At 67.1% G+C, this 57671-nt stretch carries 51 protein-coding genes (1 of these 51 running past the window's edge); 29 read left to right on the plus strand and 22 right to left on the minus strand.

The annotated features are described in order from the left end of the window. The first annotated feature begins 54 nt into the window (after positions 1-54). Positions 55-1146: an ABC transporter substrate-binding protein gene (locus tag ACFWQC_RS13415; RefSeq protein WP_378678309.1), complete on the plus strand. Its 1092-nt coding sequence runs from the start codon at positions 55-57 to the stop codon at positions 1144-1146. Positions 1147-1241: 95 nt separating this feature from the next. Further along, complete coding sequence (locus tag ACFWQC_RS13420) at positions 1242-2000, plus strand: class II aldolase/adducin family protein (protein ID WP_378678311.1); 759 nt, start codon at positions 1242-1244, stop codon at positions 1998-2000. A gap of 153 nt (positions 2001-2153) precedes the next feature. On the opposite strand, the gene ACFWQC_RS13425 is transcribed toward ACFWQC_RS13420, so the two are convergent. Then, on the minus strand, positions 2154-2606 hold the full coding sequence (locus tag ACFWQC_RS13425) for a hypothetical protein (protein ID WP_378678314.1): 453 nt from the start codon (positions 2604-2606) through the stop codon (positions 2154-2156). Positions 2607-2787: 181 nt separating this feature from the next. On the opposite strand from ACFWQC_RS13425, the gene putP reads away from it, so the two are divergent. Continuing rightward, on the plus strand, positions 2788-4296 hold the full coding sequence (putP, locus tag ACFWQC_RS13430) for a sodium/proline symporter PutP (protein ID WP_378678318.1): 1509 nt from the start codon (positions 2788-2790) through the stop codon (positions 4294-4296). Positions 4297-4512: 216 nt separating this feature from the next. Continuing rightward, the gene (locus ACFWQC_RS13435; protein ID WP_141804077.1) at positions 4513-4716 is read left to right on the plus strand and encodes a cold-shock protein; all 204 of its coding nucleotides are present in this window, start codon (positions 4513-4515) and stop codon (positions 4714-4716) included. A 73-nt stretch (positions 4717-4789) separates the two neighbouring features. Here ACFWQC_RS13435 and ACFWQC_RS13440 read toward each other — a convergent pair whose 3' ends face one another. Together ACFWQC_RS13440 and ACFWQC_RS13445 are read right to left on the minus strand one after the other, a co-directional pair. Further along, positions 4790-5140: a UBP-type zinc finger domain-containing protein gene (locus ACFWQC_RS13440; protein WP_378678323.1), complete on the minus strand. Its 351-nt coding sequence runs from the start codon at positions 5138-5140 to the stop codon at positions 4790-4792. 10 nt (positions 5141-5150) lie between these two features. Then, the gene (locus ACFWQC_RS13445; protein ID WP_378678326.1) at positions 5151-5711 is read right to left on the minus strand and encodes a YciI family protein; all 561 of its coding nucleotides are present in this window, start codon (positions 5709-5711) and stop codon (positions 5151-5153) included. An 83-nt stretch (positions 5712-5794) separates the two neighbouring features. Between ACFWQC_RS13445 and ACFWQC_RS13450 the strand changes: the two genes are divergently transcribed. Beyond that, positions 5795-6223, plus strand: a complete 429-nt coding sequence (locus ACFWQC_RS13450; protein ID WP_378678329.1) for a DUF309 domain-containing protein — start codon at positions 5795-5797, stop codon at positions 6221-6223. A 9-nt stretch (positions 6224-6232) separates the two neighbouring features. Here ACFWQC_RS13450 and ACFWQC_RS13455 read toward each other — a convergent pair whose 3' ends face one another. Further along, a complete protein-coding gene (locus tag ACFWQC_RS13455) occupies positions 6233-7399 on the minus strand; it encodes a benzoate/H(+) symporter BenE family transporter (protein WP_378678332.1) in 1167 nt (388 codons plus the stop codon). Positions 7400-7646: 247 nt separating this feature from the next. Further along, complete coding sequence (locus tag ACFWQC_RS13460; RefSeq protein ID WP_378678334.1) at positions 7647-8180, minus strand: PadR family transcriptional regulator; 534 nt, start codon at positions 8178-8180, stop codon at positions 7647-7649. A 73-nt stretch (positions 8181-8253) separates the two neighbouring features. Between ACFWQC_RS13460 and ACFWQC_RS13465 the strand changes: the two genes are divergently transcribed. From ACFWQC_RS13465 to ACFWQC_RS13490, 6 genes are all read left to right on the plus strand, one after another. Continuing rightward, positions 8254-9822 (plus strand): class I adenylate-forming enzyme family protein, encoded by a 1569-nt coding sequence (locus ACFWQC_RS13465; RefSeq protein ID WP_378678337.1) that lies wholly within the window; start codon positions 8254-8256, stop codon positions 9820-9822. Next, complete coding sequence (locus ACFWQC_RS13470) at positions 9822-12224, plus strand: xanthine dehydrogenase family protein molybdopterin-binding subunit (RefSeq protein WP_378678340.1); 2403 nt, start codon at positions 9822-9824, stop codon at positions 12222-12224. Before ACFWQC_RS13465 ends, ACFWQC_RS13470 begins: the two co-directional genes overlap by 1 nt. A 1-nt stretch (position 12225) precedes the next feature. Beyond that, positions 12226-13005, plus strand: a complete 780-nt coding sequence (locus tag ACFWQC_RS13475; protein WP_378678343.1) for an enoyl-CoA hydratase/isomerase family protein — start codon at positions 12226-12228, stop codon at positions 13003-13005. A gap of 4 nt (positions 13006-13009) precedes the next feature. Beyond that, positions 13010-13918: an FAD binding domain-containing protein gene (locus ACFWQC_RS13480; RefSeq protein WP_378678346.1), complete on the plus strand. Its 909-nt coding sequence runs from the start codon at positions 13010-13012 to the stop codon at positions 13916-13918. Beyond that, positions 13915-15132 carry a 2Fe-2S iron-sulfur cluster-binding protein gene (locus tag ACFWQC_RS13485; RefSeq protein WP_378678349.1) on the plus strand — a complete coding sequence of 406 codons (1218 nt, stop codon included), beginning with the start codon at positions 13915-13917 and terminating at the stop codon, positions 15130-15132. The genes ACFWQC_RS13480 and ACFWQC_RS13485 overlap by 4 nt, the downstream gene beginning before the upstream one ends. Before the next feature lie 73 nt (positions 15133-15205). Further along, positions 15206-16570 carry an NAD(P)-binding protein gene (locus ACFWQC_RS13490; protein ID WP_378678351.1) on the plus strand — a complete coding sequence of 455 codons (1365 nt, stop codon included), beginning with the start codon at positions 15206-15208 and terminating at the stop codon, positions 16568-16570. Between the two features lie 27 nt (positions 16571-16597). On the opposite strand, the gene ACFWQC_RS13495 is transcribed toward ACFWQC_RS13490, so the two are convergent. Together ACFWQC_RS13495 and ACFWQC_RS13500 are read right to left on the minus strand one after the other, a co-directional pair. After that, a complete protein-coding gene (locus ACFWQC_RS13495; protein ID WP_378678354.1) occupies positions 16598-17542 on the minus strand; it encodes an alpha/beta fold hydrolase in 945 nt (314 codons plus the stop codon). Continuing rightward, the gene (locus tag ACFWQC_RS13500; RefSeq protein WP_378678357.1) at positions 17524-18780 is read right to left on the minus strand and encodes an MFS transporter; all 1257 of its coding nucleotides are present in this window, start codon (positions 18778-18780) and stop codon (positions 17524-17526) included. The genes ACFWQC_RS13495 and ACFWQC_RS13500 overlap by 19 nt, the downstream gene beginning before the upstream one ends. Before the next feature lie 116 nt (positions 18781-18896). Between ACFWQC_RS13500 and ACFWQC_RS13505 the strand changes: the two genes are divergently transcribed. After that, entirely contained in the window at positions 18897-19808 is a 912-nt protein-coding gene (locus ACFWQC_RS13505; RefSeq protein ID WP_378678360.1) for a LysR family transcriptional regulator, read from the plus strand. Here ACFWQC_RS13505 and ACFWQC_RS13510 read toward each other — a convergent pair whose 3' ends face one another. Next, positions 19809-21956, minus strand: a complete 2148-nt coding sequence (locus tag ACFWQC_RS13510) for an MMPL family transporter (protein WP_378678363.1) — start codon at positions 21954-21956, stop codon at positions 19809-19811. A gap of 132 nt (positions 21957-22088) precedes the next feature. Here ACFWQC_RS13510 and ACFWQC_RS13515 point away from each other — a divergent pair, with 132 nt between their 5' ends. From ACFWQC_RS13515 to ACFWQC_RS13545, 7 genes are all read left to right on the plus strand, one after another. Then, positions 22089-23219: a sensor histidine kinase gene (locus ACFWQC_RS13515; RefSeq protein ID WP_378678366.1), complete on the plus strand. Its 1131-nt coding sequence runs from the start codon at positions 22089-22091 to the stop codon at positions 23217-23219. Further along, positions 23216-23884, plus strand: a complete 669-nt coding sequence (locus ACFWQC_RS13520; protein ID WP_378678369.1) for a response regulator — start codon at positions 23216-23218, stop codon at positions 23882-23884. Before ACFWQC_RS13515 ends, ACFWQC_RS13520 begins: the two co-directional genes overlap by 4 nt. A 123-nt stretch (positions 23885-24007) precedes the next feature. Beyond that, positions 24008-26968 carry a metallophosphoesterase gene (locus ACFWQC_RS13525; RefSeq protein ID WP_378678372.1) on the plus strand — a complete coding sequence of 987 codons (2961 nt, stop codon included), beginning with the start codon at positions 24008-24010 and terminating at the stop codon, positions 26966-26968. After that, on the plus strand, positions 26965-27726 hold the full coding sequence (locus tag ACFWQC_RS13530) for a hypothetical protein (RefSeq protein ID WP_378678375.1): 762 nt from the start codon (positions 26965-26967) through the stop codon (positions 27724-27726). The genes ACFWQC_RS13525 and ACFWQC_RS13530 overlap by 4 nt, the downstream gene beginning before the upstream one ends. A gap of 256 nt (positions 27727-27982) precedes the next feature. Next, positions 27983-28930 (plus strand): hypothetical protein, encoded by a 948-nt coding sequence (locus tag ACFWQC_RS13535; RefSeq protein WP_378678377.1) that lies wholly within the window; start codon positions 27983-27985, stop codon positions 28928-28930. A gap of 37 nt (positions 28931-28967) precedes the next feature. Then, positions 28968-29978 (plus strand): S8 family serine peptidase, encoded by a 1011-nt coding sequence (locus ACFWQC_RS13540; RefSeq protein ID WP_378678380.1) that lies wholly within the window; start codon positions 28968-28970, stop codon positions 29976-29978. Between the two features lie 226 nt (positions 29979-30204). Further along, complete coding sequence (locus tag ACFWQC_RS13545) at positions 30205-30684, plus strand: hypothetical protein (protein WP_378678383.1); 480 nt, start codon at positions 30205-30207, stop codon at positions 30682-30684. Between the two features lie 101 nt (positions 30685-30785). Here ACFWQC_RS13545 and ACFWQC_RS13550 read toward each other — a convergent pair whose 3' ends face one another. From ACFWQC_RS13550 to ACFWQC_RS13575, 6 genes are all read right to left on the minus strand, one after another. Beyond that, positions 30786-31166 carry a RidA family protein gene (locus tag ACFWQC_RS13550; RefSeq protein WP_378678386.1) on the minus strand — a complete coding sequence of 127 codons (381 nt, stop codon included), beginning with the start codon at positions 31164-31166 and terminating at the stop codon, positions 30786-30788. 28 nt (positions 31167-31194) lie between these two features. After that, positions 31195-33117 carry a caspase domain-containing protein gene (locus ACFWQC_RS13555; RefSeq protein WP_378678388.1) on the minus strand — a complete coding sequence of 641 codons (1923 nt, stop codon included), beginning with the start codon at positions 33115-33117 and terminating at the stop codon, positions 31195-31197. Beyond that, positions 33114-33521, minus strand: a complete 408-nt coding sequence (locus ACFWQC_RS13560) for a hypothetical protein (protein WP_378678390.1) — start codon at positions 33519-33521, stop codon at positions 33114-33116. The genes ACFWQC_RS13555 and ACFWQC_RS13560 overlap by 4 nt, the downstream gene beginning before the upstream one ends. Before the next feature lie 128 nt (positions 33522-33649). After that, the gene (locus ACFWQC_RS13565) at positions 33650-34252 is read right to left on the minus strand and encodes an antibiotic biosynthesis monooxygenase family protein (RefSeq protein ID WP_378678393.1); all 603 of its coding nucleotides are present in this window, start codon (positions 34250-34252) and stop codon (positions 33650-33652) included. A gap of 123 nt (positions 34253-34375) precedes the next feature. Next, positions 34376-35389: an NAD(P)-dependent alcohol dehydrogenase gene (locus ACFWQC_RS13570; RefSeq protein ID WP_378678395.1), complete on the minus strand. Its 1014-nt coding sequence runs from the start codon at positions 35387-35389 to the stop codon at positions 34376-34378. 1052 nt (positions 35390-36441) lie between these two features. Continuing rightward, entirely contained in the window at positions 36442-37269 is an 828-nt protein-coding gene (locus ACFWQC_RS13575) for a GIY-YIG nuclease family protein (RefSeq protein WP_378678398.1), read from the minus strand. 142 nt (positions 37270-37411) lie between these two features. Between ACFWQC_RS13575 and ACFWQC_RS13580 the strand changes: the two genes are divergently transcribed. Beyond that, on the plus strand, positions 37412-37684 hold the full coding sequence (locus ACFWQC_RS13580) for a MafI family immunity protein (protein ID WP_378678401.1): 273 nt from the start codon (positions 37412-37414) through the stop codon (positions 37682-37684). 135 nt (positions 37685-37819) lie between these two features. Here ACFWQC_RS13580 and ACFWQC_RS13585 read toward each other — a convergent pair whose 3' ends face one another. The 3 genes from ACFWQC_RS13585 to hrpB all read right to left on the minus strand — a co-directional run bounded on the left by ACFWQC_RS13585 (position 37820) and on the right by hrpB (position 42883). Continuing rightward, positions 37820-38299: a GNAT family N-acetyltransferase gene (locus ACFWQC_RS13585; protein ID WP_378678404.1), complete on the minus strand. Its 480-nt coding sequence runs from the start codon at positions 38297-38299 to the stop codon at positions 37820-37822. Between the two features lie 263 nt (positions 38300-38562). Then, on the minus strand, positions 38563-40182 hold the full coding sequence (locus ACFWQC_RS13590) for a helicase (RefSeq protein ID WP_378678407.1): 1620 nt from the start codon (positions 40180-40182) through the stop codon (positions 38563-38565). A gap of 151 nt (positions 40183-40333) precedes the next feature. Continuing rightward, positions 40334-42883 (minus strand): ATP-dependent helicase HrpB, encoded by a 2550-nt coding sequence (gene hrpB, locus ACFWQC_RS13595; protein ID WP_378678410.1) that lies wholly within the window; start codon positions 42881-42883, stop codon positions 40334-40336. Positions 42884-43260: 377 nt separating this feature from the next. Between hrpB and ACFWQC_RS13600 the strand changes: the two genes are divergently transcribed. The 5 genes from ACFWQC_RS13600 (at position 43261) to ACFWQC_RS13620 (ending at position 50162) form a co-directional block, all read left to right on the plus strand. After that, positions 43261-45927 (plus strand): TIR domain-containing protein, encoded by a 2667-nt coding sequence (locus ACFWQC_RS13600; RefSeq protein ID WP_378678413.1) that lies wholly within the window; start codon positions 43261-43263, stop codon positions 45925-45927. Between the two features lie 733 nt (positions 45928-46660). Beyond that, positions 46661-47332 (plus strand): hypothetical protein, encoded by a 672-nt coding sequence (locus ACFWQC_RS13605; RefSeq protein WP_378678416.1) that lies wholly within the window; start codon positions 46661-46663, stop codon positions 47330-47332. 489 nt (positions 47333-47821) lie between these two features. Next, positions 47822-48922, plus strand: coding sequence for a hypothetical protein (locus ACFWQC_RS13610; protein ID WP_378678419.1), 1101 nt, complete (start codon positions 47822-47824; stop codon positions 48920-48922). After that, complete coding sequence (locus ACFWQC_RS13615; RefSeq protein WP_378678422.1) at positions 48919-49704, plus strand: hypothetical protein; 786 nt, start codon at positions 48919-48921, stop codon at positions 49702-49704. Before ACFWQC_RS13610 ends, ACFWQC_RS13615 begins: the two co-directional genes overlap by 4 nt. Then, positions 49704-50162 (plus strand): TIR domain-containing protein, encoded by a 459-nt coding sequence (locus tag ACFWQC_RS13620; RefSeq protein WP_378678425.1) that lies wholly within the window; start codon positions 49704-49706, stop codon positions 50160-50162. Before ACFWQC_RS13615 ends, ACFWQC_RS13620 begins: the two co-directional genes overlap by 1 nt. Here ACFWQC_RS13620 and ACFWQC_RS13625 read toward each other — a convergent pair. Both ACFWQC_RS13625 and ACFWQC_RS13630 read right to left on the minus strand, forming a co-directional pair. Continuing rightward, the gene (locus ACFWQC_RS13625) at positions 50143-51063 is read right to left on the minus strand and encodes a DUF4231 domain-containing protein (protein ID WP_378678428.1); all 921 of its coding nucleotides are present in this window, start codon (positions 51061-51063) and stop codon (positions 50143-50145) included. The two genes, ACFWQC_RS13620 and ACFWQC_RS13625, sit on opposite strands and share 20 nt — an antisense overlap. 69 nt (positions 51064-51132) lie before the next feature. Beyond that, positions 51133-52116: a nucleotide kinase domain-containing protein gene (locus ACFWQC_RS13630; protein WP_378678431.1), complete on the minus strand. Its 984-nt coding sequence runs from the start codon at positions 52114-52116 to the stop codon at positions 51133-51135. A 556-nt stretch (positions 52117-52672) separates the two neighbouring features. Between ACFWQC_RS13630 and ACFWQC_RS13635 the strand changes: the two genes are divergently transcribed. The 3 genes from ACFWQC_RS13635 to ACFWQC_RS13645 all read left to right on the plus strand — a co-directional run bounded on the left by ACFWQC_RS13635 (position 52673) and on the right by ACFWQC_RS13645 (position 55565). Further along, on the plus strand, positions 52673-53518 hold the full coding sequence (locus ACFWQC_RS13635) for a TIR domain-containing protein (protein WP_378678434.1): 846 nt from the start codon (positions 52673-52675) through the stop codon (positions 53516-53518). Positions 53519-53868: 350 nt separating this feature from the next. After that, positions 53869-55068 carry an IS110 family transposase gene (locus ACFWQC_RS13640; protein WP_378678437.1) on the plus strand — a complete coding sequence of 400 codons (1200 nt, stop codon included), beginning with the start codon at positions 53869-53871 and terminating at the stop codon, positions 55066-55068. Between the two features lie 71 nt (positions 55069-55139). Beyond that, positions 55140-55565, plus strand: a complete 426-nt coding sequence (locus ACFWQC_RS13645; RefSeq protein ID WP_378678440.1) for an MmcQ/YjbR family DNA-binding protein — start codon at positions 55140-55142, stop codon at positions 55563-55565. 431 nt (positions 55566-55996) lie between these two features. Here the strand turns inward: ACFWQC_RS13645 and ACFWQC_RS13650 are convergent, their stop codons facing one another. The 3 genes from ACFWQC_RS13650 to ACFWQC_RS13660 form a co-directional block, all read right to left on the minus strand. Beyond that, complete coding sequence (locus tag ACFWQC_RS13650; protein WP_350665160.1) at positions 55997-56407, minus strand: MmcQ/YjbR family DNA-binding protein; 411 nt, start codon at positions 56405-56407, stop codon at positions 55997-55999. Positions 56408-56532: 125 nt separating this feature from the next. Further along, entirely contained in the window at positions 56533-57087 is a 555-nt protein-coding gene (locus ACFWQC_RS13655; RefSeq protein ID WP_378678443.1) for a putative glycolipid-binding domain-containing protein, read from the minus strand. A 96-nt stretch (positions 57088-57183) separates the two neighbouring features. Next, positions 57184-57567 carry an MmcQ/YjbR family DNA-binding protein gene (locus ACFWQC_RS13660; RefSeq protein ID WP_378678446.1) on the minus strand — a complete coding sequence of 128 codons (384 nt, stop codon included), beginning with the start codon at positions 57565-57567 and terminating at the stop codon, positions 57184-57186. A 79-nt stretch (positions 57568-57646) separates the two neighbouring features. Between ACFWQC_RS13660 and ACFWQC_RS13665 the strand changes: the two genes are divergently transcribed. Further along, positions 57647-57671, plus strand: the 5' portion of a protein-coding gene (locus tag ACFWQC_RS13665; RefSeq protein WP_378678520.1) for a nitroreductase family deazaflavin-dependent oxidoreductase. It continues 431 nt past the right edge of the window; only the first 25 of its 456 coding nucleotides appear in the window; its start codon is at positions 57647-57649; its stop codon lies beyond the right edge, outside the window.

Raw genomic sequence — 57671 nt, forward strand, 5'->3', positions numbered from 1 at the left:
TAATGGTTATACCATCAACCCAAAAGGGTTGCTGCCGGTTCCCCAGGAGATGAGATGAAGAGGAAGACCCCACTGGCCGCCGCCGTTCTGGCGGCCGCGATGGTGCTGACAGCGTGTGGCGGGTCGCCGACCGCAGGGGTGGGCGCCCCCAAGGTCGATGACCACGCCAAGGAGGTGTACGACGAGATCAACGGGCTCTCGGGCGAGGAGCGGACCGACAAGCTCGTCGAGATGGCAGAGGAGGAGGGCAAGCTCGTCCTCTACACGTCCAACACGGACATGGACTCTCTCGTGGAGGCGTTCGAGAAGAAGTACGACATCACGGTCGAGCCCACGCGCGGCAACTCCGAGACCGTGCTGCAGCGGCTGACGACCGAGGGCAACTCCGGCAACGTCAGCACCGACCTGGTCGAGACCAACTCCGGCGAGCTCAACATCTTGGCGCAGGAGGGCTTCCTCTACGACTACGAGAGCGAGTACCGCGACGCGGTGCGCGAGGACGGCCAGCTCGAAGGCTGGACCGCCGACCGCTTCAACGCCTTCGTCGTCGCCTGGAACACCGACAAGGTGAAGTCCTCCGAGATCCCAAGCGAGGTAGCCGACTTCGCCGACCCGAAATGGGACGGCAAGGTCGCGCTCGAGATCGGCGACGTCGACTGGTTCGCGGCGGTCTCGAACTACTACCTCGACCAGGGCAAGTCCCAGGCGGAGGTCGACAAGATGTGGACCGACATCGCCGCCAACGCGTCGGTCGAGAAGGGGCACAGCACGATGGGCGACATGCTCGCCGCAGGCAAGCTGCACGTGGTCCTGTCCAGCTACTCCCACACCGTCGATGGCCTGGCCGGTGAGGACAAGGCTCCGGTGACGTGGAAGCGTGGTGAGGAGTACGTCGCCCCGGTCGTGACCCGACCCAATGGCGCCGGCCTGATGGCGACGGCCAAGCATCCGGCCGCGGCGACGCTCTTCATGGACTTCCTGCTCAGCGAGGGGCAGCAGTACATCGCCGAGGACTTCCGCTCGACCGCCGTGCCGCAGTCGGACGACCCACTTGCGGGTGTCGAGACGATCCCGGTCCCGGAGGGCGAGATGCTCGAGGACTACGACCGCTGGGACCGCGCCTACCGCGAGCTCGTGGGCGGCTGAGCCGGCCAGGGGTCGAGGACAGCCTCGGCAGGGAGGGCTCCGGATCACTCCAGGGCCCTCCTTGCCGACTTACACTTCAGGACGGAGAGCGCTCGATGACCAGCACTGGACTGCGTCAAGAACTTCAGCACCGGATCGCCACCGGTTGTCGCATCGCAGGATTCCGTGGCCTGTGCGAGGACATCCTCGGCCACATCAGCAGCCGACACGGAGACGGCCTGCTCATCCGCTGTCGCGGGCCCGAGGAACAAGGACTCCTCTTCACGGTCCCCGATGACATTCGCGAGACAGACCGCGCCGGGAATCTGCTCGACGTCGACTGCGGGTACGCGGTGCCCAACGAAGTCCACATCCACACCGAGATCCTCAGCGTTCGGCCCGACGTGGAGGTCGTGCTGCACGCCCATCCCCCTGCCGTTGTCGCTCTGAGCCTGGCCGGACTCGAACTGACGCCGGTCGTCGGGGCGTACGACATCCGAGCCGCGCGGATGGCCCGCGAGGGGATTCCGATCTACGCTCGCAGCGTCCTTGTCAATACTCCTGAGCTGGGACGCGAACTCGTCGACGTGATGGGGGACAAGGGCAGCTGTGTTCTACGCGGTCACGGCATCGTGACCACCGGCGCCAGCGTCGAGGAGGCGCTTGGTCGTGCGCTGAGCATGGACGCCCTCGCCCAGATGATCCTCCGTGCTGCCAGTGCCGGCAGAACTCCTCAGCCGATGACGGACGAGGACCTCGAACAGCTTCCGGATCTGGGCTCGGCGTTCCATGATCGACTGATCTGGCGCTTCCACTCGGCCAGCCTCGCCGCCGCCGGCTTCGCCCTCACGCCGATTGCGGCTGAGCGCGAGTGACGAGTTGAGCTCCTGGGGTGCCCGGGCAGGTCAGCCGGCCGTCTGCTGCGCCTGAACGATCGGAACCGCGACCAGCAGCGGCTACCGCCGGGTGAGAACGTGAAGTCCTCGGCACCGCCCGGCGGGGCTCCGTGTCGGCCTCCTTCGGTCGAGCTAGCGGGCGAGGTCGGCGCGTGCCTGCTCCAGGACTCGGTCGAGCTCCACGTAGATCTCCTCGTGCTGCTCTCGGAGCTCATCGAGACCAGGTGCGTCGTTGAGATCCCCGATCGCCTGCCGGAGTGCTTCGAATCCCTTGGGGATCTTCCCGCCGGCGCTGAGGATGCTCAGCTGACCGATGGCTGCGCGAGCGGCTGAGTTGTTGCGGTACGCCTCCTGGCGCAGCGACTCCCGCTCGGGGGCGGGGAGGTCGGCGAGGCGGGCCTTGACGCGGCTGTAGGTGACGCGCTCGAACTCGTACAGGCTCGCGGCGCACTCGCCGTAGACGCGGACCCTGGCATCGAGCAGCTGGAGGTCGCGGCTGTTCCGGTGTTGCCAGTACGCACCCCACCAGGCCCCGAGAAGGGTGGCGAGGATACCCATCGCGGTCACAACGACAGTCGTAGTCACGTCGGCAGACCGTAGGGCATCCGACGTCGCCGCGCACCGGAAGCCGCGCCTGGCAGTCGTCCGAGCCGGTGCCAATCGGCCTCAGGCGTGGCGTAGCGCAGTCGTGGGGTGCCGATCACAGTCAAACGTGGTCTACGGGTTAGGTTCTGCGGCGGCATTCCCCCGATCTTGGAGTTTCTCGATGTCAGACCTGACCTATCAAATGCTGGCGTTGGTGGCCTATATGGTCGCCATGCTCGGCATCGGCGCCTGGGCGTACCGGCGCACCTCGAACCTCGACGACTACATGCTGGGCGGGCGCGATCTCGGCCCGATGGTGAGTGCGTTGAGCGCGGGTGCCTCGGACATGTCGGGGTGGTTGCTCATGGGCCTGCCCGGTGCGATCTACGCGACCGGGCTGATGGAGGGCTGGATCGCTGTCGGTCTGACCGTCGGCGCCTGGCTCAACTGGAAGATCGTGGCGCCGCGACTGCGGACGTACACCGAGGTCTCGGGTGACTCGATCACCGTGCCCAGCTTCCTGGAGAACCGGCTCAAGGACAGCTCGCGGCTGCTGCGGATGGCCTCCGGGGCCGTCATCCTGGTGTTCTTCACCTTCTACGTGTCCTCGGGCATGGTCGCCGGCGGCGTCTTCTTCGAGAGCTCCTTCGGCACGGACTTCCACACCGGCATGCTGGTGGTCGCCGCGGTCGTGGTGGCGTACACGCTCTTCGGTGGCTTCCTCGCGGTCTCCTACACCGACTTCGTGCAGGGCGCGATCATGCTTCTCGCGCTGATCCTGGTGCCCGTCGTCGGTGTCTTCGTGACCGGCGGGATCGGCGAGACCCTGGACAGCGTCCGCGCCGTCGACCCGTCGCGGCTGAGCATGGTCGAAGGAGCCACCGCTCTCGGCGTCGTCTCGGCGGCTGCCTGGGGCCTGGGCTACTTCGGTCAGCCGCACATCATCGTCCGGTTCATGGCCCTGCGTACGGCGGGGGAGGCCGCGTCCGCGCGGCGGATCGGCATCGGCTGGATGCTGCTCAGCCTCTTCGGCGCCGTCGGCACCGCCCTGGTCGGCATCGCCTACTACCAGCAGAACCCTGACGCCGAGCTCACCGACCCGGAGGCGGTCTTCATCGCGCTGGGCCAGATCTTCTTCCACCCGCTGGTCGCGGGCATCATGCTGGCCGCCGTGCTCGCCGCGATCATGAGCACGATCTCCTCCCAGCTGCTGGTGACCTCCTCGGCGCTGGTGGAGGACCTCTACAAGGCGGTCTTCAAGAACGACGCCTCCGACCGCCAGCTGGTCCTGTTCGGTCGGCTCGCCGTGCTCGGTGTCGCCGTCGTTGCCGCTGTGCTGGCGTGGCCGAAGAGCGGGACCGTGCTCGACCTGGTCGCGTACGCCTGGGCGGGCTTCGGCGCCTCCTTCGGCCCGATCATCCTGCTGGCGCTGTGGTGGCGGAAGCTCACCGCGGCCGGCGCGCTGGCCGGCCTGGTCGTCGGGGCCGTGACCGTCGTCGTGTGGGGCAACATCGACGCGCTCAGCTCGCAGATGTACGAGATCGTGCCGGGCTTCGCTCTCAACGCGATCGTCGCGGTGGTGGTCAGCCTGGTGACCTACCGGGAGAACCCCGACATCGAGGCCGAGTTCGACGAGGCGATCCGGCTGCTGGACGCCGACGGGTCGCGCGCGGAGTCGGCGCGGGTCTGACGCGACGGGCCCGGGATCGCGGGGAAACCACGATCCCGGGCCTGATGGCGTACTGTTGATCTTGTTGAAGGGATGGCTCTGTAAGCCATCCTGGCCGCACACCACGTCGCGGCTTGTATCTTTTATCTGGTTTTCGGTTCGCTGGACATCAGCACAGATGGATGTCTTCAGCGGCTTGGGGCACAGTGTCCCTTGCACCGAACAGAGGAAAAGATCATGGCTCAGGGCACCGTCAAGTGGTTCAACGCTGACAAGGGCTTCGGCTTCATCGCGCAGGACGGTGGCGGCGAGGACGTGTTCGTTCACTTCTCCGCCATCCAGACCAGCGGTTACAAGTCGCTCGACGAGAACCAGAAGGTCGAGTTCGACGTCACCGCCGGCCCCAAGGGCCCGCAGGCCGAGAACGTCCGCGTCGCCTGATTTTCAACGAAGGGCCCCGACCGCAGCCGCGGTCGGGGCCCTTCGTGCGTCCGGCGACGAGGGCTCGAACCGGTCAGTGCAGGTGCGTCTGCCAGTCCTGTGGAACGCGATCCGCGGGCGCGGGCGGGGACTGCGACTCGGGGCGGCTCGTCGGCTCGGCCAACACCGGGCCCTCCAGCGCCTCCTGGTTCTCGAAATCCCAGAACCACGTCTCGCCGGGCTCGAAGCTCTGCATGTAGCGGTGGCCCGACTCGCGGAAGTGGTGGCTGGCGTGCTGCGCCGGTGAGCTGTCACAGCAGCCCACGTGCCCGCACTCCGCGCACCGCCGAAGGTGAACCCACCATCCGGAATCGCTCGCGAGGCACTCGGCACACCCGGTGCCGGACGGCAGGGCCGCGACGTCGATTCCTGGTGTTCCGGTCATGCCCTTCACGTTACCGGTTGGGGTCCTTCGACGTGGGCCGCCCGCCGAAGTCCCACCGATGGGCCTCGACCCAGACGTACTGGTCGGGGGAGAGGGCTTGCCGAGCGGCATGCTCGGAGACTGCCTCGAGCAGCACCGCCGCGCCTAGAACCACCGTCCCGTCGTCGGAGAGCTGCGGCCCGGCCGCGATCAGCGCTTCGCCGCGCGGCAGTTCGACCGGGTCGGTCCTCGGTTCGCAGAACCCGAGGACGAGGTAGCGGTTGGCGTCGGGCCGGCCGTCGAAGTCCCACATGGTGCGACCGAGCGTGTTGCGCCACCGCCGGAGCAGTATGTCCCGATAGGCGCCGGCCTGGTAGCCGGGTTCGTCGAAGGCGAACGCGCGAGCTGCGGCGGCATCCGGGAGCTCGAGGATGTGCACGCTCCCGGTCAGGGTCTCGTCGCTGGTGAAGGTCGGACCCCGGGCGATCATCGTCGCTGCGAACCGGTCCATGTAGCTCCAATGCTCCTCCACCATCTCGGTGCGCAGCGGCGTCGAGCCCGGGCGGTCGCGGTGGTAGCAGAAGAACTCCATGGGCTGAGACTCACCGGCTTCGCCGTCCCGCGCAATCGGTTATCTCAGCGGGTCCGTAGGGTGTGAAGCCGAGGAGGGCTGACATGGTGAGCGATCGCGACCGGAACGAACAAGGGCGTGCGCAGCAGGCTCGACCGCGCGACGCGCTCGGCCGCCCGCTGCCGTACGGCGAAGTCGGTGTCGAGCCCATCTCCGAGGAACCGCTCCCGCCGGAGGAGACCTTGGCGTACGCCCGCAGCCTGCTCGACGACGGACGCCCCTTCGCCGCCCACGAGGCCCTCGAGGTCCGGTGGAAGTCGTGCCCGGAGGAAGAGCGGGAGCTGTGGCAGGGCCTCGCTCAGCTGTGTGTCGGCCTGACCCACCACGAGCGCGGCAACACCGTCGGCGCCTCCCGGCTGATCGAGCGGGCGGCGGGTCGGCTCGAGACCTACGAGCGGGGCGCTGGTCCGAGGTATGGCCTGGACCTCGAAGCACTCATCGCATGTTCCCGGGGCAAGCTGCAGGGTGCCTGATTCGTCGGGTCAGCCTTCGGAACGGCGGTCGGCGCCTGCCTGGAAGTCCTTGGACTCGACGGCGAGGGAGACGAGGACTCCGCCGAGCAGTGCCCAGAGCGGGGCGGAGATGTTGAAGATGGTCACGCCGCTCATGGCGATCACGAGCGCGGCGAACGCACCGGTCTGGAACTTCGTGCCGCCGAAAGCGCCGCGGAAGGCCGAGATCAGTACCCCGATCATCGCCAGCCCGGCCACGGCCGCGATCAGCGTCGGAGGCAGGATCGAGACCAGGGCGACCGCTACGCCGGCGAAGACGCCGAAGAGGGCGAACAGGATGCCGTTGACCACCGTGGCGACATAGCGTCCGTCCCGGTTCTCGCCGGCCTGTTCCGAGGAGCAGATGGCGGTCATCGGCCCCGCGATGTTCGCGTTGTGGCCACCGAAGAGCGAGGCCAGGATGCCCCCGACGCCACTGATCAGGGTCATCGCGTTGACCGGAGGCCGGTACTTCTCAGTCATCAGCACCCCGGTGGCCTGGGCGTTCTCGGCGCCGATGACCAGCACCGCGAGCGGGATGGCCACCGCCAGGATCGCGTTGACGTCGAACGCGGGCGCCACCAGCTGCGGGGCGGAGAGTGCGAAGTCGGCGTCCGTGGACCCGAAGGCCCCGGTGGCCAGCGAAGCGACGATGCCGAAGACCAGCGCACCGACCACGCCGGGTACGGACCTGACGAAGCGGGTGAGCAGCAGATAGCCCACCACCGCGGCGATCACGATCACCGGTGTGCTGACACCTGCGTCGACCACGCCGGTGGCGAAGCGGATCAGTGCGCCGGCGATCATCGCCATCACGATCGGTACCGGGAGCCAGGCGGCCAGGCGAGGAAGCAGTCCGGTGAGACCCAGCGCGAGGACCAGCACTCCGGCGGCCAGGAAGGCGCCGACCATCTCGCTGAACTCGAAGTCCGCCAGTGCGCCGACCACGAGGACCGCGCCCGGGATGCTCCAGGCGCCGGTGATGGGCATCTTGTAGTAGAGCCCGAGGATCAGCGAGATGAGTCCGCCGAAGACGTAGATGCCGAAGATCCACGAGGTGATGAGCTGCTCGGACAGCCCTGCTTCGCTGGCCCCGTTGATGATGATCAGGGCGGGCCCGGTGCACCCGAAGATGGCGGCGACCAAGCCGGCGCTCACTGGAGCTACACCCACGTGGCGCCGGAGGTCGCGAAGGCCTGACTTGAATCCGGGCCCCGGCTCGATCAGGGAACGGTCGGTACGAATCCTCGGGGGAGTGGGCTGGCTGGTGGAGCCAGTGGTGGGGCTGGTCATGGGGCCACCTCGATGACAGACGTACGGTCCAGAAAAGACCGTCTGATTCGGACTGTCGAAACCTAGGACTGTTCCCAGGTGGTGTCAAGGGGTGGCTGGTCGGGTGGCCCGCTCAGCTGCGTTCCTTCTCGAGCTTCTCCCAGAAGTCGAGGGCGGCGTGCTCCATCGCGAGGCCGAGCCCGAGGGGAACCATGCGATCGGCTACGTCCTCGCGGTCCTTGAACAGCTCCTGCATCCCGGTGTAGACCCTGATGCGCTCGCGGTGCTGTTCGATCTGCTCTCGCGCCAGCTGCAGGACGTCCTCGGGCTTGGCGAACTCCGCGAAGAAGAGCTTGAGCTCGGCGACGTCGCGCACCTGCATCTGCTCGGTCGTGGGCTCGCTGAGCCATGACCGGAGGGCATCGAGCCCTGCGGGGGTGGCGGAGTAGAGCTGGCGCCGCCGGCCGGACTCCTCCTGCTGCACCTCGAGGAGGCCCAGATCGACCAGCCGCTTCGGCTCGGAGTACAGCTGCGCGTGCGGAAAGGGCCAGAAGTAGCCGACGGAGCGATTGACGGCGCGCTTGAGGTCGTACGACGTCGATGGTCCTCGCATCGACACCATGCCCAGCACGACGTAGGAGGTAGGGGTCAGTTTCGGTGTTGACACGGTCTGAAGCGTATCGTAGGGTCCTGAACGTCCGAAACAGACGATATGAACTGTACGGTAGAGAGTGGGCATGATGGACCTAGCGACAGCCCTCCGGTGGACCACCGAGAGATATCCGCATCGCCGCGCGGTCGGCGGCGCCGCGCCGATGTCGTACGCCATGTGGAATGCACGGACCGAGCGCTATGCCCACGCCCTGCACGAGCTCGGCGCCGCCGAAGGGAGCCGTGCCATCTTCATGCTTCAGGGCGGTGAGCCGCTGGCCACCCTGCACCTGGCTGCCCAGAAGGCCCGGGTCGTGTCCCTGCCGCTCTCGACCCGTATCGGGGCCGAGGAGCTCGCGTACTGCATCGCCGACTGCGATCCCGCACTCATCGCGGTGGACGAGCACACCCACGACGTCGTCGTCGCCGCGCTGGAGATGGTCGCGAAACCTCCGCCGCTCGTGTGGGCGGGTCATCGAGACCACGCCCCCGCCGGGGTTCCCTCCGTGGCGCGAGTTGCCGAGCGGGCGCCGAGCACGTTGGTTCCGGCGAGGCCGCAGAGCGACGACATCAGTGTCATGTTGTACACGTCCGGGACGACCGGAAAGCCCAAGGGCGTGCCGCGCACCCACAGCGCCGAGCACTACGCCGCTCTGGCCCATCTGGTCCAGACGGGCCACGGTCCCGGTGAGGCGACCCTCGGCGTCATGCCCCTGTTCCACACGATGGGCCTCCGCACGCTGCTGGCGAGCGTGCTGTCGGCGGGCACCTGGGTGCCGCAGGCCAGGTTCGACGCCGATGAGGCGCTCGAGCTGATCCTCGCCGAGCAGATCAGCGCGCTCTACCTCGTCCCGACGATGTACTGGACCCTGATGCAGGGCGACCGGCTCGGCGAAGCATCCTCCGTACGCAACCTGGCCTATGCCGGTTCTTCCATGACCCCGACGCTCGCACGACGGCTCGTCGAGGCCGTCGACCCCGCGCGGTTCGTGAATCACTACGGCAGCACCGAGATCTACACGTTTACGATCGGCCCCGAGAACATCAGCAAGCCCGGCTGCGCCGGCCGCGCCGGGCTGTTCTCCCGGATCAGGCTGATCGACCCCGATCCCGGGGCGAGCCCCGACCAGATCGTGCCGGACGGTGAGCGCGGTCAGGTGATCGCATCGCTGGAGAGCCCCGAGGCGTTCGCCGGCTACTGGAACCGGCCCGACGCCGATGCCAAGGCCATCCGGGACGGCTGGTACTACACCAACGACCTCGCCGTCGCCGACGACGACGGTGACCTGTGGGTCTCGGGACGCGTCGACGACATGATCAACTCCGGCGGCGAGAACCTCTACCCCGAGGAGATCGAGCACGCCCTCGCGGCCTGCCCGGACCTGCAGGAGGTCATCGTCGCCGCGACCCCGCACGACAAGTGGGGGCAAGCGGTCACCGCGTTCATCGTGGGCCGCCCCGAGGACTCCGCCGAGACGACGCTCGCCAAGGTCGAGCAGTTCGCCCGGGACGGGTCGGGCCTGCCGTCGCTGAAGCGCCCGAAGCGCTACGTCGTGGTGGACCAGATCCCCAAGTCGGCCGTGGGCAAGATCCTCCGCCGCCGTCTCACCGCAGGCGAGTTCGAGACCCTTGCCGACACCGAGGGAGGAGCCTCCTGATGACCCGACTCGCTCGTGTGGAGGACGCCGCGCTCCTGACCGGTCAAGGACGTTTCCTCGACGACCTGGACCCGCTTCCGGGCACCCTCGTGGCGGCGGTGGTCCGTAGCCCGCACGCGCACGCCCGGATCCGGTCGGTCAACCTCGACAAGGCCCGTCGGATGCCCGGCGTGGCGGCGGTGATCGGGCCCGAGGAGGTCCTGGCGACGCTCAAGCCGTTCCCGCTGTCGGTGAAGACCCCTCACCCCTACTATCCGACCGCCACCGACAAGACCCGCTTCGTCGGCGAGCCCGTCGCCGTCGTCGTGGCATCGGACCGTTATCTGGCCGAGGACGCCGCGGAGCTGGTCGAGATCGAGTACGAACCGCTTCCGGTCGTCGTACGCACCGACCAGGCGCTCCTGCCGGACGCCCCGTTGCTGCACGACGAGGCCGAGAGCAACGTCGCGACGGACCGTGAGTTCACCTTCGGCGAGGTCGAGACCGCCTTCGCCGGAGCCCCGCACGTCGTCTCCCGCAGCTACTCCTTCCCGCGCTACTCCTCGACGCCCATGGAGTGCTACGTCGTCGTCGCCGACTGGCGTGATGGCTCCGACGGCCCCGAGATCACCGCCCACGCCAACTTCCACGGCCCGTTCTCGATGGCGCCGGTCGTTGCCGGGGCTCTCGGGATCCCCACCTCGTCGTTGCGCCTGGTGGTTCCCGCAGACATCGGCGGCAGCTTCGGCATCAAGTCCGCGGTCTACCCGTACATCGCACTGATGGCCCTGGCCAGCAAGCACGCGGGCCGGCCGGTGCGGTGGACCGAGGACCGCCTGGAGCACCTCTTGGCGAGCTCGGCCGGCTCCGACCGCATGATGACGTTCGAGGCCGCCGTCGACGACGACGCGGTGATCAGTGCGCTGCGAGTCGACCTCGTCGACAACGTCGGCGCCTACCTGAGGCCTCCGGAGCCGAGCACGCTCTACCGCTGTTTCGGCAACATCACCGGCGCCTACAAGATCGACGCCGTGGGCATCCGGGCACGCGCCGTGGTCACGAACAAGGCGCCCACCGGGCTCAACCGTGGATTCGGCGGGCAGCAGCTGTACTTCGGCTTGGAGCGGCTCATCGACGACATCGCCCGCGAGCGCGGTCTCGACCCCGCGGAGGTCCGCCGTCGCAACCTGGTCTCGGCGGACGCCTTCCCGTACGCCACCCCGAGCGGTGGCATCTACGACTCCGGGAACTACGAGGGAGCCTTCGAGCTCGCCCTCGACAACGTCGACTACCAGCGCCTCCGCAAGGAGCAGGCGGTCGCCCGGGAGAACGGTGAGTGGATGGGGATCGGGATCGCGACGGTCGTCGATCCGTCGGCGACGAACATCGGGTACGTCGGACTGGCCACCCCCGTCCAGGACCGGACCGCCAAGCGTGGCAAGTCGGGATCGACCGAGCACGTACGCGTCACGGTCGACCCCCAGGGAATCGTCAGCGTCCTTCTCGGAACCGTCCCCCAGGGGCAGGGGCACGCCACGGTTGCCCGCGACATCGTCGCCGAGCAGCTCGGCCTGCCGAGCGACCAGGTCCGCCCCCGTGTGGAGATGGACACCGCCTCCACGCCGTGGACGATCAGCTCGGGAAGCTACTCCTCGAGGTTCTCCCCGCTCCTGACCAGCGCGCTGCTCGAGGCGACCGACCGGATCGCGGAGTCCATCAAGGTGGCCGCCTCCGTGCTCCTCGAGGTCGAGCCTGACCGGCTCGAGCTCGCCGACGGAACGGTCCGGGTCGTCGACGACCACGGGCGGTCGGTCGCGTTCCGGCACGCGGCCGGGCTGATCCACTGGGATCCCGGCTCCCTGCCGGACGGCTTCTCGGCCCGTCTCTACGAGGAGGCGGCGTACACGCCCCCGCAGTCGAAGGCGGCCTCGCGCACCGACCAGATCAACTCCAGCCTGTGCTACGGCTTCGTCGCCGACGTCGTGGTCGTCCGGATCGACCGGGAGACCCTGACGGTGAAGATCGAGGATCTCTCCACCGTGCACGATGCCGGCACGATCCTGAACAAGACGCTCCTGGAGGGTCAGGTGCACGGGGCGATCACCCAGGCGCTGGGTGGAGCGCTCTTCGAGGAGATGACCTACTCCGACGCGGGACAGCCCACCGCGGGCACCTTCATGGACTACCTGTGCCCGACATCGGCGGAGTCGGTCTTCCCGCTGACCAGCGACCATCTGGAGACCCCGTCACCGCTGACCAGGCTCGGCGCCAAGGGCTGCGGTGAAGGCAGCTCGATGAGCCTCCCGGTGGCGATCGCCAACGCCGTCGCCGACGCCCTCCAGGGCGAGGGCGTCACGGTCGACTCGCTGCCGCTGCACGGAAACGTACTGCACGAACTGCTCACCACATCGAAGGGAAACTGACATGCCACTCACCGGAGGCGAGATCCGGCTCGAGCACAGCCACGACGGGCGCGTTGCCCACCTCGTGCTCGACCACGGGCGCTACAACATCATCACGATGGAGACCCGTCGGGTGATGGCGGAGCGGTTCACCGAGATCGACGCGGACGACCGCGTCCAGGTCGTGGTGATCCGGGCCGAGGGGGAGCACTTCACCTCGGGCGGTGACATCGCCGGGTTCATGGAGGTCGAGCCCGTCGATCTCACCGACCTCGGCCAAGACGTGACGGCGGCGGCTCGCAGCCCCAAGCCGGTCATCGTCGCCATCGACGGCTACTGCTTCGGCGTCGGGCTGGAGCTCGCTCTGTCGGCCGACATCCGCATCGCGACGGACCGCTCCCGGTTCGCGCTGCCGGAGATGAAGCTCGGGATGATCCCCGGCAGCGGCGGAACGCAGCGTCTTGCCCGGCTCATCGGGCTCTCCCGCGCCAAGTACCACATCCTGACCGGCGAGCGGATCACCGGACAGCAGGCACTCGACTGGGGCCTGACGTCGCACAACTGTGCCGACGCGCAGGAGCTGGAGAAGGCCGTCGACGAGGTCGTGACCAAGCTGCTCAGCTACTCGCCGATGGCGATGCGGACCGCGAAGGAGGTGCTCGACCGAGGGGTCGACGGCCCGCTCTACACCGGCATCGAGCTCGAGCGGAAGGCCTACTCGATGCTGAGGGCCAGCCACGACTTCGCCGAGGGAGTCGCAGCATTCGGGGAGAAGCGTCCGCCGCGCTTCGAGGGCCGGTGATCGCGTGAAGGCTGCGCCGTTCGCGTACGTCCGCCCTGGCACCGTCGCCGATGTGGTGGCCGAGCTGTCCCGTGAAGGGTCCAAGGTGATCGCCGGTGGGCAGTCGTTGGTGCCGGTGCTCGCGATGCGTCTCGGGCGGCCGGCTCAGCTGATCGACATCAACGCGGTGCCCGAGCTGAGTGCGCTCTCCCGGGACAACGGGTCCCTTCGGGTCGGCGCCACCGTCCGCCAGCGGCAGCTCCAGCGAGAGCAGGTCGCCGCGACGGTTCCGCTGATCCGGCTGGCCCTGCCGTGGGTCGGCCACCGCGAGGTCCGCAGCCGGGGCACCGTGTGCGGCAGCATCGCGCACGCCGACCCGTCGGCAGAGCTGCCCGCAGTGGCCGCCTGCCTGGAGGCGACGATGGTCCTGACGAGTGCTCGTGGCACCCGGCAGGTGCCCGCCGTCGACTTCTTCACCGGTGCGCTCTCGACGGTGATCGAGCCGGAGGAGCTCCTCTCGGAGGTGGTCTTCCCGGTCGCGAAGCCCGGCGAGGGGTTCGGCTTCGGGGAGTTCGCCCGCCGGCACGGCGACTTCGCCCTGGCGGGCGTGGCCGTACGAGTTCGCACCACGGGCGAGTCCGTGGACGCGCGACTGACCTGCTTCGGCGTCTCGGACGTACCGGTCAGCGTGGACGTCTCGTCGCAGCTTCACGCCGCGCTCGAGACGACCGGCCCGGATCCGTCACGGGCGGACCTGCTGTCCGCGCTGGCCGAGCACACGCCGGACGTCGCTGACGACGTCGTCGACACCACGGGTGACAGCCACGCCAGTCCCGCCTACCGCCGCCAGCTGATCAGCGCTCTTGCCGCCCGCGAGGTGAGCCGCGCCTACGTGTCAGCCAGAGACTCCGAATCCGAGGGACGCTCCCGATGAACCTGCCGCAGCCGTACGCCCGCACCGAGGCCGACCAGGCCGTCGAGGTGAATCTGACCATCAACGGCACCGAGGTCGCGCTTTCGTTGCCGGCCCGCGTCACCCTGTCCGATGCCTTGCGCGACCATCTGGGCCTCACCGGCACCCATGTCGGCTGCGAGCACGGGATCTGTGGCATGTGCACGGTGCTCGTCGACGGCGATGCGGCGCGGGCGTGTCTGCTGTTCGCTGTCCAGCTCGACGGCGCCGAGATCACCACGGTCGAGGGACTGGGTCGACCCGACGAGCTCCATCCCCTCCAGGAGTCCTTCGGCCGGCACCACGGCCTGCAGTGCGGCTTCTGCACGCCGGGCTTCCTGATGAGCTCGTACGACCTGCTGACCCATGAGCCCGACGTGCAGCGGGACGACCTCCCCACCGAGCTCTCCGGCGTCCTGTGCCGGTGCACGGGTTACCGCAACATCATCGACGCCGTCGACGAGGTCGCGGAGGGTCATCGCGGAGCTCTCCCCGGTCCGGGAAACTGCGGACAGCGCACCCTCGTCGGTCGTACGAGTGCCACGAGCCAGGCAGCCGTCGCGGTCGAGAGCGCCGTCGAGGAGGAGGCGGCCGAGCGCCCCGAGGAGATCGAGATTCCCGCCGGCGAGCCCACCATCCACATCGATGTCGTCAGCCGGCTGGCCTCCGGACCGGACGAGGTGGCGCGCGTCTTCGACGACATCCGGCTGCTGGCCCGCTGCCTGCCCGGTGCGGAGCTGACCGACGAGCTCGGCGCCGGCTGGTATCGGGGCCGGGCCCGCATCGCCCTGGGCCCGATGCGGATGGCCTTCAACGGCATCGCCCACATCGAGGAGCAGTCCGCCGACCGCATCGTGATGAGAGCGCAGGGCAAGGACACCGGTGGCGGGGCGCAGGCCCGGATCGTGATGACGGCAGCCGAGGTCGAGGGCGGTGGGACCGCGCTACAGGCGGAAGCCAGCGTCTTCCTGACCGGCCGCATCGCCGGCTTCGGTCGCTCGCTCGCCGGTGACGTGAGCCGCCGGATGTTCGAGGAGTTCGCTCGCGCCGTGGATCGGGCGGCGGCGGGGGAGGAGGAGCCGACCGCGGGAACGCGTCCGCCTGGTGCGCTCTCTCTGCTGGTGGGCACCATCGTCGACCGGGTTCGGCTGTTCTTCCGACGGCTGACCTCCCGACGCGGGGCACGGGGCGCTTGAGACGTACCCCGTCTGCGGCATTGCACCGGCGGCGCGTTGACCGCGAAGGGCCCCGACGTGCTTGGGTGGAACCATGAGTCGCACCGTCGATGTCGACTACCTGGTGGTGGGTGCCGGCGCCATGGGGATGGCGTTCACAGACGCTCTGACCGAGCACGCCGACGTGCGGGTGGCGCTGGTCGATCGCCGTCACGGTGTCAGTGGGCACTGGCTGGAGGCGTACCCGTTCGTCAGACTGCACCAGGCCTCCGCCTTCTACGGTGTCGCCTCGACGCTGCTCGGCGGCGGGCAGCTGCAGCAGCGCGGGCCTGAGGAGGGCCTGCAGGAGCGAGCGACCCAGGCGGAGATCTGTGCCTACTACGCACGGATCCTCGAGCGGATGGTGGAGTCGGGCAAGGTCGAGTTCTTCCCGAACAGCGAGTACGCCGGCGACGGCACCGTCGTCTCGCACATCTCCGGCGAGCGTCTCGAGTTGCCCGGGGCGCGGATCGTCGACGCCCGCTACCTGGCCCCCAGCATCCCCGCCGAGAAGCCGCCGCCGTTCGGTGTCGCCGAGGGCGCTCGGGTGCTGCCGGTCAACGAGCTCGCCCGGCTCGAGGAGACACCGAGCCAGTACGTCATCGTCGGATCCGGCAAGACCGCGACCGACGCGTGCATCTGGCTGCTGTCGCGCGGCGTCGACCCGGACGCGATCTGCTGGGTGCGGCCGCGCGACCCGTGGATGATCAACCGGGCCCTCATCCAGCCCGATCCCGCGATCTTCCTCGGCATGGCCGCCGACACGATGCAGATCGCCGAGAGGTCGACGTCGCTCGAGGACCTGTTCCTGCGGCTCGAGGACGCCGGCATCATGATGCGCATCGACCGCACGGTCATGCCGACGATGGCCAAGGCGCCGACGCTGGCGACGTGGGAGCTCGAGAAGCTGCGTACGCTCGAGAACGTCGTACGCCGCGGCCACATCCGACACGTCGACCGCGGTTCCCTCACGTTCGCCGACGGATCGCTCGCCATCGCCGACGACGCCCTGGTCGTGCACTGCGCGGCGGACGGGCTGAAGTATCCGCCCCTGCTACCGGTCTGGCGCCCCGAGGCGATCACGCTGCAGCCGATCCGGGCCGGCTTCCCCTGCTTCGGCGCCGCCGTCACGGGCTACGTCGAGGCCACCCGCGACGCCGACGCCGAGAAGAACAGGCTCTGCCCGCCGAGTCCGTTCCCCGACACGATGGGGACCTGGGCGATGATGAACGTCCTCGGCACCCGGGCGGCCATGTCGTTCTCGTCCGAGCCGGACATCAAGGCGTGGTCGGACGGCGTCGCGCTCAATCCGGCTCGGGTCCCGCCCGGGTATCCAGCATCGGCTGCCCTCGACGACGCGCGCGAACGGCTGGCGAAGCACACGACACCGGGGCTCGCTCAGCTGGCTCAGCTGACCTGAGCGTACGTCCCGGCTCCGTCTTTGTTCTCAGGAGGTGTTGTTCATGCTGTTGGACCGTTCGCTCCTCGCTGTCATCACGTGCGCACTCCTTCTCCTCGCCGCCTGCGGCTCCTCCGACGGAGAGTCGGAGGTGGCCGTCACGGATGCGAGCTCCGCGGAGACTGGGACCCCGAGCAGCGCGTCCTTCAGCCGCGCGGCAAAGGCGTTCGGGTGGTCCACGAAACCGGTGTGGTCGCCGGGGAACCGCACGGCGGTGAGTCCGAGCCGGGCGGCGAGCGCCTCGGTCGTACGCTCGCACAGCTGACCAGCCGACTCCTCGCCGATGCCGAGGACGATTCGCGGGCCGCGGCGCAGCGCGTCCTCGTCCGGCTCCCACCGCACGGAGGCCGGCAGCTCCTCGGCGTACCAGAACGCCTCCTCCGCGAGGGCACTCGTGCTGCGCTCGCCGCCGAACATGGCCTCGAGCATGCCGTCCGGCACGACGATGTTCGCTTGCTCGAAGAACATGCCCCACGCGCCGACCACGTCGCCGTCGGCGTACCGACGCCTCATCGCGTCCGTCATCGCACGCAGCTCCTCCCGGTCGTCGAGGAGCTCCAGCAGCGGGGGCTCGTGTGCCACGATCGTCGTGGCGAGCTCGGGATGGCGCTGGGCGAAGGCGAGGGCCGTCACGGCACCGCCGCTGGACCCGAGGATCGCGACGGGGCCGAGGCCCGTGCGGCGTACGAGCTCGGCGAGATCGTCCGCGCGCTGCTCGGGGGTGGAGCCGAAGGACCGATCGGCCAGGACGCTGCCGCCGTGGCCGCGCGGGTCGTGGGTGAGGACGGTGTGGTCGGCGGCGAGCGCCTCGGCGAGAGGGGCGAACTCCTCGGCGGTCATCGGTGATCCGACGAGTGCGATGGCGGGCCCGGATCCACGTAGCTCGTAGTGCAGGCGTGTTTCGGGCAGGTCGATCAGGGTGGGTGCGTACATGGCGTTCTCCTTGGTGTCGGTATCGGTGATGAAGTGGTCGGATCGGCGCCAGGCAGGAGCCTGGCGACGAGGGGCGGCGCGGCCGCCGCGAGCAGGACGGTCAGCGTCGCGGGTAGCACCATCGCGCCGGCCAGCCCCACCCCGGCGGCGAGCCCGCCGATGAGAACGGGGCCCACGAATCCGCCGAGGTACCCGATCGTGGTGACGACCGAGAGCCGCCGCGGGTCGATCCGGGTGGCGCCCAGGCTGCCGATCACGATCGGCCAGACGAGGGCCGTGCCCGCGCCGGCGAGCGCCCATCCTCCGGCGGCGACCACGACCTGCGCACCCTCCGCGGCGACGGGGGAGAGGAGGACGAGTACGAACCCGAGCAGCGTCACCCCGGCGGCTGCCGCTACCAGGGTCGGTGCCGCGAAGGCGCCGCGCAGTCGGTCGCCGGCGAAGCGGACGACGGTCATCGCGGCGAAGAAGGCGGCGTACATCGTCGCTCCGGCTGCCGGTTCCTCACCGAGGACGCGAGTCGTGTGGACTCCCGCCCAGTCGGTTGCGGCACCTTCCACCACGAAGGCAGCGGCGGCCACGGCCCCGGCGCCGACGAGTACGGGGCTCACCCCGCGAGCCGGCCCCTGAGCAGCCGCCGCGTTCGGGGCCGCGGCAGTGCCCGGGGCGGTGCCAGTGCCGACCGGAAGCCGCAGCGCCAGGAGAGTGACCAGGGCGCCGGCGCCCAGTGCGGCGGCAGGCAGGAGCAGGAGGCTGTCCGCGCCGACGCGCAGCGCCGCTGCCAGCGCCGACGACCCCAGGACGGCACCGAGCGTCCAGCATCCGTGCATCCGGGCGATCACGGGTCGTCCCGCTGCGCGCTCGGCGGCCGTCGCCTGTGAGGTGAGCCCTACGTTGATGGCGCCACAGCAGATGCCGAAGACGGCGGCGAGCGCGATCATCGGCTCGGCTGCGGGCATCGCGCCGATCGTGGCGAGGAGGAGCCCTGCCGTGGGGAGGGCGACGCGCAGTACGGCGGCCTCGCTCCAGCGGTGGGCGAGGTGGCCCGCCAGCGGCATCGCGATCGCCGCGCCCAGCGCGAGGGTGAGGAGCAGGAGCCCGAGTCGCGTGGGGCCGAGATCGACTCGGGCGTCGAGGACGGGAAGCCCCGCGCCCCAGACCGCGACGAGCATGCCCACTCCACCGTGCAGCGCGGTGATCACGCGCGGGCTTTCCGGTGCGGGGCTCGATGAGGACATGCCTTCAGGTTGCTCGCGGCTTCGGACGTACGTCCAACACCGGCGAAGCGCGGATCGACGCACTTCTGTTGTCGATCCGCTGTCGCCCGCTTCGCCGACCGGACAGAATGGGGCCCGTGGCGGGCGACCTCGAGATCAGGCTCCTGCGCCGTTTCGTGGCGGTCGCGGAGGAGCTGCACTTCGGGCGTGCGGCCGAGCGTCTCTTCATCGCCCAGCAGGCGCTCAGCCGAGACGTACGCCGCCTCGAGAGCGCCGCGGGCGTCCGCCTCCTCGACCGCTCCTCGCGCCGCGTCGCGCTCACGCCGCAGGGCCGGCGTCTCGTGGACCGGGCGCGCGAGCTCATCGCGCTGCACGACCGTGCCGTACGCGACCTGCGTGCCGACACCGGCAGCCTCGTCATCGACGCCGTCGCGCCGGGGACCACTCCCGCTCGGGTGCTGGACGCGGCTCGGCGTACCGCCCCTGACATCGAGTTCATCGTCCGCTACGGCGGCGGATCCGCGGACACGGTGGTCGGGGCGGACGTCGGCTTCGGCACCACCCCACAGGGCATCGCCGCCCCGCGTGGGCAGGCGGTCCGTCATGAGCGCATCATCGTGCTGCTCCCCGACGACCACGAGCTCACCGCGCTCGACGCCATACCGCTCGAGGCCCTCCGGACGGCTCAGGTGTGCACGCGCTCCGGCGACCACGTGACTCCCGCATGGGCACGCGCGATGGGTCAGCTCCTCGCACCGTTCGGCGTGGACCCGACGGACGGGCATCCCCATGTCCTCGGCGGTGCCGAGCTCGCCGCGCACCTACAGCTGCACGGCGCGCCCGGGCTGGCCCTGGAGAGCCAGGCGCCGGTCGAGGGCATCGTCATGCGTCCGCTCGTCGACCCCGTCGCACTGTTCCCCTGGACGATGCGCTGGCGCGCGGACCTCGATCACCCCGGTCTCGACGTGCTCAGACGCAGCGCACGCGCGTTGTCCGAGGCCCACGGCTGGATCACGGTCCCCGACGGCGCCCTGCTCCTGAGCTCCTGATCAGAGCGCACGTACCTGCGAGCTGTCAGTGGCCTCGACCGGCTTCTCCTCCGACGCAGAGTCCAGCTCCGGCAGCAGCCGATCGAGCCACGCGGGCAGCCACCAGTTCGCGGCGCCCAGAAGCTTCATGGTCGCGGGGACCAGGATCAGGCGTACGACGGTCGCGTCGAGGAAGATGGCCGTGGCCAGGCCCACTCCCATCATCTTCACCACCGGGTCGCTGCCGAGGACGAAGCCGGAGAAGACCGCGACCATGATCAGTGCGGCTGCGGTGATGGTGCGGCCGGTGCCGGCGATCCCTTCGATGACGGCGCGGGTGTTGTCGCCGTGGCGGCGGTACTGCTCGCGCACCCTGGACAGCAGGAACACCTCGTAGTCCATGGAGAGCCCGAACAGGATCGCGAACATGAACAGCGGGATGAACGACACGATCGGCACCGTCGACTCCACGCCGATCAGGCCGGCCGCCCAGCCCCACTGGAAGACCATGACGAGAACGCCGTACGCCGCACCGACGCTCAGCAGGTTCAGCACGACCGCCTTCAACGGCACCAGCACCGACCGGAACAGCACGGCGAGCAGGAGGAACGACAGCAGCAGCACGGCCGCCACGAAGCGCGGCATCCGCTCCTGCACCCGGTCACCGAGGTCGGCGAAGGTTGCTGTCTGCCCGCCGACATGGGCGGTCGCCGAGCTGCCGTCGAGCACCGTCGGGAAGACCTCGCTGCGCAGCCTCGTGACGGTCTCCTGGGTGGCGACGTCCTGGGGCGACGTGGTCGGCTGAGCCACCAGCGTGGCCACGCCTGAGTCAAGATCGATGATCGGTTCGCCGACCGAGGTGATGCCCGGGTCGGCTGCCACCGCCTCGGCCAGCGGCGCCACGACGGACTTGTCCTGCGAGATGTCGACCGCGACCACCAGAGGCCCGTTGGCGCCGGGCCCGAAACCGTCGGCGATCAGGTCGTACGCACGGCGTTCGGTCCTCGACTCGGGCTTGGTCCCGTCGTCCGGAAAGCCCAGGTCGAGCGCGAGGACGGGTGCGGCCAGGGCGATCATGAGGACCGCTCCGCCGACGAGGTACGCCGTCGCGTTGCGGGTCACGTGAGCGCCCCACCGGTACCAGCCGGTGCTCGGCCGGTGCGCCCCAGCCTCGACCTGTCGTCGGCGGCCGTTGATCCACTGGCCGTTGATTCGCTGGCCCGCCAGTCCGAGCAGAGCCGGCAGCAGGGTGATCGAGGCGAGCACCATCACGAGCACCATCGCGGAGATGGCGACCCCACCACCGGTCACGAACGGGATCCCCGCGACGAGCAACCCGAGGATCGCCACGACGACCGTGCCGCCGGCGAAGATCACCGCCTGCCCTGCCGTTGCCAGAGCTCGGCCGACCGATTCGGGGACCGGCATCCCCGCAGCCAGGTTCTCGCGGTGCCGGGTGACCAGGAAGAGCGCGTAGTCGATGCCGACGCCGAGCCCGACCATGGCCGCGAGTTCCGGCGCCCACGCCGGGATGTCGATCAGGTACGTCACCAGCTTCATCGAGGTGATGCCGATGACCAGTCCGAACAGCGCCATCCCGATCGGCAGTCCCATCGCGACGAAGGAGCCGAAGGCGATCAGCAGGACGATCATCGCGACGATGATCCCCGCGACCTCGCCGAGCCCGGTGGGTGCCTCCTCGAACGCGAAGAACAGGTCCCCGCCGGCTTCCAGCGTCAGCGACGACTCCTCACGCAGGTCGGCGACGGCGTCCTTGAGGTTGTCCAGGTCGGAGGCCTCGAGGTGCTCGACCGCCGGGTACTGCACCCGCACGAGCGCGATGTCACCGTCCGGCGAGACGCTGCTCGTCGTGCCCAGCACACCCGGAAGCTCCGCGAGGGCGGCCTCCACGGGCGCCACCTGCGTCGTGGCGTCTGGCGCTTCGAGCACGACGTGGGCGCTGATCCCGCCCTCGTCGGCCTGGGCCTCGGAGAGCAGCTCCGCGGCTTGGTAGGAGTCGAGGCCGGGTGCCTCGAAGCTCTCCTCGAGCTCGCGCCCGAAGGCGGCGGAGGAGGCGATGACGACTAGCGCGAGCAGGACCCAGGCGCCGATGGCGGTCCAGGGACGGGTCGCGGCTGACCGGCCGAGCCGGTAGAGGAGATTGGTCATGCCTCCACCGTGGCCCGGCGACGAACGATCCACATCGGGCCAAGGAGCGGTGGCCTCCTCGGCCGAAAGTACGAGGTGAGGGTCGTGCTTGTGCCCCGTACGCCGAGGCCGTCCGCTCGCTAGGGTCGAGAGGTGACCGCCTTCGTCCGCTCAGTCCTCGCCGAGCCCCGTGCCCCGGACCCGCCGGCGCGGATGTGGTGGGACTGGGCTCTGGTCGGCGCCCTGCTGGTCACGGCCGCGGGCGAGGCGATCTTCCGCGCCGACGTACCGTGGCGCCCCTTGGCCACCGTGGTCACGCTTCTGGTGATCCCGGTCCTGCTCTGGCGGCGTACTCATCCGCTCCTGGCGACCGCGGTCGGCTTCGGCGGTGCGATGGCGCTGCAGATCCCGACGCTCTTCGGCGGCGTCGAAGAGGTGGGGCTCAACACCATGGCCTGCGTCCTGCTGCTGCCCTACTCCCTGTACCGCTGGGCGTCGGGACGCGAGGCGCTGATCGGTACGGCGATCGTCGCGGTCCCGGTGACTCTGGGACTCGCCGCGACCGAGAGCTTCGGGGACCTGATCGGCGGCGCCACCGTGGTGATCGCGTCGTTCGCCCTCGGGGCCGCGATGCGCTACCGCGCGGTGGCGCGCCAGCGCGAGGTCCAACAGGTCAGGACCCTCGAGCGCGGCGACCTCGCCCGCGAGCTGCACGACACCGTCGCGCACCACGTCTCCGCCATCGCGATCCAGGCCCAGGCAGGGCGAGCGGTGGCGGCCACGAACCCGGCCGCGGCCCTCGAGGCACTGGCCGTGATCGAGGCCGAAGCCTCCCAGACGCTGTCCGAGATGCGCACGATGGTCCGGGTGCTCCGCGACGGCGACGACGCGGCCGACTACGCACCACAGAGGGGCATCGGCGATCTGGACGAGCTGACCCGGATGAGCCCGCTGGTGGAGGTGCGGTGCGTGGGCGATCTCGCCGACCTGCCGCAGCCGGTCGAGGTGTCGGTGTACCGGATCTGTCAGGAGTCGGTGACCAACGCGATCCGGCACGCCCTCTATCCCACGAAGGTCAGCGTGGAGGTCCGAGGCGAGGCCGGCGTCGTACGGTTGCGTGTGCACGACGACGGAGAAGCAGCCCGCCTCTCGACCAGCGTGGGCTACGGTCTGCTCGGCATGGCGGAGCGGGCCAAGCTGCTCGGCGGCGTGTGCCAGGCCGGGCCGGACCCGGCCGGCGGCTGGACCGTCGAGGCGACGTTGCCGCGCGAGGTTTCGCGGTGACCAGCCAGGGGACCATCCGGGTGGTGGTCGCCGACGACCAGCTCCTGGTACGTACCGGCCTGACGATGATCCTCAACGCGCAGCCCGGGATCGAGGTCGTCGGCGAGGCGATCGATGGTCATCAGGCGGTGACGATGGCCCGTGAGCTGCGTCCCGACGTCTGCCTCTTCGACATCCGGATGCCCGGCATCGACGGCGTCGAAGCCACTCGCCGGCTCGCCGGCCCCGGCGTCGAGGATCCCCTCGCCATCGTGGTCATCACGACCTTCGACCTCGAAGAGTACGTCCACGGCGCCCTCAAGGCCGGCGCCCGGGGCTTCCTGCTCAAGGACGCCGGCCCCGAGCTGCTGGTCCAGGCGATCAACGCAGCCGCGAACGGCGACGCGCTCATCTCGCCCAACATCACCCGTCGCCTCCTCACCACGCTGGCCGGCCTGGAGCGTGCCACGCCGCCGGCCCAGCCGATCGAGCCGCTCACCGAGCGCGAGGAGGAGGTCCTGCTCACCGTCGCGCGGGGCCGCACCAATGCGGAGATCGCCGAGGAGCTGAACATCACCCTGAGCACGGTGAAGACCCATGTCGCCGCGCTGATGAACAAGCTCGGCGCCCGCAACCGCGTCGAGGTCGCGATGTGGGCGTACGAGACCAAGCGCGTGAAGGAGTAGGGCCGTACCGCATCTTGAGGAGATGGCTCGCGCTACCGTAGCGCCGCGCGGGGATCTGTTTAGACCTGTTGTATGCGGTCGCGCGGTTCAAGCCGACTGGTCCGTCCTGCAAAGGGGATGTCTATGGCTCTGGGCGATGACTCCGAGACCGGGAGCGAGGACTGGGCCCGCACGCGGGACTACTTGCAGAACGACCCGACCAAGTGGAACAGCCTCTCCTGGATCGCCGCACGCACCCTCATCGAGTCGGTCAACGACGTATTGGGACGCGGTACGCAGGGGCTCGTCGAGAACCTGCGTGCGCACTGGACGAAGAAGGACGAGCCCCCGACGATCCCCGCCTCCGAGGTCTCGAGGTTCCTCGTCATCGGCGACACCGGCGAGCAGGACCCGTCGCAGTACGTCGTCGCGCCCGCCCTGGCGCGGGCCGCGCGCGAGAGCTCGGACCGCGAGCAGGCCGGCTTCGTACTCGTCCTGAGCGACGTGATCTACCCGTCCGGGAACGTCAACGACTACGTGGACGGTTTCTACAAGCCGTACCGGTCGAACCGGGTGCCGGACCTCAAGGCGCCCCTCGACGTACGCGACAAGTTCTCGCTTCCTGAGAACGTCCCGGTCTACGCGATGCCGGGCAATCACGACTGGTACGACGGCCTCTACGGCTTCGCCCACCAGTTCCTGTACCCGGCGGACGCACCGCCGACCTGGCCCAGCGAACTCCTGGCACCGTCGTTCGACGAACCGTTGGGGCGATGGCAGCTGATCCGGGACCGCTTCGGCCGCATCATGTGGCGCACCCCGAGCGAACCGTCCGGCAGAGCCGCGCCGGCGCGGTGGGGGGAACCGGCCCCGGACGGCGATCCGGCACCAGAAGCCACGCTGCAGCCGGCGCCGTACTTCGTCATCGAGGCCGAGCACGTGGACCTGGTGTGCGTCGACACCGGCATCGACGGGACCATCGACGGGGCGCAGCTCGACTGGCTGAGCTCGCTGAGCGGCGAGAAGCCGAAGATCCTGATGACCGGCAAGCCGCTGCTCGTCAACGGTGAGCGCCGGAAGGGTGAGGTGTCCGGACGGCCCGGCACCACCATCCACGACGTCGTGACCGATGAGAGGCACCGCTACGTCGCGACGGTGGGAGGTGACACCCACAACTTCCAGCTGTACGATCCGCAGAGCGAGGGCAGTTCCCGCGATGGCCGGTGGCACATCGTCAGTGGTGGCGGCGGCGCGTACACCCACGCCACCCATCCCATCCGGACGGCTGCCTCGGATGCGCGAACCGACCTGCGATTTCGGCCGACCAGGCTCTTCCCGGGGTCGGCCGAGTCCCTGGCGTACTTCGCCCAGCAGCTGGTCCCCAGCATCTGGCGGCTGCTGCTGACCGTCGTGCTGTTCGGCGGGGGAGTGGCCCTGGGCCGCTGGCTCGCCGAGACCGGATGGAGCCGTCAGGTCCAGCTCGGGGACCAGCTTGTCCGAGTCGGTCCCGGAGGAGCGGCCGTCGCCGCGATGATCGTGCTGATGCTGCTGCACCTGATGCCGCAACGTCCCGGACGCAGTCATTTCGTACGCCGCCTGCTCCTGCGTCTCGAAGCGCTGGTCGTGGGGGTGTTGGCGACGCTGTTCCTGCACCACTACCTGCCCGATGCGGCCGGAGCGCTGTTGGTGCTGTTCGGCGCGAGCACCCTGTGGATCTGCCTCAACGCCTGGTGCGTGCGCTGGTCGAGGTGGTGGAGCCCCGTCGAGCGGGTGCCCGGTTGGCACCACGTCGCGTTCGCGTGCGTGCTGGCGGCTCTCGTGCTCCTGGCTCTGTTGCCGATGGGCTTGGACGCGGGAGGCTCGGACGAGGGACGTACGGTGTCCTGGGTCCTCGTCGTCGCGGTCGACCTCTACGCCGTCGTGGCGATCGTCGGGTGGCGGAAACGGATTGTCACCACCGTGAACGGCGCGAGGGCCGCGCGCTGGCTCGAGCGCTCGGTCGTGTGGGCCGTGCTCGCGCAGGCAGCCGTCGTCTCGGGCGAGATGTTGCGCGTGATGAGCGGCGAGGGCCTGACCGTGCTGTTCCTCAGTGGCCTGCTCGGACTCCTGCCGATGGCGGCGATCGCGGTGGTCGTGCTCACGGCGGTTCTGGCCCCGGACCTCCTCACCCGCCGCCTGCGCGATGAGCCCGTACGCCGGGCGCGCGTGTGGCTCCGCTGGCGGCGTTGGCTGGTTCAGCCCCTCGTGTTCCTCGCGCCGCCGGTGACGCTGGCGCTCTGGTGGTGGGTCGCCGACGCCGTCGACTCAGCGTGGATGCGGGCCGCCTTCGCCCTGCCAGCGCTCGTCGTGGTGACCGCGATCGGCATGCTGGTCGTCGACTGGGTGCGACGCGAGCACCAGCGCCTGTACTTGCCGCTGCTGGTCGTCGCCGTCCTCGCCCTCGGGGTGCTTCTGCTGGGGGCGGCCGTGCCGGGCCTGCTCGACGTACCGGGCTTCTCGGCGCCTGCCCGGGTGGCGAACGAGCTCAGGACGTGGTGGCCGGCCGTGGCGGTCGGCGCGGCCCTCTTCACTGTCGTCGCGGTCGGCGCCGCCGTCTTCCTCGCCCATCTGGTGTTCCTCGGCGCCTACTTGCTGATCGCGGACCCCAAGGCTTGGGTGAGTCCCCGCTACCGCCAGGGCGCCGCGACGCACTTCGACTTCATCAGCGAAGCGGCCGCGACGGCCATCGTCAAGGCCGAGCAGGAGGGCGGCCAAGCAGCAGTCGTCGAGGGCGTCGATCGGCGGACCAGACGTCGGGCGCAGATCGCCTTCCCCGGCCTGAACCCGCCCTTCGGGCCGATCCAGAAGTTCGTCTCTGAGATCTACTCGCTCGACGAGCCGCCGTTCTTCAAGCACTTCCTCGAGTTCGAGACCTCGCCCACCGAGGCCGTGGTGAAGATCCACCGCGTCCGTGGCGACCAGCCGGTCGAGATCGAAGAGGTGGCGAGGATCAGTCTTGCGGATGCGGCCTCGCAGGAGACTGATCGCTTCCTGCCGCGAGAGACGCGGACGTCGGGTTCAGGCCCCACAAGTCCCACCACTTCAACGTTCCGGAGGTCGACGTGAGCCAACGCGACGGCGTATGCGATCCCATCTTGTTGTCTCCAGATGAGCCGGGCATGCCTCGGTTCCGGTTCGTAGCCCTAGACACATACGAACCGCGGGGCGACGTCACCCACATCGAAGACGACATCAACCTGCATTCATTCCCCTGGTTCGCTGAGATCGTTGGACGTTGCTCCGATCGCCAAGGCCAACCGATCGACACGTGGTGGTGCATCAACCGCATGCCGGTCGTCGGCACGGACTTCGAGCTGTTGGCGGCATGTATCGATGGCGCTCCGGAGTCTCTGTTTCACGTGCTGTCTGGACGGGACTACGGCGATGCCCTTGCCGACATTCTGAGGAGAGACTGGCCCGACATCTACGCGATTCTCGAAGCGAGCACGTCGGGCGATCTCAGCCGAAGGCTCCTTCTCGCGGTGGACGTTGGCAACGGCCGGCAATGGATGGTCGCGGACGTCGTGGTCGGTGAAGCTCGGCACAACATCGCGCCCGCGCAGGTTGAAGACCTGATCGTCACGGCTCTATCCGTGGCCCTGCGCACCAACGACTGGATCACCCAGCTGCCGGGCATTCTCGAGCTCGGCCCCGACCTGACCACCCGCCGGCTCCGGGGAATGGCCGGACTGCTCGGCGGAGTCGCAGACGTGGGAGGCGGGCTCCAAGCGCTCGCGCAGGGCACTCTCAATCCACAGGCACTCACATCCGCGATACAGGCCGCTCAGGGGCTGCCTGATCACGTCCGATCTGTGTTCCGCTAGCAAGCATGTGACGCCGAGGACTACCTCGAGGTGGATACCTGGACGGCGTTTTGTACGTATGCGCTACGGCGGGCAACCTCTGTACGTCGGTAAGGCTCGGTTTAGTGACTGGATGGAGGAGCGGCTGTCACTTACGACGTGGATCAAGCCTGAGGGTGTCCTGTTGACATTCGTAGGAGGCGGATCCGGTAGCCAACTTTGGTGGATTTGACCCCACGGCGCATTCGTTGCCGGCTATGCCCGATACAGCAGTTCCATGGCCACCAAGTCGTGGAAAGAAGGCCCCGTTAAGCTCCGTGCAGGCTCCCTCGCGTCTTGGCAGGGCCAGGAGAGGCCTGGGGTTCTGACTCTCAGCGGTAAATGCCCCCGCTGCAGCGCCGACCTCGCCATTCAGATTCGCCCATCCACAGTGATCGTGACGGCGGCAGCATCCGGCGAAGCCGCGTTCGATGCAGTGGCCTACTTCCAATGCACATGCGAAGAAGATCACGCTGGTAGGCCAGAGACCAAGGTCAAGGGCTGCGGTGCCTACTGGGTAGCGCAGCCACGGAAGAACGAGCACAACGATCGGTACCACCTTGACATCTCGGCCCAGCCGGAGCTGAACGACGCAGCCAAGCTCATCGCTGAGGAGTCACAGGCGACAGGGAGTGGGCTCCGGACTCTTGCGGAGAAATGGATCCCAGGAGTCGGCGCCATCGTCGGCATCCTCGGTCTCGCCGGCATAGTCGTTTCCGACGACTCGGTGGCCGGCCTGAGTTGGAGCGTCAGGCTGGTCGCATTCTCACTCGTGACATTGGCTGTGCTCATGGCTGCCGGTGCGACCATCTTGGTCTACCGGGCGGCGTTTGGCTGGCCGAAGGAAGTCCCTCTTCGCAGCAACGACGACGTCCTCGCGGCAGCGGAGATGATAAACACCCGCACCAGTCAGATCGCGCGAAACGTACGGTTCGGCGTCGGATTGTCCAGCGCCGCCTTAGCCGCCCTGCTCGCGGCGCTCGGGGTCCTGTGGCTCCAGCCGGACTCAGATCGGCCGATCGCGGTCACCTACGACGACGGCGGCAAGGAGATGTCTTTGTGCGGAGAGGCGGCTCGGGTGGAAGACGGCCAGCTGCAGTTGAAAGTCACGGATGGGCCCAGGACGACCACGGAGCCGATCGACATGGCATCGGTGACAAAGCTCGAACAGAAGTCAGAGTGCTGAGGAGGTGGCTTAGATGTGCGATCTGATAGAAGGTTCGGTGACATTCACCGGACCGTCCGGTGCCTTTCACGAGCTGTACGACGGATGGAACCTACTCCGCACCGCTCGTGCGATGTACCTCGAACCACCCCAGATGGGATATTTCGGGGACCTTGACTCCGAGCGTCGCTTCGACGACAGCGCCCCCGCGGTAGCCCGCCTACACCATAAGTGGGAACCCGGTGTGCCGGTGGCGGAGCGAATCCAAGGCGAGTTGGCCCTCCTCCAACTCCCGATCCTCGTTGAATCAGAGCACCGCGTTGGACTCTCGGCTGGCGGAGGCCCTGGCGGCGGGGGCGGGCCACCCTCCGTCACCCTGGATCCTGCCGCCGTCGCAGCGGTCGACACGGATGCAGTGAAGGGCTCGGCCCTGGGTTCACGGGTCGCCGTCATCGACACGGGCGATCTGCTCGGCAAGTCCATGATGTCGGACTTCACTGGCGGCCTTGCGGGCCCCATGCCCGCCGATGACATCGTGGGCCACGGCACAGCCGTCGCCGAGGTCATCCGGCAGGTCAATCCCCGCTCGGACGTGAGTGCGCTGCGCGCCGTGAACGCACAGCAGGGCGGCAGCTACGAGTTGCTGTGCGCCATGACGTACGCGCTCTGGTCAGGGATGTTTGACCTCGTGAACGTCAGCCTCTCAGCCCAAGGAACTAACACATGCATGACAGTGCTTGGGGGTTCCCTCGACATGGTCTTGGACATCTGCCAGAACAACGGAATAACCCCACCGTGGATTGTCGCGGCGGCAGGTAACACCACGACAGGTCAGGCGTTCGGGTACCCGGCCAGCCTGCCTGGCAGCACGGTCGTGCAGGCCTGGGACTTCTCCCGGTCTCCAACGAGCTACAACGTTCCGGTTCCCTCGTCACACCAGCCGGTGCACGCAACTGGCGGTGACACGACGGATGCCTTTGGCACGATCACGGACGGCGCAGGAGCCGTCGAGCCCATCTATGGCACTTCCTTCGCGGCCGCCGTCGCCACGGCGCTCCTTGTGCCCTGAGGCAATGTCAGCGTGGCAATTGTTCGGAGGGGCAACATCGGGCATTGGCGGCTCTTGATCGAGGGTCGCCGGTTGCCTGCATACGTGCAGCCTTCTTGAGCAGGGACAAGATCTGTTGGTCCGGTCCAGAAGTGGCTGAAGGACGAGCGTCGGCATCGAGCCGAGAGCCAATCTCATGTCGCGGGCAGCCTTGCGGTGCACCCGTTGGGTCACAGATGCTGCTCGTGTGAAGCCCATCGAGTTTGAGATCCAGCGCACGGTCCGGGCACCTATCGACGAGGTGTTCGCGCGGATCGTCGACATCGAGGGCTACAACGAGTGGATGGCCAACACGGGAAGCATGCTCGAGCACGTCCGGCAAACCTCTCCCGGAGAGCCGACGGTCGGTACGACATACATCGAGGAGACGAGCCAGGGTTCGCAGCCCGGCGAGATCGCCGAGATGGAGGCACCGCAGACGGTCGTTTACCACTGGTGGCAGACGTCGAAGTCGGGAAAACTCCAGTTCGAAGGTTGGCCGAGCTTCCACCTACAGTCCTCTGGCCCAGGCAAGACTCTGGTCCGCCATCGCGGCAAGTTGGTGTCCTATGGCCTCTGGCGTCTGGGCAAACCTCTCTGGCGGCGATTGGCGATCAAGGAGCGCACCATCACGGTCGACGCCCTCAAATCCTCCTTCGAGAACGCTCCGGGCTCTTCCTCCGGATGAGCGTTCACGGGCCCAATCGCCACTTGCGGCCGAGTTGGACCACGACCCCGTCTGCTCGCTCAACGAGTCCGAGCCTGAGGATCAAAAGCGGACCCTGACGGTCAGGCAAGGCACGCCGTCATGCGAATTGAGACAAGTAGTCCTGGTATCTCGGCTCCCAGCTTGGCCGCGTAGCGGGTTGGCGGATCAGACAGGAACCAACGGGCGTATTCCTCGTTCATTCCTGCGAAGTCCCCCGGGTCGGTCAGCAGCACGCCCACCTCAACGACGTCGTCGAGCGCTGCACCGGCCTCCCGCAGGATGACCTCGCAGTTCGCCAGCGCCTGGTGGGTCTGAGCCTGGATGCTGTCGCCGGCCAATCGACCCGTTCGCGGGTCGATTCCGGTGGTTCCCGAGATGAACACCTGGGAACCGGCTTTGACTCCCTGGCTGAAAAGCGGCGAGCTTGGTGCGTTTGGTGTCGTGATGATCTGACGCGGCATCTCGGAACCTCCTGTTCTGATAGTCCCATCAAGTAGACGTGTTGGGGTCAGGTGTGCCTGACCTCGGGCCGCCCCGTGTCAGCGACTGCTGGATCTGCCATGCAGCGAAGGCGACCAGCAGGCCCCCGGCAATGCCGACCCACCCGGCGGAACGCACCTCGCCTTCCTCGCCGATCGCCACCCAGGCCGCTATGACGACCCCGACGTAGTGGACTGCGGTGAGGGCACCGGCAGAGATCAGGACGGCGGTGGCGAACTGACGCCGGGAGGAGAGAGACAGCATGCCGAGGGCCAGGCAACCGATCACTGCCACCGGCTCGAAGATGAACTCGGCGCTCGCGCCTTCCTCGACCTCGGTCCAGTACGAGCTGAAGCCGTCGTAGGGGATGAACAGCGCGAGGGTGGCCAGTCCAGCGCCCGCCATGGCCGATACCACCCAGACGGGCTCGACCGGACCGAGGTCGTGATCCCTCGGCGACACGCTCGAGCACGCCCGGCCTGCCACGACAGCCCCCACTCCGCTGCACAAGACAAGAAGACTCAGCACGACACCGATGGCGCCGATGTCCTCGAGGGAGAACTTCACCAGTCCGATGCCGGCGGCGCCCATGAGAACCCCGACCACGATGAACAGTCCTGCTGCGTCGGCGGTGGCCAACTGCTGACGGCGGAGCCGGGCCGCAGCGAGGAGGAGTGCAAGGGTGGCAAGCGCCGCCTCGAACGGCGTGACGACCGCGAACGAGTCCCAGGACGCCGGGGCCTCGGCCAGCATCGGCAACGGAATCGCAGCCAGGAGCCCCACAGCAGATATTGACGCAGCGGCCGGCACCCACGCGGGTGGCTGGGGCTCGGCAGCTGCCACCGGCTGCGGGCTGTGCTCGGGCTCGCGCGCGACAGCGGCTTCGGCCGCCGGTGCGGGGGTCTCTGGTGGGGGAGGCACGACTGTCGGCTGCTCCGGGACGGCCGGTGACGGTTGGGGCGAGGCCTCGGCGGGCGTACGAGCTCGGTCGGCCGACCCTCGCACGACACGCTGTGTGTCGTGCTCAGCCAGGTCGTCCAGCGCCATGCGGGCCGCGGCGGCGCGAGCGGAGCCCGCGTCGTCCAGCAACGCGGCCAGCTCCTCCACTGCACCGAGACGCACATTGGTGAACGGACTCGAGATGGCACCACGCAAGTCGGCCAACAGGTCCACCGGTTCAGGCGGGCGGTTGCTGCGGGCGATGTGGAAGTCCCCCTGCACGTCGAAGACCCATTTGCCCGGGGTCTGCGACGGCGTGACGGTCCGCACCCGGTCGAAGGCGAAGTCGTACAACTCATCGACTGACACGAAACCGTCACGATCCCGGTCCGCCTCGCCGGTGGCCAGACCCTCGACCAGAGCCGAGGTGAACACCGACGGCTTGCCCTGGCCGGCAAGCTGGTCGCCCTCGAATGAGTACTCCATCGCGCTCGACGCAGTCAGCACGATCCGCCCGCGGCCATCGAAACGCTCCATGATGTCCATGCGCTCATCGCCGCGATTCATCATCCCGCGCGCGAATGCGCCGCTGTAGCAGCAGTCCAGGAACAGCACGATGCGCCGGGACCGGCTCTTTGTCATCTGCCTGTTCACGTAGTCGGCGGGCAGGGATGTGGCGTCCAGGTGGTCGATCTCGGTGTCCGGCGTAGCGAAGTAGAGCCTCCCGTCCTCGTCCTTCACCCCGTGGCACGAAAGATGCAGCAGGAGGAGGTCGTCAGGCCCGCGGTCATCGAAGAAGCTCGAGACCTTGCGCCGGACCACATGCTCCGGCTCGTTGAGTGACACCTCGACCTCAAAGCCCCCGATCTCGGCGTTCCGGAGCACGCTTGCCAGTTGCTCGGCGTCGGTGGCGGGCGCGCGAAGCCTGCTCAACCGCTGGTCGTCGTACGCGTCGTTCGCCACCACCAGCGCGCTGCGCCGACCCGCGGTCATGGCACCGGTGAGGAAGTAGGTGGGTCCGGCTTCCCTGACCCGTGCAGGGCTGCGACGAACTCGTCGATGAGTCGGTCCTGCTGCTCCCGCGACGCCGAGTCGATCTTGAGTGTCTGGTCGCCGATGGTGAGCTCGACCGCGTTGGCTCCGCGCGTAGAGGACATCCACCCCCGTATCGCCCCCACAATGGCGGTCACGGCGACCAGCGACTCCTGGAAGGCGACGAGCAGAACCCCGATCGCCGCGACGTCGATGCCACGGGTGCCAGCAGGCGCCTCGCCCGCGCTCGCGCGCTCGACATCATCGACGCCGAGGTCCAGCAGCTCCCGGCGCAGGACCGAGCTGAGCTCATCGAGACGCTCCACATCAGGATCGTGGATCGTGATGGTCATCTGGCGACTCATCCGCGGCTCCTCGCTTCATTAAAACTCCCCCTACGGTCAGTGTCCTCCCAGACCGAGGGCTCGTCAGCGGATTCACCGACACGGTGGCCGAGCCCGGCCAGGGCGGGCTCGGCGAAGAGATGTAGCGGTCAGGCCATCTCGGGGACATGCAGGTGTGCGTACGCGAGGTCGAACTCGTGCACGTCGACGATCTCGCCGCCCGCGTCGCTCGCGGCCCGGCTTCGCATGTTGTCGGCCGCCGAGCGGCTGGCTTCCATCGCGGCGCGGGACTCCCAGGCCGTGGTGGCGCAACCCAGGCCGGACGTACGGTTCATCAGCAGGCTGGCGCTGCAGAATCCAGCAGTCTGCTCGAGCTCGGGAAGGATCCCTACCCGGAAGGTCTCGGCCATGGCGTCGAGGTCACCCTGCAGCCAGCTGACTCGGGCGCACTCGCCGTGGTGGCTACGGTGCATGACGACGATCTCCCACTCGTCGATCTGCATGGAGCCGCCGAGGATGTCCTTGCCTCGATCGCGTAGCGGGCGAAGCTGCTCATCGCTGGCGCGCATGGCCGCCTCGTCTTCCCACGAGCTTGTTGCGATGCAGTGCCCGGTCTCGCGGTCGACCAGCATCGAGAGGCCGCGACAGCCCTCGATACTGTCGAGCATGGGCCCGACCTCGTCCTTGACGAAGGTGATGCCCGCGTCGATGTTGCCGGGACTCCCGTGGAACGTTGTGGAACGTGCGTACACGGCCCGCTCCTTTCTAGGACGGGGCAGTGCCCGGACCGGCACCGCCGGTACTTCCCTGTCTACTCCTCTGGGCGCGGAGACGCCATAGCCCAGCTCTGCGGTTCTCGGCCCCCCCGCGGTGCCTCAGTCGTCGATGCGGACGACGACTCGTCCAAGAGACTGGCCGGACATGAGGTGGCGTATTGCCTGTGGGGTCTGGCTCAGGGGGAAGGTCCGGTCGATCACCACGCGCAGCTGGCCGGTCTGCATGAGACTCGCAAGGGTGCCCATCAACTGCCGCTTGTCTGGTGACGCGAAGGACCCTCCGCGCAGTTGGGGAGAGACCGCCGAGCGTGCCACGAGTCCGAGGACGCGCGGGATGCTGCCGAGCCAGCGGTGGCCGGTTGCCCCGAATGCGTCATGCCCGATCAGGACGTAGCGCCCTCGCGGGTCCAGTGCACGGCGGATCGCCTTGAAGGAGTGGTTGCCGGGCACGTCGAAGATGAGGTCCCACTGCTCACCGCTGCGCGTGAAGTCCTCAGAGGTGTAGTCGATGACTCGGTCCGCGCCAAGGGAGCGCACGAGTGCGAGTTTGCTCGCGTGGTCGACACCGGTGACCTGCGCGCCGTAGGCCTTGGCAAGCTGTACGGCGATCGCGCCGACGCCGCCCGCAGCGCCGTTGACCAGGACTCGCGAACCGAAGGGCACCCGCCGTCGGGGCAGATTGTTCAAGGCGATGAGCCCGGCGGTCGGCACCGTGGCCGCCTCCTCGAAGCTGACGCCGGAAGGCTTGAGCGCCACTCCTTCCTCGGGGGCTGTGGCGTACTCGGCGAACGCACCGCCGTTGCGCCATTGGATTCCGCGAATGGTCTCCCCGAAGACTTCGTCACCCGGCTCGAACCGGGTTACCCCGATACCGACGGACTCCACCACCCCGGCGACGTCGGTCCCGGGTACGCGCTCGCGGGGGCGTCTGACTCCGGAGCCCATGAGGCGGAGGACCGCGGGCAGGCCCGCCACGACGTGCCACACATCCGGATGTACGGACGCTGCCCGGATCCGGACCAACACCTCGTCCTCGGCTGGGTCCGGCCGAGGAACGTCGCTCAGGCTGAGGTCGTCGACGGATCCGTAGCGGCCCTGAACGATCGCTCTCATGCTCGGAGCGTACTGTGACGGCGTCCTCGACGGATGAGTACGAAATCCGACAGGAGGTGTGCCTTCGTGGATCCCGGGCTGCCGGGATGGGAAGCGGCGGCGGCTGTCGGCGCCGCGCCTGAACGAAACTGTCGGTGCGCACACCTAGAGTTCGTCAGGTGATTACACGATGAGCAAGGACGCCGCAATGCGGGCGATGCGCGAGGCCCGGTATCGCGAAAGGCAAGATTCGTCGACCGCCGGCTCGACGCCGACCAGATCGGCGGTTCGACCTGCGAAGGCCCAGGCCGCCAGGGCGGCTGCTCCGCCTTCGCCCGCCGAGGCGCTGTGTGGCCACCGTTCGATGAATGGACGCACCTGCACACGCGAGCAAGGCCACGCGGCGAAGAGCCACCGCTACTCCTAGCGCTCAGCCGTCCTGCCCCGTCCAGGCAACGCGCCCGCCGGCTTGTAGGAGCCGGCGCATCGAGCGCGCCGACAAGCGGTGGTGTGACGCGTGGCGAAGGTTCGTATCAACTACCCGTTTCGCAGGTGGTCCTGCTCCTCGCCGCAGGAGGGGCAACAATGTGAGGGTGGCCATCTACGTGGAACTCCGCGATGAAGCCGGATGCGCCGTCCTGGGACTACCCGACCCTTCCGGCGGAACCTTCGACACGGCAGGCGACTTTGACCGCTTCGTCGACCAACCGCCCTATGGTCACGTAGCCGGCGGCATCCCGATCCTGGAATCTGTTGACCCGTTTGGCGAGACGATTATGCCGTTCGGGGTCATGGCAGGACTGATAGGCGACTGCGTTCGTGCCACGGCGGTGGCGCACGACGGGCCCGAGAGGCGGGGCCTTCTCCGCCTTCGGGTGTTGGCTGAGGAGTGTTCGAGGCGACCGGGATCTACCCTCGTCTGGATCGGAGATTGAACCGGCGCATTGGCTTCCCGGCCGCGTGTCCGTCCGCGGCGCCGAGACGACAAGCGGCGGCATGGGGAAGGTCACTGCCTCACCCAGTGAAGCAGATGACCAGGCTCAAATTCGTGGGCGTTGGTGCTCGGCACTCACTCAGTTCTTGTTGTGACCCAGCGATCGAGCATGGAGCACGTCCTTCCAGTACGACTCGCGCTCGAGAACATGGTCGTCGGCTGTTCGCATCGACCAGTACTCCAATAGCGCGAAACGCATGTTGGTCCGGTAGTATTCTTCGCCCTTCTCCTCTACGAGTTCCCTCAGACCGATGTTGCCGCCGTGTAGCGTGAGCGCGTATGTCGCCCAGCGTTGCCAAACCCCGGTGTCGCCATACGCGGAGCCGACGTAGCGCTGTCCAGTCTCCTTGTCGTGGATGACGTAGACGCCCTTCATGCTCTCCAACGCGATGCGCCAATCGGCCCGGGCCTGGCTGACGACAGCCTGAAGGTCGGCGAGGCTGTGGTTTATTCGATCGTGCCCTGGGAAAGGCTCACCAGCGAACGGCTCTTCAAGGATCGACGAGACGGTCATCGTGGGCAGCACCGACTCCATCGTGCGACGAATGTTCCTGCCGGAGCGCTCGTGGCGGATGTAGAGGCGCCGGATGAACGGCCCCATCAGGTCCTCACGCAGTGTGACCGTGTACGAGTGCGCCCGTTGCTCGGGCCTTCGCTCCAAGACCTCCCAGATCCCGCCGAAGAGCCAGAGCGTCGCGTCGTGCTTGTTCTGCGCGAGCGAGAAGATGAATTCGCGGTTGAAGTCGTTGTTCACACTTCGCCATGAGTTCCATCCCTGCCACTCCTCCTGGTTGGTCGCTAGGACGTCAATCGGGTGCTTGATCTGATTCCAAACAGCGAAGTGGACCTTGTACGCCGTCGGATCGAGGCCCTCGGGGAGCAAGGCGGTGAGCGGGATGGCTTCCATGAAGGGACTCTAGATGGTTGCACCGCGACGTGCGGGCTTCATCGATTCGGAAACGTGAACGGTGCGGTACGTCGGGCCTTGGCGGCGGTGTGACGTTGGTCTGCTCACTCCTTCGCGGCGGCGGATCTGACAGGATGCGCTGGTGGATCGCGCGTACTACGAGGAGATCGCCGGGCGACTGCGCGGTCTCTTGATCCGGCTGGCTGACCGGCTTTCTAGCGAGGACATCACGCTGATCGCAGAGTTCGTCGACGCGAACGAACTCGGTCTCGCCCTCGAACAGTTGGCCGATGTGCTCTCGGAGGATGAACGGCCACTGACGGAGGACGAGCGCGCCGACATGGTTGCGCTTGCCGATCGCATGTATATGGGTGATCGGGTTCCTCATGCCCTCGCGTTCTGTCCGGAGAGATGACTTCGCCGGCGCATCTGCCGAACTCGTAGTCCTCGCGCAAACGCGGCGATGTGACGCAGGGTCCGCCTGCGCGGGATGAGGCAGATCCGGGTGTGTGCTTGCTCGGAGACGCCTCGTCCTGAGCGTCACCGTAAGTCACGTCCCTAGCTGTAGCTCCTCGACCCGCAGTGCCGATCCTTCCCGCAGCGGCTCCCACGCACCGGTCGACTTGAAGCCGTGGAGGAGATAGAGGCGGCGCGCGACTTGGTTGCCCTCGGTCACGTGCAGACGTACGCCGAGATCGCGGTCGCGGCACCAGCTCACCAGATCGGTGAGGAGTCCGGCGGCGTAGCCACGGCCGCGTGCCTCGGGCGTCGTCCACATGCCCCAGATGTAGGCGACGGCGCTGTCCGGGGGAGTGAAGACGCCACCCATCGCCACTCCTCGGCCGTCTTCCAGCACCACCAGGATCGGTGCTGACCCCTCGGCCCGCTTCCGCCAGAAGTCCTCCGTGCGAACCTGGACCTCGGCGAGCGTCGTTCTGAAGGCGTCGGGTGAGTCGGCCAGCGCCCGCAGGCTGACGTTGCGAAAGAGAGACCAGTCATCAGCGGTGATGGTGCGTACCTCGACGTTCATGACATCGAGTTGACAGCAACCTTGTCGGTACTGCCACCAGATTTCGACTCGGCTCCTGGCCGGTGAGCTCGTGGCATCTCAGAAGGCCCGCGAGAAGATGCCAGCACCGCCAAGGCGCCTGTGGAAGTGGCCTGAGTAGCGATTTCAGCGACAGAGGCGCGCAGGCTTTGATGCGGCTGGCGGCCGGCCGCATCAACGACGACGCCACCACGATCTGCATGGGTTTCTCCACGGTGCCGGTGTGCCTTGCATGAGCCGAGAGGTCAGGCGCCGTCCTCGGTCAGGGTGGTGGAGGGAAGCCAGTCGGCGCCGAGGAGCTGGGCGAGGGCGGTGAGGCCGGTGGTGTCGCTTCCCACCGTGGCAGAGGCCGCGGCGATCCGCTCGACCATCACCCTGCCGACCTGCTCCTCGACGGTGCCTTCCGCGTACGCGATGTGCCACGGCGAGAGCTGGTGGTCGCGGTGGGTGCGGCCGGTCACCTGCCGTCCCGCGATACCCGAGAAGCGGGCCTGGTGGAAGACGCCGACCCGCGGCTCGCTGCTAGCCCGGCGACCGTCGGCGAGGGTTTCGCCGGCGTGCAGGCTGATCGAGGCGACCGTGGTGAAGACGCAGACCTTCGCCTGCCCGGTCTGGAACCGGAGCCGCTCGGCCTCTGCGTCGAACCGGTCGCGGCCGTAGATCGTGGCGACTTCGAGGCCGGAGTCACGCAGCCGGTCGGCGATCGGGTCGGCGGCGGTCGCGACGAACTCGACCGAGCACGCCACCTGTCGCTCGGCCTCGACCTGCTGGACGATCCAGGCGACCGTGGAGTCGACGCGTATCAGCCCGGCCTTCTGCCGGAAGCGCAGCAGCGCTGCCCGCCCTTTCGCGACGTTGCGGCCACGCCGGGCGATGTCCATCTCGCGGCAGAACTCTCCCCATTCGGCCTCGTACGCCGTCCGCTCCGACGGGGTGAGTGCCACCGGCATGCCGGAGATCGGCACCGGCCCCCATGGTGCCGCGCGGTGCAGCATCGCGGGCGGCCGCTCGTCCTCGAGCCAGCCGCGTACCAGCTTGAGGTCCGCGGCGCGCCGCGCAGGGTCGGCGGTCCAGGTTGCGCCGTAGCGTCCGCGCTCGACCCCGACGCCGTTGCGCTCGAGCGCGGTGGCGAACGTGGCGCCGGGCTGGGTCGCCGAGGTCCACTCCTGCATCGGCTCGCCGAGGACCTGCGCATAGGCCGGGGCGAGATATGGCAGGTCGAGCGGCGTGTGTCCGGGCGTCGCGGTCGTCGCGATGACGAAGGGTGCCTTGTCGTGCGGCCGCCCGTGGCCCGAGATCCGGGCCCAGAGCTTCCACCGCTTCGTCGTCGTACGTCGCAGCGCGTGAGCCTCGTCCGCGATGATCACGTCCCACGCGTGATCCTTGACCTTCTCCAGGCGGTCCCATGTGATCACGACCCATTCGAGACCGCCGTCGCCCAGCGCCGCGATCGTGCGGCACCAGTGGCCGATCGTGATCGCGGCGGGACGGTCGGCGATGACCAGCACCCGTCGCGCACCGCGGAGGTCGCCCACCGCTGTCGCCCCGAGGACCGCGGAGATCGTCTTGCCCACGCCGGGCTCGTCGGCCAGCAGGAACTGCCGCCCGCCCGCCGCAGCGCGCGCCGCGATGGCGTCAGCAGCCTCGTACTGGATCCGCCGCGGCTCGAGCGCGTCGGTCGGCTCGAGGCTCTGCGTCGGAAGGTCGGGATTGAGGGTGCTCTCGATGAACCGACCGAGCGTGTACGGACCCGGAGCGTAGGGCGCGAGGTGCGCCGGCACAGCGTGCCCGACGTACAGGTGGGTCTTGACTCCCGGGTGCCACGTGGCGCCCTCGACCTGGGTGCCGTAAGGGACGTCGAGCACCCACAGCCGCTCGCCCGGGCCGACGGCCGGCAACGGCCGTTTCGGTTGTCGCGTCCCGCTCCGGCGCGAACGCCCGCCGCGGCGACGAGCACTGGATCGGCGAGGACTGGCCACACCCAGACGCTATCCTCCAGGAGAGTCGACCCGCCGCTCATCTTCCGCGGCGGGGATTGTTCGTACGCGCGGTGGCTGGTGCGCTGCGGGGATCCTCCGGCCAGGCGTGCTTGGGATAGCGCCCGCGCAGATCAGCCCGAACGCCGGGATAGCCGTTGTCCCAGAAGGACTCCAGGTCGGCCGTGACGGCTGCGGGGCGCCGCGCGGGGGAGAGCAGATGCAGCAGGAGCGGGACGTGGCCGTCCGCGAGGACCGGCGCTGCGGTCCAGCCGAAGACCTCTTGGATTCGCACAGCGAGCACCGGTTGTTCGGCGGAGTAGTCGATCCGCACGCTCGACCCACTGGGGACCTGCACTCGTTCGGGAGCCAGATCGTCGAGCCTGCCTGCCTGCGGCCACGGCACCATCGCCCGCAGCGCGGCAGCCACGTCGACGCGACGAAGATCCTGGGCCGAGCGAACCCGTGCCAGCTGGGGCCCGAGCCACGACTGGAGGTTCTGAGTGAGTGCCACGTCGCTCACATCGGGCCACGGGTCACCGAGCGCACGGTGCAGGAAGTCGAGGCGGGCGCGCAGCGCCGTGGCTGCCTCCGACCAGGCGAAGAGAGCGATTCCCTCGCTCGCCACCGCCTCTCGGATCGCTTCGGTCACGGCGTGGGCCGGTGGATCGCTGAGCGGGACGGAGCGGAGCTCGATCGCGCCCAGCAGCGTACGTCGGCGAGCCAGCACCCGCCCCCCGGTCCAGGTGACCTCGTCCACCTCGGTCCACAGGGACCCGGCCGCCTCCAGCGCGAGGTCCTCGGTGAGCGGGGCCGCCGCTCGGATCCGGGCTTCACGTTGCCCGGGCCGCCGCTCCGCGTCTCCGACCGCGAGCCACTCCAGCCCGTCCAAGGGCCCAGGGGCACGCGGATCGAGCGCCGCGCCCGTCCCGGACGCCATCAGGTAGCTCGCGGCACTCGAACGCTTGCGCGCAATCCGGTCCGGATGCGCCAGGGCCACCACCAGCCCCACCGCCACGTCATCGGTGAGTCCTCGGGCCGCCTGGGAATGGTCCGACGCGCTGCTCCGGCCGCCTGTGGGACCCTGCTTCTCGACGATCTTCTCCAGGCGGGTGGCCTGGCTGCGCCACGAGCCCGCACGCTGGTTGCCACGGAGCGACCGGAGCGCAGCAACCAGGTCCCCGCCGGGAGCGCGCACGTCCTCGCTCAACATCGCGACCACCTCTGCGGCTCGCCTGGCCCCGACGAGACCAGCCCCGTCGATGAGGGCACGCGCCAGCCTGGGATCGGCCGGTACGCCAGCGATCACCCGGCCCCGCGGGGTGGCCCTCCCGTCCTCGGTCATCGCCCCCAGATCCACCAGCACCTCCTTGGCTGCCGACATCGCATGCGCGGGTGGCTGGTCGAGCAGCGCCAGGTCGCGCACGTCGTCACTGCCCCAGCACGCCACCTCCAGGGCGAAGGCCGTCAGATCGGCGGTCGCGATCTCGGGCTCCGGGTGAGCGGCGAGATGCGCGTGCTCCGCCTCGGACCAACAACGCAGCACGGCGCCCGGCCCCAGCCGTCCGGCCCGACCCGCCCGCTGCTCGGCCGCTGCCCGGCTCACCGCGACGGTGACCAGAGAAGCCAGTCCGCGACGGTGGTCAGTGCGTGGCTCGCGCGAGAATCCAGCGTCTACGACGACCCGTACCCCAGGTACCGTCAGCGAGGACTCGGCGACCGCGGTAGAGACGATCACACGTCGACGCGGGCCTTCGCTGAGCGCACGATCCTGCTCGGCGCCGGACAGACGTCCGTGCAGGGCGTGGACGGACGCGTCCACGCCGGCAAGGCGGCGTACGGTCGCCTCGACCTCCGCGACACCCGGCACGAAGACCAGGACGTCACCCTCGTGCTCGACGAGCGCACGACGTACGGTCGCTGCGACATGGTCGTGGAAGGCCGGGGTGATGCCCCGGTCGTCGGTGCGGCGTACCCCCGCAGGCGCCGGGCACCAGACCGCGTGGACCGGGTGCAGAGCACCCGGGACGCGGATCACCGGAGCGGTGTCGACCCCACCGAGCAGGGCGGCGGTCCGTTCGGCCTCGATGGTGGCCGACATCGCCACCAGGGACAGGTCCTCACGCAGGTGGGCCCGGACGTCGATGAGCAGCGCCAAGGTCAGGTCGGCGTCGAGGTGGCGCTCGTGCACCTCATCGAGCACGACGGCCCCGACGCCGACCAGCTCGGGATCGTGCTGTATCCGCCGGAGCAGCAGGCCGGTCGTGACGATCTCGACACGGGTACGTCGACTGGTGCGTCGGTCTCCGCGCACGGAGTATCCGACCGTCTCGCCAACCGGTTCGCCCAGCAGGTGCGCCAGCCGACGGGCGGCAGCACGGGCTGCGATGCGGCTGGGCTGCGTGACGACGACCCGTCCGGCGACAACCTCGGCGACCGCGGGCGGGACCAAGGTCGTCTTGCCGGTGCCCGGCGGTGCGTGGACCACCGCGACTCCGCGGGTACGAAGCGCTTGGTCGAGAGCGGCCAAGCCGGCGGTGACCGGGAGATCGGGCGGCGCGGCGAGCAGATTGCGCAGAGGGTCGGACACTCCTGCAGTGTGCCTGACGTGCCTCGGCCGGTGTCGCGTCGGCGCCGAGGGCTGTCACCACGACGACGCCCGAGCAGACGAGCCCATCGTCCGACGCATCGCATCGGGGGTGACGATCTGGGGCTGGTGGATGTGGGAAGCAGTACTGAAAGGGCCATGTGCCTCAGGCTCGTCGCGTCCGCAGCCGGTCGCTAACCGGTGTCCGCAGCGCTCCAGCCGATCGGTGCAGCGTCGGCCACTCGCACTTCCGTCCATCACCGCCTCAAGCCTCGACACAGTTGGTGCGCCCCACTGGCGGCGGTATGACGCTAGTCGGGACAAGGCGGACTCCCGGCGGAATGGGCGCATCGGGACGGTTGCCACTGATGTGGTGTGGCGTGGCCGCATCGATCGGGACGGCACACGCGCCGATGGGCGCAAACGTGCCTCGCCTGCCGGTCGCCGTTCGCGTTGAGGACGGTGTGTTCCGGACCCCCCGATCTGGATATCGAACGGTGTACTGTGGTGAACCCGAAGCCAGAGCTGGAGGTGCGTTGAAGGCGTTCTTTTCCCACTCGCATGTAGACAACGAACTCGTAAATGCGATCGCATCCCGGGTTGGCCGCCCTTTTGTTGTGGTGGACACGAGAACTTTCCGCGGTGGCGATGACCTGGTTGCAGCCATGGAGAGTGCGATTCAGGGCGCTGGACTATTTGTTCTCTTTGCCAGCAGGGCAGCCCTGGATTCGGTCTGGGTTGATTTCGAGGTCAACGAGGCTCGCTTCCATCAGGCGACCGGGCGCATCAGGAAGACGATGGTGGTGATCCTCGACGACCGGTTATCCGCCGCCGACCTGCCCAATTGGTTGACTCGGAGCCTATTAGTGAACTCACGATCTCCCGGACCAATTGCCCGCGCCATTCGATCGGCGATTGACGAGCTCGTGGGCGAGGGGCAGCACCGCTTCTTCGTAGGTCGAGCGCGCGAGATAGCTGACCTCCAAGCCGCCCTCGTGCCACCGAATCAAGAGGAGGAACCTTCTCTTGTGGTGACGAGGGGGCTGCCTGGGATTGGCCGCCGGACGCTTCTGCGGCGGGTGGCTACAGAAACCCTCGGTTTCGACCGGACTCTAACCCTTCGGGTCGAGGCCGGCGACACAAGCCAGGCGTTGGCTGTCAAGCTCAACGACCTTGTGAACCCTGTAGCGACCCCTCAAGCCACCCTAGAGGTGGCACGTCAGATTGAGGGGTTGTCGAGCGACGAGGCTCTTGACCACGTAGTAAACGATCTGCGAGCAGCGAGCAACCTGCACGAGCTTGTCGTCTTCTACGACGATGGAGGACTGCTCGCCGATACAGGCGCCTTCACGGCGCCGATCGAAGAGCTAGTCCGCAGGGCGAGCCGCGATCGTGACCTTCTGCTTGTCGTAGTAAGTAATCGTCGTCCAAATCTAATCGGCGACCTTGCGGATCTGAGCACCACGGTCGATGTGCAGCCTCTGGCTAGGAGCGAGGTACGCCAACTCTTGGCCCTTTTCGCAAGATCCCAAGAAGTCGAGTTGACTCCTGGCGAACTTGGGGCGCTAGCCGCTCAAGTGCGCGGCTACCCGCCGGCGGCCGCCGCTGCCATCCAGGTGGCCAAGACCTACGGGCCACCACTGGCTACTGGACCCCAGTTCGCTGCAAGCTACTCACCCCGCCCGCTCAACAAGTATCTGCGAGATCTCACCGTTGGATCAAGCGCCCGTCGAATCCTCGGAATCCTGGCGCGAAACAGCCCTCTCCCAATCGACGTGATTGGCGCGCTTGCGAAGACCGATGAGGACGCCGCCGCCGCCTTGCGTGAACTCATCGACCTATCGCTCGTAAGTCCGGTCAGCGGAACTTCGTGGTATGCAATCAGCGAGCCCGTGGCTTACATCGTCGACCGCGAGTATCCGACGTGCACGATCACGGACTATGAGATGTTAGCGAGTGAGCTTGAGGAGTTTCTCTCGAATCAGGACGAGGGTGGTCCATACTTGGACATTTCCCGAGTGCTTTACCGCGTCTTGTCTCATGCAGGGCTTGATCGCAGACCTCTTGCTTACGCCTTGTCGAGCGATTGGCTTCGGCTGGCCGAACAATTCTATCACCAGCGGAATTACGACAGATGTCTTGAATACGCGCATCTGCTGCTCGAGACTTCGCCCAGTAGCAAGGCCCTCGAATGGTGCATCAAAGCTAAGGTGAAGCTTGGCCGGTACGCGGAAGCTCTTGATGACATCGCACAGCTAAGCAGTCTGGGCGAGCCGAGGGATGCGGCCTTCTATCGGGGATTCTTGGAGCGGACCCGCGGTGACCACCGGGAAGCCATTAAGCACTACGAGCGGGCCAGGACCCTTGGACGTGGCGGTCTTGCACTAGAACGCGATTTGGCGGAGTGCTATTACCAAACCAACGACCTTGATTCCGCGCTGAAGCATGTGCAGGCGGCTCAGACGCGTCAATCGGACAATCCATACGTGGTCACTCTGAGAATCAAGATCGCCTGCAAACAGGGCGACGAGGCAACAGCCCGCGAGTTGCTGCCAATCCTGGACGAGGTTGATCGTCCAGGGTTTGCCGCGCATCGACATTCCCGGGTCAACCTAGCCTTTGGAGATGCCGGACAAGCTCTCGAGTTCGCCAGGCAGGCGGTTGCTGATCTGGCTCGGCCACCTGCAGAGATGCTCTCCAACCTCGCGCTATGCGAATTGAAGAATGGCTACGTGGATGAAGCCGACGCAACGGTCGCACGGCTTGCCAAGTACTACGCCGTTCAGCAGCGCGACGTCATCCTCGGCTTGCGGGCGCGCATCGCTCTGGCCCGCAGCGAGTTCGAAGAGGCCCTGGCTCTGTCCGATCAGTTTGAACGCCGGGAAACAGCGACACATAAGGCGATACGTCGCGACGCTCTGGCAGGGCTTATCGCGCACACCTCGATGGCTCATGCCGAGAAGGCCAAGCTGCAGGCCGAGGTCGACGAGCTCAATCGGGTGCTCGACACGTCTACCTGGATTGAGTTAGACATCGAAGCCGACTAGGGCATCTTCGCGCGCGCATCGCGTCGTGTTCCCGACTTCCGCAATCTCGAGCACTAGCGGCTACGCATGCTGCTCATCGGCGGCGGACAAGCCTACAGCGACTGGCTCGAAGACCGCGGCGAGCACCAACATCCGCCAGCATAATCCGGCTCGTCCGAGTTCCGATGGAGGGTGACCAAGATCGGGAGCGACCAAGCAACCCGGACCGGAAGGCCTCGACAGTGACTGAGCCTACGGCGTGCAGTGCCGCGCGCTCCCATGCCGACTCGCCCTACCGTTCGCGGTGTGGATCGTTCGTGAATTCTCGCTCTTGTACCGGGTGACGAATGCGGCGATAGACAGTTTCCCACCCAGAGGACACTCATACACTGTAGTGAGCGAGGCCGAATCCCTGCCGTTCACGCTGCAACATCGCCGGTCGTGCTAGCGAAACCGTTCTGCCGGTACGGGGCGCAGAAGCGACCCCAACGTGATCGGTGCTGTGCGGCCGAAGCGTTTGCTGCGGGTCTACGCGCTTGGTTTCGAATGATCTCGTTGCCCATTTCAGTCCACCCATTCACGCCGGTTACTGTCGGATTGTTTCGCGAGCCGCTGGTTGACTGCTGCTTCGCATTGCTAGGCCGCTTTCCCCGCAGCGTGGTAATCCACCGGATACAGTGGTCCTTGAGTGTAGGAAGTTCATCGCGCAAGACCTCGTCGATTAGCAGGCGGGGTCGTCGCACGAGGGGGTCCGATGGAAGCAGCCGACGCGATAGCCCTGTACGGTGCCGCTTTGGCATCGGTCCTCGCGGTTAGCCAGGGTGCTTCCGCCTGGCGCCAAAGGACTCGGATCGAGGTGCGCGCCCACTTCGAGTATGAGGTGCACAATACTAGCGGTACGCCCGTCCTGGTCGAACGTGGCGACGATACGAGGATGGAGCGCGTCGCCGTGCGTTTCACGATCAGGAATCTCGGCGGAAAGCCAGTCCAAGTGTCGGGAGTGCTGATCGAAAGCCTCGATTCCAGCAAGATGACTCTGCACACGCACCGGATCACTCCGATGGGCATACCGATTGTTCTGGACCCGGGAACAGAAGCTGAGACAGTTATCCAGAAGGAGCAGATCGATCTCTTGGATTCCTGCACTTTCCTGGGGATCGTCGATGGGACCGGCCGACGGCACGGGGTTCCTTCCGACCAAGCCGCAGAGATCGTGAAACAGAGTTGGTCACTTCCCACACGCGTCGGGGTGTTTCAGCGCCGAGACGACCCAGCCAAGCGAGTGGTGGCTTTCAGAGCCACTGATCCAGCCCGCTTGACAACTCGAGTTGCCGTGCGGTCACTGTGGCGACGGCCAGCCAAACTGATTGCAGCGCGTCCGCGTACCGTCCTCGAGACACTCCTCGACGGGGGCAGCCTCGAGTGAAGACGCCAGGTCCCTCGGACGATGCCGACGGTGGATGACGAGGCTTGAACGAGGGCGGCGCATCACGCTCGCCCTTCCTATGGCCCTCGAGGAATCCACCGGGTCTTGCGTTGGCGGAGAAGCATCTAGATGCAGCCAGCTCGCGCGCAGCCACGGCCAGGACACAACGACCTCGCGATCGGTCACGGGCGGCCCGGATGCAGCGCACGACGGAGGCATCGTTGATTCCGGACGAAACTGTCGGTACTAAGCGCTACTCTCGGTTGCGTGCAGATAGGCGCGTATCAACAGGTTGTCGCCAACGCTCAGGCGACAGAAGACACAGCACATGAGCTTGTGCCGCTCTTGGGTGCGGGTGCGCACGTCGGAGCGATCCTTGATGCCCAGCAGAGGTTCCTGCGGGACAGGATCTCGACAGAAGGTCGTACGCGTGCCATCAAGAGGGCCGTGGGCCGACTTGTACGCTGGTGTGCTGTGGTGGCGAATCAGATGGCTCTCGATCTCGATCAGATCGCTTACGATAATCTGCGTAAAGTAGATGAGCGTCACCGGAGCCTCGGGCACGTCGGCATCAGGTCAGACGCCCCGACTGGAGGCGAGCCGCTTTCTTTTTCGTCCTACGCTCGCTTGGCGGCGGAGACAGACCAAGATATAGGTGCTGGCTCAGACCCCTTGGGTCTAAGCGTCCCACTGCTCGGTTTGGCAGGTGAGGTTGGCAGTCTTTTCGTAGAGCAGAAGAAGCGCTACCGCGGGGATCCCGATGTCGAGGACTGGGGGAGTTTTGTCGCCGAAGAGATTGGCGATCTGCTGTGGTATGCCTCAGCCGTATGCCGGCACCTCGGCGCTGACATTGATGCTGTCATGAAAGTTGACGCCGATCGCTTGCAGGGAGTCGAACCGGTCGAGGGAGCGCTGCGCCGCGAGCCGTTCGATGCCGAGTTCCCTTCTGAGGAACGGTTCCCGCGGCAACTGCACTTGCGTTTCGTGGACGACCGCACCACCAGCGAGCCGACGGTGACAATGACGCTTCTGGACGCCGTCCCGAACGCTTTTCCTGGCGGCGCGGTCCCAGTTGCTGGGGGGGATAGCTCGAAGATGATGGGCTATTCGGTCGGGGGGCAACTTGGCGATCAGATCCACAACAACTCGCACTCTGACGACGCTTATCGGTTCCATGACGCCATTCACCTGGGGTTTCTTGCAGTATTGCAGTGGTCACCGAACCTTCGCAGCCTTCTTCGGGTCAAGAGGAAGTCGGTTCCGCACATTGACGACATCGAGGACGGCGCTCGAGCGATCTTCGCAGAAGAAGGCCTGGCGGCCATTCTCGCGAAGCAGGCATTTGTAAACGATGACTACCTTGACGTGCGCAAGGTTCCTGAGGAGCTCCTCGAGCTGATCGCCGACGTGACAGACGACTTGGAGGTGTCCGTCTTGCCCCTCTGGCTCTGGGCTGAGGCCATCTATCAGGGATTCCAGGTGATGGTTCTGCTTGCCCGCAACGGGGGAGGCTTTGTCCTCGCCGACCTTGATGCTGGTCGGCTGAAGTACTCCAAGACCCCCTTCTCGCTAGGAGCTAAGACCTCATGACTGCGCCCGATGTTCGTCCACCGAAGCCCCCGTGGACGCCGCTCGTCGACAGCGGGAAGGGTTACCTTTCGGTGTACCTCAACGACCCACTTGCGCGCTGGCCAGTGCGCGAGATCACCAAGCCAGCTGACAACAAGAGCGACCCGAACATCGAGACTGGGACCTACGGTCTCTTCTCGACTTGCGAACCCTCGATGCGCAAGGCCGTCGTTGCCAACGGCGCTGCCACCGTCTTCTTCATGACCACTCGCGACAAGGTCCGCTGGTTGACGGGCTACTACCACATCGGTTGGTCGGCACCCGGCGTGCGGGGCGCGAGCCGTGGCGACTACGCACTAGCCGCGGATGTGGTTAGGTTCGTGGACCCGATCGATCCCAAGAGCCTGGCGAAGCCGGCTCGCTCAGACCTCGTTGTGCGCTTCCGGACCCAGAAGCCGATCTCAGCAGAGGTCGTGAGCCAGTTGCGCGCAGAGATCGACAGTCGAGACTCGCGGACCGATGACTATCTCGCCGAGGTCAAGCGCTTGGAACAGTTCTCGCTGGAGCACTCCGGTTTTGCTTACCCCTCGTGGGGGCGGGACACCGGATTCAGTTGGGCCGACGCACCTACGTACCTGCCCAGCGATGACACGTCGAGCACAGTCGACGCTCCGAATAGCAGCCCGTCCGGACGGTGGCGATGCGGGGATTGCCACCGTGTAGTGGAGAACAAAGCTTTGCTCAAGCGATGCCCCGCGTGCGGTGAACTGGGGACACTTGCGCCAGATATGGATGGTGACTGATGCGCAGGGTTTTCTTGTCCTATCAACATCGTGATCAGATGCGGGCTAAGGGCTTCAATCTGATGTCGTACAACAAGAACCTCAAGTTGAACCTTTCCGTACGTCACCTCCTTGATCCAGTCAACAGCGAAAATCGCAACTACATCACTAGCAAGATTAAGGAGCAAATCAAAGGCACGAGTGCGACGGTCGTGTTGATCGGAACAGACACTGCCAATAGCGAGTGGGTGGCACGCGAGATCGAGTGGAGTCGCGAAAAGGGGAACGCGCTAGTCGGAATCTTGATCGACAATGGTGCCGAGATCCCCGCCGGTTTGACTGAGGCGGGAGCAGAGATTCTTGACTGGAACAAGCCGTCCGACACTGGTGAGTTCGGACCTGCGGTTGAGCGTGCTGTCCGCGGTACCGCGCGAGGTATCGACATGCCGCGAAATTCGATCAGCCATTGCTCGCGGTGACAATCCCGTTTCGTGCGCACCACATGGTGTGCTCCCGTGAGATCGCCTCCTCTGCTTCACCGACCAAACGGGGCCAAGCGGATTCTCGGGCATTCTTCGCCAAGCTGGCCGCCATACCCAGTTCTTGAGCCGCAAGGGCGTATGCGGTGGCGTTAAAGCTGTGTTGACGCAACTGAGATTCTGCTATTAGAGCAGCGCCGATGGTTGCGAAAAGTCCCAAGAAGTCGACATCGATGACTCCCTCCGCGCGGAGTAGACCGAGCGCTAGTCCGATGACAGAGCTGACCACAGCGCCGGACATAAGTTGACGCCCTCGTTTCCGGTGGAAGTCGGCTTTCGTGGCGTACCAGTGCTGTTGGTCTTCGATCCTGCCGACGACGTAGGCGTCGCGGCGGGCCGTGAATGACATGGCGCGTAGGGCGCGCATCCGCGCCGTTATCTGATCGCCTGGAGGGACTGGAGCGTCGACGTGGTTCAGTTCGCCAACGATCTGACGCAGACGGTCGATGAATGCCTGGTCGACATCGACGGCGTTCAAGGGGAACGGATCGGCGCCAGTGACGTAACACCAGGTCAGTGACTTGACGGACTCCGCCGCAGCGCGACCTTGGTACCAAGCTACGTCCGGCTTGCCGAATGCGAGCCAGACTGTCAGCCCGGTCGCAGCCATAAAGGCGACGACAGCGATCCATCCCATCACGTCCTGCGACCTGATCGTCCAAGTGACGGCTCCTGCGAACGCTCCCACTGCCAGTGCAATGAGGTACCAGCGATTTCGCCAGAAGGTCTTGTCGCGGCCTGTCATGGATGTGGCGTCGGCCAAGCGGTAGAGGTTCGGGAAGTCACCCTCAGCAAGGGTCGGGGGCCCGCCCTCAGGCGGCAGATCGGTCGTCAGCGACATGAGGCGATGGTAGCGAGGCCCAACGACCCACGGACGTCGCGTTCGGCCCTGACGCGGGCCAAGAATCCGCTAGAGCGTGTGAACCAGGTTCCACTTCGGTGGAAAGAACGGCGCGATCAGGCGTCCTTTGGGCGCGAACTGCTGCTTGATTCGGGTTCGGTTACCGATGCCGGGACGGTTGGGATGCACGACTCGCGCGTACTTGTCGGTCTCGCAGAACAGGTTCTGACAGTCGATGAGCTTGAGCCTTCGTCCGAAGAGGTCCTGAAAGTCGATGCCGAAGAATTCCAACTGCTCCTCTTGCGTATCGGCCATGGCGCGAATCAACGATGCCGGATCGACGGTGGCGCCGGGGAAGCACTTGGCCAGGCCGCTGAGTGCCCCGGGTCCGGCCACGACAAAGTCATCTTCGTCGAAGTCGATTAGCGTGGAGTAATTCAGATCGATGGTCAGCTGAAATGCCAGAAATGGTCCAAGAGACGGGAATGATATCAATCGTAAGAACACGTCCTTCAGGGAGTGGGCTGCCGCGAGATCGCGCTCCAACGTGCTGCCCATCATGTGCTCGATCAATCGCAGATGGTTCCGATGCTTCCGAAGTTCGCCGAACGGGGGCGGAGGGACGATGTAAGCCGCCGAGTACACGCGCTCGCCGTTTGCAAGGCGTTCATCGAGGACCCTTGAGTACTCGTCGACGTTGAAGTCGTCGGCTGTGATGGTCTTGCGGGACGATTCCAGCGCTGACCAAGTTTGGGGCTTGTTGAAGAACCGGAACAGAAGGACTCGGAGTAGCAGGTCACGCGGCTGCTGCGGTCCCTCGTAGATGATCCGGATCAGGTCCTGTGAGACCCGGTCAGCTGCGCGGTAGGCATTGGTGAAGCGGTACCGTGAGATGACTGGGTCCACCGTCCACGGGGCCTGTTGACCTGCAAGTCGGGCGTGGTACACCCGCTGCCGTTCCGCTGCGAGTGTCCAGTAACTCTGTAGAACCTCACTGCCAACGATCTGCCGCCCATTGACCCGACCTGTCCACACAGGGCCATCCTCCCTCATCGACGGAGGAGGCGCACGCACGCGAACCGGTCGCGAGGTATCCGACACCCCTACGAGGACGACGTTCGGTGGTCAGCACGCGGCGCCCGTGTGACAGCCGTGTGCCGTACGACTGTCTTCACCAGTTGATCTTGCGACCTCGCGGAGACGATCGCCCGCGAGTTGCGTGAGCTCGTTCCAGTCGTATGTCGCATGGTGCGCTCGCCGTCTCAGTGGTGGAGCAACTGGGGCGAGGTCCTCTCGTCCGACTTGCAGTCCACGACGATGTGGTCTACCCGGCGAACATCTACACCTGCTGGTGACCTAAACAACAGGCAGGTGCGGAGGGCGCTGTGAAGTCTGGCTAAGATGCGCCAGGAGTCTCGACTCTTGGTCGACGTTGGACCGCCGGTTTTGGCGCCCAGTTGGCAACCGTGGGTTACGCCGGAGGGTGGTTGGCGTGGCGGACCGGGCAAGTGCAGGATGGCGCGGTACGGGTCGCTCTGACGACTGAGAGATCCGGTAGCCGCACGGCAGCGGCTGCGTGGTCTGATGATGTGGATGAGAGGGTTCTCAAGTGACGGTTGTTCGTAGGCTCCCTGAGCCGCAGATCCGCATCCAGGTCGAAGAGGCGGTTGCGGCAGGTGAGACGCTCAAGTCGGAAGCTCAGGACTTAGCCGTATTGCGGACGGCCTTTGGGACATGGGACAAGCGGAACGAACTTGTTCTCGAGCGGGCCTTTGAGAAGAGCGGTTGGCTCGATTCCACCCCGAAGGACGAGTACGTGAGCGCACTTGGACTTGAGTATCCCCTTGGCCCCGAGGTGGCAGACGTTGTGACGGTTGACGGGTTGCTCGCCGATGTTGACGTCAAGATTGAGCGATTGCAGCTTCTGCTCGCGACACTCGATGCATATGACGGTCCGGCCAACGATGCGCCAGGCTCAAGTACCGACGGACCGGCGACGGTCTTTGTAGTGCATGGCCGAGCTGACCAACCGCGCTTGCAGGTCGAGAACCTGATTCGGCGCGCCACCCAGATTGAGCCGGTCGTTCTCGCGGATCAGATCGGCGGGGGTGCGGTGACGATCATCGAGAAGCTAGAGGAGCATCTTGGCGCCGACTCCTCGGCGGCCTTCGCAGTCATCATTATGACCGGAGACGATCTTGGGCGGCTTGCGGAGGATGGCGAGATCGACCAACCACGCGCGAGGCAGAATGTAGTCCTCGAACTCGGTTATGCGATGGGAACTCTCGGTCGGCGGCGTGTCGCAATCCTGCACGAAGGTGGCCTCGAATTGCCATCAGACATTGCCGGAGTCGCCTACTACCCGCTCGACGACGCTGGCGCGTGGCGAACGCGCATTTTGGGTGAACTCAAGGCAGCCGGCATCGCGGTCGATGCGGATGCCCTTCTTAGTTGAACAGCGCGCGGGATGACGCACCGATGGCGCCGCTGCGTCTAACAACTTGGAGTTTGTGCAGTGCCTCGTATGCCGCAGTCCTCGCAGAAAGGTGCTCGTCCAGTTCAGACAACGTCACTCTGGGCTACTAGAGGATTCCCGTAGGACCGGCGTCCGGCCAGACTCGGTCCAGGTGTCCGGTGGGCTTGCTCTCTTTTGGGCTGCCCACCCGTCTGCGCGGGTGTGGCTCGATTCCGGTTTGCGGCCTGCCGGGCACCGCTGACGAGGCGTGCCTCAAGAGGGGACTGCCCAGCTCGTAGTAGCAATGCCCACCTCGCCGTCCCAACCGGAACGAGCGCAGGGAGTAGCGCATGGAACAGGTCCTCATCGGGGTCGATCCCCACAAACTGTCCGCCACGATCGAGGTCGTCGACCAGCAGGAGCAGCTCCTCGGATCTGGTCGCTTCAGTACCGATCAGGCCGGGTACGCCGCGATGCGCGCCTACGCCAAGGCCTGGCCGGAGCGAGTCTGGGCAGTCGAGGGAGCCAATGGTGCCGGGCGTCCACTCGCCCAGCGGCTCCTCGAAGCCGGCGAGTATGTCGCGGACGTACCAGCCAAGCTCGCTGCCCGTGTTCGGCTCTTCGGCACCGGCCACAACCGCAAGACCGATGCCCACGACGCACACGCGGTCGCCATCGTGGCCGTGCGCACGAGGAACCTGCGGGTGCTGAAGGTCGACGGTGCGCTCGAGGCCTTGCGGATGCTGGCCGACCGACGCGAAGCACTCACACGGCGTCGGGTTCAGACCGTGTGCCGGCTCCAGGCGCTGCTCGCAGAACTTCTTCCTGGTCAGGCCAAACGTGACATCACCACCGGTCAGGCCAAGGCCATGTTGGCTACGGTCCGTCCCAGGGACATCGCTGGGAAGACCCGCCGCCGTCTGGCTGCCGAAGAACTCGTCGAGCTGATCGCGGTCGAAACCAAGATCAAGAAGGCCACCGCCGAGCTCAAGGCGATGGTCCTGGCCCGGGAGTCACGGCTGATGGACATCCACGGTATCGGTCCCGTGGTGGCCGCCAGAATCCTCGCCGACGTCGGCGACGTCGCCAGGTTCGCCGACCGCAACCGGTTCGCGTCCTGGACCGGGACCGCGCCGCTGGACGCCTCCTCGGGCGAGCAGAACCGGCACCGTCGCTCGCGGGCCGGGAACCGTCAGGTCAACCACATGATCCACATCGCCGCGGTCACCCAGCTGCGCCTCGACACCGAGGGCCGCGCCTACTACCGGCGCAAACGCGCAGCGGGAAAGAAGCCGCAGGAGGCGCTGCGGTGCCTTAAGAGACGCATCTCCGACGCCATCTACAAACAGCTCCTCGCTGACGCCATTCGCCGCCATGGAGCGAGTCCGGGAGGGCACTGCGGGGCGTCTCAAGAATCCAGCGCGGTCGACCTGCCCCCGCATGTCGACACTTCGGATCAGCCACTCCCGGACCCGCGAACCCGACGCTACGCCGAGCAGCCACGACCTCGAAAGAGCCAACCCGAACGAGTCCTTCAAGACGCCGGTTGACAACAGAGGGGAGCCGAAGTGACGCACGCGGAGGCCGCCCACGCGTTGACCGTGACACCTAGCCTGACTGTGTGAGAAGAACAGGCGACCGGCCGGCGCGGGTCGAGGACGTGCACGAGCTTGCCCTTGGCATGCCCCACATCCGCGTCTACGCGGGCACCCAGGACAGGCCCGTCTATCAGGTAGGCGGAAAGTCGTTCGTCTTCTTCCGGAACCCGCGTCCTGACGCGTTCGACCCGGACACCGGCCAGCGTTACGACGACGTCATCGTCTTCTGGGTGCCTAGCGAGGGTGACAAGCTGGCGATGGTGCAGGACGAGTCCTCGCCGTTCTTCACCACTCCGCATTTCGACGGCCACCTGTCGGTTCTAGTCCGAGCAAGCCGGCTTGGGGAGATCAGCTATGACGAGCTCGCTGAGGTCGTACAGGAGGCTTGGCTTTCGCGCGCGTCAGCTCGCCGAAGAGCGACCTGGCTCGGGGAGCACCTACCGGGCTAGCGCGAGGACTCGTTGGCGGCGCCATGACGCAGGCGTCGCATGGCCCCGACCGCACAGACGGCGGGCCGGGGCTCTATGCATCAGCCGTCGGCCGGGGCAGCACGGCGATCGCGCGGCCGTGGCTGACCCCCAACTTGGGTGATCGGGCACGCGGCCAAGGAGGGAGTAGCCGGGGGAGGAGTGGCGCTGACGCTAGCCCGGCCGACCGACGGGCTCGATGCGCCAGGCACGCGCGATCAGCATCTCCGGGGTACGTTCCTGCTGGGGGCGCGCAGCGATGCCGAGCTGGCACAGGCTCCAATGGCGGCGGTCGCGGCAGCCGCGCGGACCAGCAGCTGTCGACTCATCAGTGTTCACTCTACGAAGCGCGTCGCGTGGACGCTCAGGCACGACCCCGCTCTGTCACAGTGACCGCCCTGGGGACCGCACGATCATCGATCCAGCCGGTGCCTCAGCTTCTTAGGAGCGCAGAACCGGTAACTCTCGGTCACCAGCTCGGCCACCTCTTCCCAGTCTGTATCGCCGTCGAGCACCATGCCGACGACGGTGGGCGACCACGGAGGCTGGTAGAACGGTGGCCCGGCGTGGACCAGGGCCAGCAGTTCGTCGCCGGAGGATCGGAAGGTCAGCACCGTGGTGGGCTCGGTCACCCCGGTCATATCGCGGTACGCCGACGTGTACCCCTCTTGGGCGACCAGGACGTGAGCGAAGGTCTTCTTCCTGACTCGCCACCTGACGCCGGTCCAGGCATCCTCCTCGTAGGCGTCGGGAAGCGACAACGCGGTCGACGCAACCTTGGCGACTACGTCGGCGGCGGGCTCGATGCGCGGCGGCCGGGACATGCCGCAAGTCTGTCAGCGACCGCGCGGATGACGGCGTGGGTAGGTCCTCGCGACGCGACCTGTGCGGAACAAGAGAGCAGTTTGGAGCTGTGTGCTCGGCCCGTGCGCCGAGGACGGTTCGTCTCTCAGGCGAAGCGCGTCGCGATCCCGGGGTAGTCGAGGACGAGCCCATACTTGTCGTACACCAACACGGCGTTGAAACCGCCTTCGGAGTGGTAGTCGAACCGGTGGTCGTCGAGGCGTCGGTAGGACTGGTCGAGGCGTCTGACCTGAAGGTCAAGTGCCTGGACGTAGGCGGCTGGCGCGGTGACGACGTCGCCTAGCGGCGGGTCCAGCCGGTGGACGGGAAGGGTGTTGGTGCAGGCAGAGGCCTCGAGGTCGACGTCGTAGAGCCCGTCGAGCTGGGGCGCCGACCGGCCATCGACGGTCCAGGAACCTTTGCCATCGGAGACAAGTACAGTGGACCGTCGCCCGCGAGCGGTGTCATTGTGGACGTGGACTTCGCGCGTACGCCAGAGGGCATCAACCGAGATCTCATAGTGGACCGCGTAGGCCTGGCCCGCCTCGACGGCTGAGGTGTATCCACGGATGCCGGAGGCGTCCCGATAGACGACCACGAACCCGTCGACGGCGTCGACGAACTGCCACGCAGCGAACGGCGGGAGCTCCTCGTATGCCATGTCGGGAGTAAACCAGCAAACACCCAAGCGAGGTGGCGCATCTTGTGGGCAGTATGTCTCGCCCCGTCACGCACACGATCTCGGCGAGTCAGAGCTTCAGCCGTCGAATCCTTCGACCAGCTCAGCTGGGGCGGCGGCGAGCCAGGCGTCGACCAGCAGGTCGCGGAGGTCACCTGGGGCAATGGCGCTGAGCTCGATGAGTACGGCGGGGTAGTTGTTGAAGTGCTCGATGGTGAAGACCCCGTCGATGCCGGCGGCGAGGACGCCTTCCTTCTCGTGCAGGTCGGCGGTGTTGACCGCGAGGATCGGCGGGGTGGGCGGGGTCTGGTCGCCGAAGCGCTTGATGTCGGCCTTGCTGAACGGGCGGAGCCAGGCGAAGCCCTTGCCGCGTACGGACCAGGTCGGGTTCCCGTAGCGCTCGCCCTCGGTGACCTCGGACAGTTCAGCGATGATCCGAGCCACGTCTTGGAGCGTTGCCATGCTTGGAGCGTAGTTCGTGGCGTTGCTCGATCGGGCAGGATCGACGAAGCCGGTGGGTAAGGTCGGTTCGGTGACGTCCATGGTCGACTCGGTCGTGTCCCGGC

Origin of the sequence: Nocardioides sp. NPDC058538, from assembly GCF_042719275.1 — a bacterium.
Taxonomy (GTDB): domain Bacteria; phylum Actinomycetota; class Actinomycetes; order Propionibacteriales; family Nocardioidaceae; genus Nocardioides.

Bases quoted from the DNA above. Each gene is read 5' to 3' on its own strand.
- ACFWQC_RS13415 (WP_378678309.1), top strand. From the start codon at position 55: ATGAAGAGGAAGACCCCACTGGCCGCCGCCGTTCTGGCGGCCGCGATG.
- ACFWQC_RS13420 (WP_378678311.1), top strand. From the start codon at position 1,242: ATGACCAGCACTGGACTGCGTCAAGAACTTCAGCACCGGATCGCCACC.
- putP (WP_378678318.1), top strand. From the start codon at position 2,788: ATGTCAGACCTGACCTATCAAATGCTGGCGTTGGTGGCCTATATGGTC.
- ACFWQC_RS13435 (WP_141804077.1), top strand. From the start codon at position 4,513: ATGGCTCAGGGCACCGTCAAGTGGTTCAACGCTGACAAGGGCTTCGGC.
- ACFWQC_RS13440 (WP_378678323.1), bottom strand. From the start codon at position 5,140: ATGACCGGAACACCAGGAATCGACGTCGCGGCCCTGCCGTCCGGCACC.
- ACFWQC_RS13445 (WP_378678326.1), bottom strand. From the start codon at position 5,711: ATGGAGTTCTTCTGCTACCACCGCGACCGCCCGGGCTCGACGCCGCTG.
- ACFWQC_RS13450 (WP_378678329.1), top strand. From the start codon at position 5,795: ATGGTGAGCGATCGCGACCGGAACGAACAAGGGCGTGCGCAGCAGGCT.
- ACFWQC_RS13465 (WP_378678337.1), top strand. From the start codon at position 8,254: ATGGACCTAGCGACAGCCCTCCGGTGGACCACCGAGAGATATCCGCAT.
- ACFWQC_RS13470 (WP_378678340.1), top strand. From the start codon at position 9,822: ATGACCCGACTCGCTCGTGTGGAGGACGCCGCGCTCCTGACCGGTCAA.
- ACFWQC_RS13475 (WP_378678343.1), top strand. From the start codon at position 12,226: ATGCCACTCACCGGAGGCGAGATCCGGCTCGAGCACAGCCACGACGGG.
- ACFWQC_RS13485 (WP_378678349.1), top strand. From the start codon at position 13,915: ATGAACCTGCCGCAGCCGTACGCCCGCACCGAGGCCGACCAGGCCGTC.
- ACFWQC_RS13490 (WP_378678351.1), top strand. From the start codon at position 15,206: ATGAGTCGCACCGTCGATGTCGACTACCTGGTGGTGGGTGCCGGCGCC.
- ACFWQC_RS13495 (WP_378678354.1), bottom strand. From the start codon at position 17,542: ATGTACGCACCCACCCTGATCGACCTGCCCGAAACACGCCTGCACTAC.
- ACFWQC_RS13500 (WP_378678357.1), bottom strand. From the start codon at position 18,780: ATGTCCTCATCGAGCCCCGCACCGGAAAGCCCGCGCGTGATCACCGCG.
- ACFWQC_RS13510 (WP_378678363.1), bottom strand. From the start codon at position 21,956: ATGACCAATCTCCTCTACCGGCTCGGCCGGTCAGCCGCGACCCGTCCC.
- ACFWQC_RS13525 (WP_378678372.1), top strand. From the start codon at position 24,008: ATGGCTCTGGGCGATGACTCCGAGACCGGGAGCGAGGACTGGGCCCGC.
- ACFWQC_RS13535 (WP_378678377.1), top strand. From the start codon at position 27,983: ATGGCCACCAAGTCGTGGAAAGAAGGCCCCGTTAAGCTCCGTGCAGGC.
- ACFWQC_RS13550 (WP_378678386.1), bottom strand. From the start codon at position 31,166: ATGCCGCGTCAGATCATCACGACACCAAACGCACCAAGCTCGCCGCTT.
- ACFWQC_RS13555 (WP_378678388.1), bottom strand. From the start codon at position 33,117: ATGACCGCGGGTCGGCGCAGCGCGCTGGTGGTGGCGAACGACGCGTAC.
- ACFWQC_RS13560 (WP_378678390.1), bottom strand. From the start codon at position 33,521: ATGAGTCGCCAGATGACCATCACGATCCACGATCCTGATGTGGAGCGT.
- ACFWQC_RS13570 (WP_378678395.1), bottom strand. From the start codon at position 35,389: ATGAGAGCGATCGTTCAGGGCCGCTACGGATCCGTCGACGACCTCAGC.
- ACFWQC_RS13575 (WP_378678398.1), bottom strand. From the start codon at position 37,269: ATGGAAGCCATCCCGCTCACCGCCTTGCTCCCCGAGGGCCTCGATCCG.
- ACFWQC_RS13585 (WP_378678404.1), bottom strand. From the start codon at position 38,299: ATGAACGTCGAGGTACGCACCATCACCGCTGATGACTGGTCTCTCTTT.
- ACFWQC_RS13605 (WP_378678416.1), top strand. From the start codon at position 46,661: ATGGAAGCAGCCGACGCGATAGCCCTGTACGGTGCCGCTTTGGCATCG.
- ACFWQC_RS13610 (WP_378678419.1), top strand. From the start codon at position 47,822: ATGGCTCTCGATCTCGATCAGATCGCTTACGATAATCTGCGTAAAGTA.
- ACFWQC_RS13615 (WP_378678422.1), top strand. From the start codon at position 48,919: ATGACTGCGCCCGATGTTCGTCCACCGAAGCCCCCGTGGACGCCGCTC.
- ACFWQC_RS13620 (WP_378678425.1), top strand. From the start codon at position 49,704: ATGCGCAGGGTTTTCTTGTCCTATCAACATCGTGATCAGATGCGGGCT.
- ACFWQC_RS13625 (WP_378678428.1), bottom strand. From the start codon at position 51,063: ATGTCGCTGACGACCGATCTGCCGCCTGAGGGCGGGCCCCCGACCCTT.
- ACFWQC_RS13630 (WP_378678431.1), bottom strand. From the start codon at position 52,116: ATGAGGGAGGATGGCCCTGTGTGGACAGGTCGGGTCAATGGGCGGCAG.
- ACFWQC_RS13640 (WP_378678437.1), top strand. From the start codon at position 53,869: ATGGAACAGGTCCTCATCGGGGTCGATCCCCACAAACTGTCCGCCACG.
- ACFWQC_RS13650 (WP_350665160.1), bottom strand. From the start codon at position 56,407: ATGTCCCGGCCGCCGCGCATCGAGCCCGCCGCCGACGTAGTCGCCAAG.
- ACFWQC_RS13655 (WP_378678443.1), bottom strand. From the start codon at position 57,087: ATGGCATACGAGGAGCTCCCGCCGTTCGCTGCGTGGCAGTTCGTCGAC.
- ACFWQC_RS13660 (WP_378678446.1), bottom strand. From the start codon at position 57,567: ATGGCAACGCTCCAAGACGTGGCTCGGATCATCGCTGAACTGTCCGAG.